This window comes from Methyloglobulus sp. (assembly GCF_964779595.1).
The window spans coordinates 1-45,699 of sequence record NZ_CBAROL010000016.1 but is presented as its reverse complement, the minus strand read 5'-3'; the positions used below and the strand labels follow the sequence as shown (position 1 = coordinate 45,699).

General features: G+C 45.4%; 46 protein-coding genes and 1 other RNA gene. 23 read left to right on the top strand and 24 right to left on the bottom strand.

Annotated elements, in window-relative coordinates:
- The coding region (locus AC1YY3_RS07755; RefSeq protein ID WP_482194399.1) for a hypothetical protein at positions 1-182 on the bottom strand (182 nt) is incomplete at its 3' end.
- A 53-nt stretch (positions 183-235) separates the two neighbouring features.
- Here AC1YY3_RS07755 and AC1YY3_RS07750 point away from each other — a divergent pair.
- From AC1YY3_RS07750 to AC1YY3_RS07740, 3 genes are all read left to right on the top strand, one after another.
- Positions 236-1,267, top strand: a complete 1,032-nt coding sequence (locus AC1YY3_RS07750) for an RHS repeat-associated core domain-containing protein (RefSeq protein WP_482194400.1) — start codon at positions 236-238, stop codon at positions 1,265-1,267.
- A gap of 54 nt (positions 1,268-1,321) precedes the next feature.
- On the top strand, positions 1,322-1,654 hold the full coding sequence (locus tag AC1YY3_RS07745) for a hypothetical protein (RefSeq protein ID WP_482194398.1): 333 nt from the start codon (positions 1,322-1,324) through the stop codon (positions 1,652-1,654).
- Between the two features lie 65 nt (positions 1,655-1,719).
- Positions 1,720-1,848, top strand: coding sequence for a hypothetical protein (locus AC1YY3_RS07740; protein ID WP_481824185.1), 129 nt, complete (start codon positions 1,720-1,722; stop codon positions 1,846-1,848).
- Between the two features lie 177 nt (positions 1,849-2,025).
- Here the strand turns inward: AC1YY3_RS07740 and AC1YY3_RS07735 are convergent, their stop codons facing one another.
- Together AC1YY3_RS07735 and AC1YY3_RS07730 are read right to left on the bottom strand one after the other, a co-directional pair.
- Complete coding sequence (locus AC1YY3_RS07735) at positions 2,026-2,508, bottom strand: YajQ family cyclic di-GMP-binding protein (RefSeq protein WP_481824186.1); 483 nt, start codon at positions 2,506-2,508, stop codon at positions 2,026-2,028.
- Between the two features lie 31 nt (positions 2,509-2,539).
- Positions 2,540-3,766: a multifunctional CCA addition/repair protein gene (locus AC1YY3_RS07730; protein WP_481824187.1), complete on the bottom strand. Its 1,227-nt coding sequence runs from the start codon at positions 3,764-3,766 to the stop codon at positions 2,540-2,542.
- 110 nt (positions 3,767-3,876) lie between these two features.
- Between AC1YY3_RS07730 and AC1YY3_RS07725 the strand changes: the two genes are divergently transcribed.
- On the top strand, positions 3,877-4,668 hold the full coding sequence (locus AC1YY3_RS07725) for a sulfite exporter TauE/SafE family protein (protein WP_481824188.1): 792 nt from the start codon (positions 3,877-3,879) through the stop codon (positions 4,666-4,668).
- Between the two features lie 77 nt (positions 4,669-4,745).
- On the opposite strand, the gene sucD is transcribed toward AC1YY3_RS07725, so the two are convergent.
- Positions 4,746-5,627, bottom strand: a complete 882-nt coding sequence (gene sucD / locus AC1YY3_RS07720) for a succinate--CoA ligase subunit alpha (RefSeq protein ID WP_481824189.1) — start codon at positions 5,625-5,627, stop codon at positions 4,746-4,748.
- Entirely contained in the window at positions 5,624-6,793 is a 1,170-nt protein-coding gene (gene sucC, locus AC1YY3_RS07715) for an ADP-forming succinate--CoA ligase subunit beta (RefSeq protein ID WP_481824190.1), read from the bottom strand. The genes sucD and sucC overlap by 4 nt, the downstream gene beginning before the upstream one ends.
- Positions 6,794-6,919: 126 nt before the next feature.
- Here sucC and AC1YY3_RS07710 point away from each other — a divergent pair, with 126 nt between their 5' ends.
- A complete protein-coding gene (locus tag AC1YY3_RS07710; protein WP_482194397.1) occupies positions 6,920-8,548 on the top strand; it encodes a sensor histidine kinase in 1,629 nt (542 codons plus the stop codon).
- The gene (locus AC1YY3_RS07705) at positions 8,545-9,894 is read left to right on the top strand and encodes a sigma-54-dependent transcriptional regulator (protein ID WP_481824192.1); all 1,350 of its coding nucleotides are present in this window, start codon (positions 8,545-8,547) and stop codon (positions 9,892-9,894) included. Before AC1YY3_RS07710 ends, AC1YY3_RS07705 begins: the two co-directional genes overlap by 4 nt.
- 85 nt (positions 9,895-9,979) lie before the next feature.
- Here the strand turns inward: AC1YY3_RS07705 and AC1YY3_RS07700 are convergent, their stop codons facing one another.
- The 4 genes from AC1YY3_RS07700 to AC1YY3_RS07685 form a co-directional block, all read right to left on the bottom strand.
- A complete protein-coding gene (locus AC1YY3_RS07700) occupies positions 9,980-10,579 on the bottom strand; it encodes a hypothetical protein (protein ID WP_481824193.1) in 600 nt (199 codons plus the stop codon).
- A gap of 244 nt (positions 10,580-10,823) precedes the next feature.
- A complete protein-coding gene (gene ubiH / locus AC1YY3_RS07695) occupies positions 10,824-12,044 on the bottom strand; it encodes a 2-octaprenyl-6-methoxyphenyl hydroxylase (RefSeq protein WP_481824194.1) in 1,221 nt (406 codons plus the stop codon).
- Complete coding sequence (pepP, locus tag AC1YY3_RS07690; protein WP_481824195.1) at positions 12,044-13,354, bottom strand: Xaa-Pro aminopeptidase; 1,311 nt, start codon at positions 13,352-13,354, stop codon at positions 12,044-12,046. Before pepP ends, ubiH begins: the two co-directional genes overlap by 1 nt.
- Positions 13,355-13,367: 13 nt before the next feature.
- Entirely contained in the window at positions 13,368-13,901 is a 534-nt protein-coding gene (locus AC1YY3_RS07685) for a UPF0149 family protein (protein ID WP_481824196.1), read from the bottom strand.
- Positions 13,902-14,087: 186 nt separating this feature from the next.
- Between AC1YY3_RS07685 and AC1YY3_RS07680 the strand changes: the two genes are divergently transcribed.
- From AC1YY3_RS07680 to ssrS, 3 genes are all read left to right on the top strand, one after another.
- Entirely contained in the window at positions 14,088-14,312 is a 225-nt protein-coding gene (locus AC1YY3_RS07680; RefSeq protein ID WP_481824197.1) for a TIGR02449 family protein, read from the top strand.
- Positions 14,312-14,611 (top strand): cell division protein ZapA, encoded by a 300-nt coding sequence (locus tag AC1YY3_RS07675; protein WP_481824198.1) that lies wholly within the window; start codon positions 14,312-14,314, stop codon positions 14,609-14,611. Before AC1YY3_RS07680 ends, AC1YY3_RS07675 begins: the two co-directional genes overlap by 1 nt.
- Positions 14,612-14,632: 21 nt before the next feature.
- Positions 14,633-14,811, top strand: a non-coding RNA gene (gene ssrS, locus AC1YY3_RS07670) — 6S RNA.
- Between the two features lie 149 nt (positions 14,812-14,960).
- Here the strand turns inward: ssrS and AC1YY3_RS07665 are convergent.
- The 4 genes from AC1YY3_RS07665 to AC1YY3_RS07650 all read right to left on the bottom strand — a co-directional run bounded on the left by AC1YY3_RS07665 (position 14,961) and on the right by AC1YY3_RS07650 (position 22,035).
- Positions 14,961-16,346, bottom strand: a complete 1,386-nt coding sequence (locus AC1YY3_RS07665; protein WP_481824199.1) for a sigma-54-dependent transcriptional regulator — start codon at positions 16,344-16,346, stop codon at positions 14,961-14,963.
- Complete coding sequence (locus AC1YY3_RS07660) at positions 16,343-17,767, bottom strand: sensor histidine kinase (RefSeq protein WP_481824200.1); 1,425 nt, start codon at positions 17,765-17,767, stop codon at positions 16,343-16,345. The genes AC1YY3_RS07665 and AC1YY3_RS07660 overlap by 4 nt, the downstream gene beginning before the upstream one ends.
- Before the next feature lie 336 nt (positions 17,768-18,103).
- Positions 18,104-18,829 carry a DUF2490 domain-containing protein gene (locus tag AC1YY3_RS07655; protein WP_481824201.1) on the bottom strand — a complete coding sequence of 242 codons (726 nt, stop codon included), beginning with the start codon at positions 18,827-18,829 and terminating at the stop codon, positions 18,104-18,106.
- A 494-nt stretch (positions 18,830-19,323) separates the two neighbouring features.
- Positions 19,324-22,035, bottom strand: a complete 2,712-nt coding sequence (locus tag AC1YY3_RS07650) for a class I SAM-dependent DNA methyltransferase (RefSeq protein ID WP_481824202.1) — start codon at positions 22,033-22,035, stop codon at positions 19,324-19,326.
- Between the two features lie 410 nt (positions 22,036-22,445).
- Between AC1YY3_RS07650 and AC1YY3_RS07645 the strand changes: the two genes are divergently transcribed.
- Positions 22,446-24,092 (top strand): SulP family inorganic anion transporter, encoded by a 1,647-nt coding sequence (locus tag AC1YY3_RS07645; RefSeq protein WP_481824203.1) that lies wholly within the window; start codon positions 22,446-22,448, stop codon positions 24,090-24,092.
- Positions 24,093-24,393: 301 nt separating this feature from the next.
- Here the strand turns inward: AC1YY3_RS07645 and arsB are convergent, their stop codons facing one another.
- Genes arsB through AC1YY3_RS07630 form a run of 3 tightly spaced genes read right to left on the bottom strand, consistent with a single transcriptional unit; the run spans position 24,394 to position 26,334 of the window.
- Positions 24,394-25,440: an ACR3 family arsenite efflux transporter gene (gene arsB / locus AC1YY3_RS07640; RefSeq protein ID WP_481824204.1), complete on the bottom strand. Its 1,047-nt coding sequence runs from the start codon at positions 25,438-25,440 to the stop codon at positions 24,394-24,396.
- On the bottom strand, positions 25,437-25,913 hold the full coding sequence (locus AC1YY3_RS07635; RefSeq protein ID WP_481824205.1) for an arsenate reductase ArsC: 477 nt from the start codon (positions 25,911-25,913) through the stop codon (positions 25,437-25,439). The genes arsB and AC1YY3_RS07635 overlap by 4 nt, the downstream gene beginning before the upstream one ends.
- Before the next feature lie 55 nt (positions 25,914-25,968).
- On the bottom strand, positions 25,969-26,334 hold the full coding sequence (locus AC1YY3_RS07630) for a metalloregulator ArsR/SmtB family transcription factor (RefSeq protein ID WP_481824206.1): 366 nt from the start codon (positions 26,332-26,334) through the stop codon (positions 25,969-25,971).
- A gap of 358 nt (positions 26,335-26,692) precedes the next feature.
- Here AC1YY3_RS07630 and AC1YY3_RS07625 point away from each other — a divergent pair, with 358 nt between their 5' ends.
- A complete protein-coding gene (locus AC1YY3_RS07625; protein ID WP_481824207.1) occupies positions 26,693-26,899 on the top strand; it encodes a cold-shock protein in 207 nt (68 codons plus the stop codon).
- Positions 26,900-26,985: 86 nt separating this feature from the next.
- A complete protein-coding gene (locus AC1YY3_RS07620; protein ID WP_481824208.1) occupies positions 26,986-27,249 on the top strand; it encodes an RNA recognition motif domain-containing protein in 264 nt (87 codons plus the stop codon).
- An 85-nt stretch (positions 27,250-27,334) separates the two neighbouring features.
- Here the strand turns inward: AC1YY3_RS07620 and AC1YY3_RS07615 are convergent, their stop codons facing one another.
- The 3 genes from AC1YY3_RS07615 to pdxA all read right to left on the bottom strand — a co-directional run bounded on the left by AC1YY3_RS07615 (position 27,335) and on the right by pdxA (position 30,229).
- Positions 27,335-28,306 (bottom strand): 2-hydroxyacid dehydrogenase, encoded by a 972-nt coding sequence (locus AC1YY3_RS07615; RefSeq protein ID WP_481824209.1) that lies wholly within the window; start codon positions 28,304-28,306, stop codon positions 27,335-27,337.
- Between the two features lie 140 nt (positions 28,307-28,446).
- Positions 28,447-29,244 carry a 16S rRNA (adenine(1518)-N(6)/adenine(1519)-N(6))-dimethyltransferase RsmA gene (gene rsmA / locus AC1YY3_RS07610; protein WP_481824210.1) on the bottom strand — a complete coding sequence of 266 codons (798 nt, stop codon included), beginning with the start codon at positions 29,242-29,244 and terminating at the stop codon, positions 28,447-28,449.
- The gene (pdxA, locus tag AC1YY3_RS07605; RefSeq protein WP_482194396.1) at positions 29,237-30,229 is read right to left on the bottom strand and encodes a 4-hydroxythreonine-4-phosphate dehydrogenase PdxA; all 993 of its coding nucleotides are present in this window, start codon (positions 30,227-30,229) and stop codon (positions 29,237-29,239) included. Before pdxA ends, rsmA begins: the two co-directional genes overlap by 8 nt.
- A 263-nt stretch (positions 30,230-30,492) precedes the next feature.
- On the opposite strand from pdxA, the gene AC1YY3_RS07600 reads away from it, so the two are divergent.
- The gene (locus AC1YY3_RS07600) at positions 30,493-31,464 is read left to right on the top strand and encodes a class I SAM-dependent methyltransferase (protein WP_481824212.1); all 972 of its coding nucleotides are present in this window, start codon (positions 30,493-30,495) and stop codon (positions 31,462-31,464) included.
- 38 nt (positions 31,465-31,502) lie between these two features.
- On the opposite strand, the gene dcm is transcribed toward AC1YY3_RS07600, so the two are convergent.
- Positions 31,503-32,804 carry a DNA (cytosine-5-)-methyltransferase gene (gene dcm / locus AC1YY3_RS07595; RefSeq protein ID WP_481824213.1) on the bottom strand — a complete coding sequence of 434 codons (1,302 nt, stop codon included), beginning with the start codon at positions 32,802-32,804 and terminating at the stop codon, positions 31,503-31,505.
- A gap of 645 nt (positions 32,805-33,449) precedes the next feature.
- On the opposite strand from dcm, the gene AC1YY3_RS07590 reads away from it, so the two are divergent.
- The 10 genes from AC1YY3_RS07590 to AC1YY3_RS07545 all read left to right on the top strand — a co-directional run bounded on the left by AC1YY3_RS07590 (position 33,450) and on the right by AC1YY3_RS07545 (position 40,580).
- Positions 33,450-33,863 carry an SHOCT domain-containing protein gene (locus AC1YY3_RS07590; protein ID WP_481824214.1) on the top strand — a complete coding sequence of 138 codons (414 nt, stop codon included), beginning with the start codon at positions 33,450-33,452 and terminating at the stop codon, positions 33,861-33,863.
- Positions 33,864-33,985: 122 nt separating this feature from the next.
- Positions 33,986-35,347: a tetratricopeptide repeat protein gene (locus AC1YY3_RS07585; RefSeq protein ID WP_481824215.1), complete on the top strand. Its 1,362-nt coding sequence runs from the start codon at positions 33,986-33,988 to the stop codon at positions 35,345-35,347.
- A gap of 221 nt (positions 35,348-35,568) precedes the next feature.
- Positions 35,569-35,901, top strand: a complete 333-nt coding sequence (locus AC1YY3_RS07580; protein ID WP_481824216.1) for a hypothetical protein — start codon at positions 35,569-35,571, stop codon at positions 35,899-35,901.
- 57 nt (positions 35,902-35,958) lie between these two features.
- Positions 35,959-36,633, top strand: coding sequence for an SHOCT domain-containing protein (locus AC1YY3_RS07575; protein WP_481824217.1), 675 nt, complete (start codon positions 35,959-35,961; stop codon positions 36,631-36,633).
- 66 nt (positions 36,634-36,699) lie between these two features.
- Positions 36,700-37,746, top strand: coding sequence for a hypothetical protein (locus AC1YY3_RS07570; protein ID WP_481824218.1), 1,047 nt, complete (start codon positions 36,700-36,702; stop codon positions 37,744-37,746).
- 300 nt (positions 37,747-38,046) lie between these two features.
- Positions 38,047-38,202, top strand: a complete 156-nt coding sequence (locus tag AC1YY3_RS07565; protein ID WP_481824219.1) for a hypothetical protein — start codon at positions 38,047-38,049, stop codon at positions 38,200-38,202.
- A gap of 89 nt (positions 38,203-38,291) precedes the next feature.
- Positions 38,292-38,549, top strand: coding sequence for a type II toxin-antitoxin system Phd/YefM family antitoxin (locus AC1YY3_RS07560; protein ID WP_481824220.1), 258 nt, complete (start codon positions 38,292-38,294; stop codon positions 38,547-38,549).
- Positions 38,549-38,977, top strand: a complete 429-nt coding sequence (locus AC1YY3_RS07555; RefSeq protein ID WP_481824221.1) for a putative toxin-antitoxin system toxin component, PIN family — start codon at positions 38,549-38,551, stop codon at positions 38,975-38,977. The genes AC1YY3_RS07560 and AC1YY3_RS07555 overlap by 1 nt, the downstream gene beginning before the upstream one ends.
- Positions 38,978-39,076: 99 nt before the next feature.
- Positions 39,077-40,270, top strand: coding sequence for an ISL3 family transposase (locus AC1YY3_RS07550; RefSeq protein WP_481824222.1), 1,194 nt, complete (start codon positions 39,077-39,079; stop codon positions 40,268-40,270).
- Positions 40,271-40,319: 49 nt separating this feature from the next.
- Positions 40,320-40,580, top strand: coding sequence for a hypothetical protein (locus AC1YY3_RS07545; RefSeq protein ID WP_481824223.1), 261 nt, complete (start codon positions 40,320-40,322; stop codon positions 40,578-40,580).
- Positions 40,581-40,672: 92 nt separating this feature from the next.
- Here AC1YY3_RS07545 and ntrC read toward each other — a convergent pair whose 3' ends face one another.
- The 4 genes from ntrC to glnA all read right to left on the bottom strand — a co-directional run bounded on the left by ntrC (position 40,673) and on the right by glnA (position 45,218).
- The gene (gene ntrC, locus AC1YY3_RS07540; RefSeq protein ID WP_482194395.1) at positions 40,673-42,106 is read right to left on the bottom strand and encodes a nitrogen regulation protein NR(I); all 1,434 of its coding nucleotides are present in this window, start codon (positions 42,104-42,106) and stop codon (positions 40,673-40,675) included.
- 18 nt (positions 42,107-42,124) lie between these two features.
- Positions 42,125-43,159, bottom strand: coding sequence for a nitrogen regulation protein NR(II) (glnL, locus tag AC1YY3_RS07535; protein WP_482194394.1), 1,035 nt, complete (start codon positions 43,157-43,159; stop codon positions 42,125-42,127).
- A gap of 333 nt (positions 43,160-43,492) precedes the next feature.
- The gene (locus AC1YY3_RS07530; protein ID WP_481824226.1) at positions 43,493-43,750 is read right to left on the bottom strand and encodes a hypothetical protein; all 258 of its coding nucleotides are present in this window, start codon (positions 43,748-43,750) and stop codon (positions 43,493-43,495) included.
- A gap of 58 nt (positions 43,751-43,808) precedes the next feature.
- Positions 43,809-45,218, bottom strand: coding sequence for a glutamate--ammonia ligase (glnA, locus tag AC1YY3_RS07525; protein ID WP_481824227.1), 1,410 nt, complete (start codon positions 45,216-45,218; stop codon positions 43,809-43,811).
- Between the last annotated feature and the right edge of the window lie 481 nt (positions 45,219-45,699).

The window sequence follows — 45,699 nt, the reverse complement described above, 5'->3', positions numbered from 1 at the left end:
ACAAGGCCATAAGGTGCGCTTATAGGATGTGCCGAACGAAGGGAGGCGCATCGTTCGCGTTGTTTGGGCAAGACAACCGCGTACGGCAATGGTATGGACTCCTCCTTCCTGACGGCACGAACGCGTGACGGGGTATGTACCCTGTCACTCACATTTTGCCGACAGTGGCGTTGTTGAACCACGCTGAAACCCTACGAACGGGGCAACATGCCCCGTCCCGGCTCAAGTCACCGCCATCGATGCTTGGCCGTCGGAAACCACCAGCGCAGGCACTGACAGCTTCACCTGGACGCTCAACCTGCCCACGCCAGGTAAATACTATATCCAAGCCCGTTGGACAGCCGATTCCGTCCGTGGCTATGATGTCAAATACACCGTTACCGGCACAGACGGCATAAGCAGCAAACTCATCAACCAGCGCACCACGGGCAACACCTGGACTAACTTAGAGGTCAAAACCGTTGCCGCCCCCAGCATCGTCACCGTTAAGCTCAATACCAACAGTACCGGCAAAATAGCCGCCGATGCCGTCCAAGCCCTGCCTGTCGCCATCGCCACCAGCGTCAACTACGTGTTTGCCGACCACCTCGGCACACCCAGAGTCATCACCCGTGCCACCGACAACCAAATGCTCTGGCGCTGGGACAACGCCGACCCCTTTGGCATCACCCAACCCAACCAGAACCCCGCCGCCCTCGGCGCATTCACCTACAACCCACGCTTCCCAGGGCAATTGTATGACGCAGAGACCGGGCTGTACTATAATTACCACCGGAACTACAGCCCAGGCACAGGAACTTATACCCAGTCCGACCCGATTGGCTTGGGTGGGGGGATTAATACTTACGCATATGTCGGCGGGAATCCGGTAAACTTCGTTGATCCGGAGGGGTTGAACCCCGCAATACCAGTTATTGGCCCGATATGCGCAACGAACCCTATTCTTTGCGGGATAGTAGTTATTGGCGGCGGCGGTTGGTGGGCGATTACACATCCGATATCGCCTCCAGATGATGGCATTATTCCTGATTCCGTTGATAGTGAAACTATTAGCGGAGAAAAGTGTGGTAAATGGATGTGTGAAGAGCCCGGTCAATATGATAAAGTTGGAACACGAAAAGAAGTGATACGCATGGGTTGGTTCGTTGCTTATGGTATTGACGAAGCCGATGCAGTTTACAATTGGAAAAAATTAGTCCAAAACTCAGCCCCCATTGGCTACAATGCAAGACATATTAAACCGAAACGCTGTAAAAAGCTGAAGTAGTTTATGGAATCTACATACTTAAATGTGGATTGTATTTTGCAGTCAAATCAATCCTTGGCAGACATTATATCGTACCTGCAAGACGACATATTCATTCTTTGGAATGAATCAAATGATAAAGGGAATTCTGTTGGACTAGAAACAAAACTCATTGATACAAAAACACCACAAGCAGATATCTCAAAATTTTTAGATCTATTTGAATCTTTGCCAGCTACTTTGGCAATAATTTTAAAAAACTGCAATGAAAAGATTTTTGATATTGGTTTTGAAAGTGGAACTCAGTTGGATACTTTGATAGATTCGTCAACGGTAATAAGGTTGTCTCAATTAGGTTTTAGCATAGGTATTCGCATATATCCACCGTATGACCGATCGGCGGATTAAAGCCGCGTAACACGGTAAGGCAAGGCGCACTAACTGAAAGGCAGTGCGCCGAATTGAACCATCCTATGCGGCGCAATCCGCTTCCACCCTTGACTGGCTATGCCTTGCCTTGGCAAAACCGTGCCAATATACATAATGCCCTGGATTATGCGAATAAGTCGGGGCTGCTTTCCGCACCCCTCTTGTTCGCATAATTTGCACTATGCAAAATGGCACTTGTTTTGCCGGGGCGCACCCTCCAGAATCTTATTTGAGCGTCCGCTTAACGGAAAATTAGTTGTTGGCCTCCAACTACTGGTTTGGGTCGGATTCAGCCCGACAGTACAAATTAATTTCTGAGCATCAGATCAAGTTCTGAGCTTTACAACGATCTAATCCCTAAAATTCTCAAACTGCAAAGGCATTTCCAGTTTTTCTTCCTTTAGCATCTGGATGACTTCCTGCAAATCATCGCGTTTTTTGCCCGTGACCCTGACTTGTTCGCCTTGGATAGCGGCTTGTACTTTCAGTTTTTTGTCTTTTATCAATTTAACGATTTTTTTGGCGAATGCACTATCAAGCCCCTGCTTCAAGGTGATTTCCTGACGCATGAGCTTACCGCTACCTTTGGCATCGCCCACTTCCATGCAGGCAATGTCCACACCGCGACGGCTCAATTTCGCGCACACGATGCTGAACATCTGCTGGAGTTGGAAAGTGGATTCGGAAATCATGATGACTTTGTTATCGGTCAGCTCGAAGCTGGAGTCTGTACCCTTAAAATCGAAGCGCGTACCGACTTCCTTGCTGGCTTGGTCGATAGCGTTTTTGACTTCGTGTGGGTCGAATTCGGAAATAATATCAAATGATGGCATGGCTTTAGTCGTCGTGTTAGTTAGCGTTAATTCATTGTTCTGGTTTAGTTATATCGGCAATTGCCTGGATACGCAAACGGCGGATAGCTTCACCAATTTCTGCGCCTTGCAGCTTACCATCCATCAAGTCTGAGGTATCAACGGATGCTGCTACTTTCGCTGCTGTAAACAAATAAGCCGCTTGCGGGTAAGGCTTATGTTCAAGCCCTGTACGGCCTTTGGCATCTGCCTCGCACGCCAGCAAGAATTCGGAAAACTGGTTATGCTGTTTAAACGCACCTAAAGCGTTCAACAGGTCAACCAAAGTTGATGGCTTTAATTCCGTTACCTTATGGCAATGGGTGTGATATTGCATCACGTGTGAAGCTAATGACTTGAAAGCATTAGGTACACGTAAACGGTCGCACAAAGCCTCCAAGACGGGCAAGCCCTTGGTTTCGTGTCCGTAATGATGGGGCAGATTGTCCTTGGGTGACAACGCCTTACCCAGATCATGCACCAAGGCAGCAAACCTGACTTCGGGCTTAGGCGTTAATAATGCCGCCTGTTCTAAGCACATCATGCTATGCAATCCGGTATCAATTTCTGGATGGTATTTTTCCGGTTGCGGTACGCCAAACAGGTTATAAATTTCTGGAAAGATTTTTTCGAGTGCGCCGCAATCCAGCAAGGTATAAAAAAATGCGGAAGGTGACGTTTCATTTAAGGCTTTGAACAACTCTGCCCAAACCCGTTCTGGCACCAGATGATCGACTTCTCCTGCATCGACCATCCCTTGCATCAATTCCTTTGTATCTGTTGCCAGCTTAAATCCCAAATGATGATAACGTGCCGCAAATCGGGCTACTCGGAGGATACGCACGGGGTCTTCTGCGAAAGCCGGCGAAACGTGCCTAAATAGCCGCTTGTCTAAGTCATCCTTCCCGCCATAAGGGTCAATGACCTCGCCTTCTGGAGTCAAGGCAATGGCATTGATGGTTAAATCCCGGCGCTGTAAATCCTGCTCCAATGTAACGTCAACATCCGCATGGACGATAAAACCTTTGTAGCCCGGCGCGGTTTTTCGTTCGGTTCTTGCGAGCGCATATTCTTCATGGCTTTCTGGGTGGAGGAAAACCGGAAAATCTTTACCCACCGCACGAAAGCCCTGCTTAACCATGGATTTCGGCGTTTCCCCAACCACGACCCAATCGCGCTCCTTTACCGGATAGCCCAGGAGCTGATCGCGGACAGCACCGCCAACGAGGTATTTTTCCATCAAATAAATAATGCGAGTTTGAACGATGTTTAGGATAGCATAAACCACTTCAAAAACGCATAATGACGGTCTATTCTGGATTTGCAACTTAGCGTATTAAGGGGAATTATTTGATAGGCATTATCTTTGCCAGCTTATTGTTAGGAATGGTGTCGGGCGTATTAGCTGGGCTGTTTGGTATAGGAGGTGGTTTGGTGATTGTGCCTGTACTGGTGTTTCTATTTACGGCACATGGACTGCCTACCGAACTGGTCATGGTGATGGCTATCGCAACTTCGTTGGCGACTATCATCCTTACCGCCACTTCTTCCGTGCTTGCCCATCACCGATTAGGTTCCGTGCTATGGGATAAGGTATTTAGGCTAGTTCCTGGGGTTATCTTGGGTGCAATCGTGGGTGCGGCCATCGCTGGACATATAAATGCCGGATTTTTAAAGGCTATTTTTATCCTCTTTTTGCTGTATGTGGGCATTCAAATGGCCTTAGAAATACAACCTAAAACGGGTTCTGCCGATTATTCCAGGCAGATTGATTTTAGGGTGGCAGGGGTAATCGGGCTATTATCCTCGTTGCTAGGCATAGGCGGGGGAACTCTGACAGTGCCTTATTTGGTGCATTGTCGATACCCCATGCGTAATGCGGTCGCCATCGCCAGTGCCTGTGGTCTGCCGATAGCCGTTACTGGCACAATAAGCTACATGGTTTTGGGTATGAACGCTCCCAACTTACCAGAATGGAGTTTTGGTTATGTGTATTTGCCGTCTTTCTTCGGGGTTGCGATAGGGAGCATTTTTACCGCACCATTTGGTGCAAAGCTTGCCCACAAGCTGCCTGCACAACAATTAAAACGCTATTTTTCGTTGTTAATTTTTGTTTTGGCAGCTAAGTTGATGTGGTATTGAATTTTAGATATCTCGGAATAAGTTCTTCGACAGGCTCAGGACGAACGGTAATGAACTGATTTTAGTAGCTTTTACAGCTAATCGCTTAATCCCCTAACAATCTGAGCGATTGCCACGCCAATATCCGTCGGCGAATTCACCACTTCGACTCCAGCTACTCTAAGCGCGGCAACTTTGCCCTCTGCTGTACCTTTGCCGCCCGTAACGATAGCACCGGCATGACCCATACGCTTACCAGCAGGCGCGGTTTGTCCAGCGATATAAGCAACAACAGGTTTGGTGATGTGGGCTTTGATGTACTCGGCAGCGGCTTCTTCGTCACTGCCGCCGATTTCACCGACCATGACGATGCCTTTGGTTTGGTCGTCTTCTTGAAAGCGAGATAAGACATCGATAAAGTTCATGCCGCGTATGGGATCGCCGCCGATACCGACGCAAGTGCTTTGCCCTAGCCCTTCACGGGTGGTTTGGTGGACGGATTCATACGTCAATGTACCTGAACGCGAGACGATGCCAATCGAGCCAGGAAGATGGATTTTGCCCGGCATGATGCCGATTTTGCATTCGCCTGGGGTGATAATGCCGGGGCAGTTGGGACCGATTAATAAGGCATCAGAACCTGCCATAGCGGCTTTCACTCGCAACATTTGTAAGATGGGAATGCCTTCGGTGATGCACACGATAAGTTTAATGCCCGCATCGACGGCCTCTAGGATGGCATCTGCCGCGTAAAAGGGCGGCACGTAAATCATGCTGGCGGTTGCGCCTGTGCCGTTTACTGCGTCTTGTACGGTATTGAACACGGGCAACCCTAAGTGCTGTTCGCCGCCACGTTCTGGGGTCACGCCGCCCACTAGCTTTGTACCGTATTCCAGCGCACCCTGGGAATGGAACGTGCCTTGTTTGCCGGTAAAACCCTGGCAGATGACCTTGGTGTCTTTGTTGATTAGGATGCTCATGCCACTTCTCCTGCCAAGGCTACAACTTGTTCAGCGGCATGGGCTAAATCGTCTGCTGCATAGAGATTAAGCCCAGTATTGCTTAATAAAGCCCTGCCTTCCTCGACATTCGTCCCTTCCAGGCGGACAACGACGGGTATTGTGACATGGACTTCTTGTATTGCCGCTAAGATGCCTTGTGCGATTACATCGCATTTTACGATACCGCCGAAAATATTCACCAATACGGCTTTGACGTTATGGTCGGAAAGAATGAGTTTAAACGCTTCACACACTTTTTCCACATTAGTGCCACCACCAACATCAAGAAAGTTGGCAGGTCTACCGCCTTTGAGCTTGACCAAATCCATCGTCGCCATAGCAAGGCCCGCACCATTTACCATGCAGCCGATATTGCCCTCCAGAGTGATGTAGTTAAGCCCGAATTGTTGGGCGATATTCTCACGCGCGTCTTCTTGCTCAGGATCTTTTAACGCCATTATGTCTGGATGTAACGCCAAGGCATTATCATCGAAGTTGATTTTGGCATCCAGCGCCATTAATTCGCCTGTGCTGGTTACGATCAGCGGGTTAATTTCAATCTGGCTGGCATCTTTTGCTAAAAACAAGTCAACCATGCCGCGCATGATTTTTTCCAAGGCTTTATGTTGCTGTCCTTTTAGCCCCAAAGCGTATGCAATATTCCGACATTGGTAAGATTGCAAGCTCGTTATGGGGTTAATTATTACCGATTGAATTTGTTCTGGGGTCTCGTTGGCAACCGCTTCAATATCCATTCCACCCGCTGCCGAAGCGATAAATATCATCCTCTCACTGTTTCTATCGACGAGCAAACTGAGGTATAGCTCACGTTCGATAGGATAGGTGTTTTCAATTAGCACTTGGTTGACGGGCAATCCAACTGCATCTGTTTGGTGAGTAATTAGCTGAATACCCAACATTGCTTTGCTAATATCAGCAACTTCAGCACCGGATTTGGCAAGTTTAACGCCACCTGCCTTGCCTCTGCCACCCGCATGAACCTGGGCTTTAACGACCCAGCTTTCACCGCCAAGTATCTTGGTAATTTCGGACGCATTCTCGGATGTAGTTGTGGACTTGCCATCAGGAACAGGTATCCCGTATTCCAGAAAGAGCTGTTTGGCTTGATATTCGTGGATGTTCATTGATTATTCCTGGTTTTTGGTGAGCAGTGCGCTTGCTACTCTGGGTAATTACACAAGTTTCGGCTATAGTTATGATAACCGACAATTCCGGCTAAGTCCCTGAAAAGCGTAATTCTAAATACCATAATGCACATTAATAACCCAAAGACGATTTACCCTTGCCCTTTTTCTAAAGGTTATGGGATGCCTGCCAAACAAGCCTGGCAGTTACTGAATGTTTATTACATCTATCGTTTTATTCTTGCTTGTTCTTTTAGCCTGCTGTTTTATTTGAAATTTGGGTCTTTGTTATTCAGCCCGTTTGACAGGTTATTGTACGCTTACAGCAGCGTGACCTATTTGCTGTTGACCCTCATTCTTGGCATTTGCATCTTCTGGCGGGTTCTGGGTTACAGCCTGTTGGCACAGCTACTGATTTTTACTGACATCATTATGCTTACCTTGCTGATGCATGCTTCCGGTGGGATCGGCAGCGGCATAGACATACTGCTGGCGGTTTCGATAGCGGCAGGGGGATTATTAATTGGTGGACGTTGTGCCCTGGTATTTGCAGCCCTTGCCAGTTTAGCGATATTGACGGCGGAGCTGTATGCCGCACAGAATCAATTGCTTGCCAAAACCAATTACACCTATGCAGGCATGTTGGGTGCTACCTATTTTGCCATCGCATTGTTGTCACTGGTTTTGGCGCGACGTTCAGAACAAATGTTGCAGCTTGCCGACCAGCAGGAACACACTATCATCCAACTGGAAGAGCTTAACCAGTACATAATCCAGCATTTGCAATCCGGCATTATCATTGCCGACGAACAGCAAGTCATACACGTTGCAAATCAGGCGGCATTGCGATTGGCGAATTTGTCCCTTACGCCGCATAAATTGAGAGGGCTTTCTGGGCATTTGTCCCAACAGTTTCAAAATTGGTTAAACGCGCCAGAACACAGCGTAACGATGTTGCAATTGTCAGTGGAAACCGAAATCCAGTGCCGTTTTATGACCTTACCGACCCATCAGCAGGTGTATTACATGATTATTCTGGAAGATATAAGCTTATACAATCAACGCTTGCAACAAAGCAAATTGGCTTCCTTGGGCAGATTGACCGCCAGCATTGCCCATGAAATCCGTAACCCTTTAGGTGCTATTAGTCATGCCGGACAATTATTGTCGGAATGCACCCAGTTGACCAGCCAGGACTTGCGTTTGACGAAGATCATCACAAGCAATTCCAGCAGGGTAAACCAGATTATTGAAGATATTTTGAATTTATCTAAAAGGACGGATTCTGTGCGCGAAAAAATAGATTTGGCGCACTGGCTGAATGATTATCTGGATAATTTTTATATCGAACACACAGACGCTAAAGATACATTTAAACTCTCGTTAAACGATACGCCTATGTGGGGGTTCATCGACCCTGGGCATTTAAAGCAGATTATGGATAATTTATGCCAAAATGCCTTGCGCTATGGAGAGCCAGAACGGGGAGAAATACAGATTCAAATGCAACACGACCGCCACGGCCCTTGTTTGGAGGTCATAGACAATGGTGCTGGGATTGCTCCTGAACACCTCAAGCAGCTCTTCGAGCCATTTTTCACGACTTCGCCTAGCGGCACGGGACTTGGGCTTTATATTTCCAAAGAATTAGCGGAATTAAATCAGGCAAAATTAAGCTATTATTTAACGGATCAAAATCGTAGCTGCTTTCGGCTATGTTTACAGGATGCAAACTTGACCACTATAGAAATATGAGTAAAGCACTGGCTTTGATTGTTGATGACGAACCCGATATACGGGAGTTGTTGGAGCTGACTTTAGATAGAATGGGCATTCAAACGCATTCTGCCGAAAACATTAAAGATGCCAAGGCATTGCTGCAACAAAAATCGTTTGATTTGTGCCTGACCGATATGCATTTACCTGATGGTAACGGGCTGGATTTGGTCGAATATGTTCAAAAACTGTCCAATCCGTTACCCGTTGCCGTCATTACCGCACACGGAAGTATGGACACCGCTATACTAGCGATGAAAAAAGGCGCATTCGATTTTGTATCCAAGCCCATTGATTTAGCTGGCTTAAGACAGCTTATCAGCAGCGCATTAAAGCTTTCTGACTCTGATACGCCTAAAGAACGCCGAACCCGAAATACCTTATTGGGCGATTCTGCGGTCATGCGTGATATTCGTTCAAGAATTGATAAGCTGGCGCGTAGCCAGGCTCCCGTTTATATTAGCGGGGAATCAGGTTCAGGAAAGGAATTGGTGGCGCGGTTGATACATCAACAAAGTTCTCGTAGCGACAAAGCATTTGTTGCGATTAACTGTGGAGCCATTCCCAATGAATTGATGGAAAGCGAGTTTTTTGGACATAAGAAAGGCAGTTTTACCGGCGCTGTCAGCGATAAAAAAGGCTTGTTCCAGGCTGCCGACGGCGGCACCTTGTTTCTCGATGAAGTGGCCGATTTACCGCAAGCCTTACAGGTTAAGTTGCTGCGTGCTATTCAGGAAAAGAAAGTCCGTCCAGTGGGTGAACAACTGGAAATCGCAGTTGATGTGCGCTTGCTCAGTGCCACCCACCGTAATCTTGCCGATATGGTTAAGTCCGGTGTATTCAGGCAGGATTTGTATTACCGAATCAATGTTATCGATCTGGTTTTACCGCCCTTAAGAGAAAGATCTGCCGATATAGCTATGCTGACAGAGTACGTATTAGCTAAGTTAACCGCAGATAGCAAAAAACCTGCCATTTCAGCGGCTGCGTTAACTGCTCTGCAAAAATACCGCTTTCCTGGCAATGTACGGGAGCTGGAAAATATCCTGGAACGGGCATTAGCCTTATACGATGGCAACACCATAGACGAAGATGATCTTAATTTACCCTTAGTTGCAAGCAACTTTAGCGATAATGATTCTGAACAGCCTGACTACGATCCTGCTGTGGAAAGCCTAGAAGACTATCTGGATGGCATAGAACGTAAAGCCATTACAACGGCTTTGGAAGAAAACAAATGGAATAAAACCGCTGCCGCGAAACAACTAGGGCTGACCTTTAGATCATTTCGCTATCGCTTAAAAAAGCTGAATATGGAAGAATAATTTAAAGGCTAAAGAAACAATCGTGCTTGACAGATGTACTAAAGCCTTTTTCTAATTTTCTTGTTTACTTTACAGAGCCTTAGTCTTAAACCTGATATTTTTTCATGCCTTCAAGCTTAGTGATGCCAGCTTTTATTTTGGCTTCAACACCCGCATTCAACTCGTCATTCTTATAAACCTTGTCCACTAGATTTTCCGTAACTAACGCTTCTTTTATCCAGCGTTTGGTAAAGCGATAGTTACTGTAGTTAGTTGCTACTTCACCTGTTTTAGGATCTTTCAAGCCAGTGCCTTTGATGGTTTCGGCCACAGCCGCAACAACTGGTGCAGGTTTAGTTTCGGCTACAGGTTTAGATGCCGCTTTTGGTGCTGATGTTGGTTTAGATGCTACTACTATTGGTGCGGCTGTCGGCTTAGGTGCAACTTTCGGAGTCGGTTTAGGTGCTGCTGCTACCTCGACAGGTTTCTTTGCTGCTGCAACCGGTTTAACGGCGGCTGGCTTGGCGGCTACTGGACTAATCTTTGCAGCCGGTGCTTTTGGCACTTCGGTTACGGTTACCTGTTGCTTAGGTTGAGCCGCTGGTGTGGATTTTGGTGCTGTGCCTTCTGTTTTCTTCTCATTTATAATGACGTAGATAACATAAGCAACAAATAATGTAGTTAATACAAACAACCCTTCTGTCATAACGATTCCCCATCTTTTAGATTAATTGTTTATCTGCTGTCCATTAAATTTAGAAGCCATCCATGCAACTAGCAAACCCTCTCGCCATGCCTAAATATAACAGATGCAGGCAAATTTGTTAAATTCAATTGAACACAATGTCCAAACAATTTGGTTTTTTGCTAATCACCAGGATAGCAAGGCTTAATTGTATACTAGATAATCCAAGTTTTCACGATGCAATCATTTGATGCTAACACTAACATCAATGACGATTACCAAGACCAGGTAGCCGCTGCGCCAATCCCATCGCATGTTTAGACAATAAGGCTTTTGCAGCAGGTAAGTGATCCAGCGCAGCAAGACCAATATTCCTGGCTGCGGCAACTGCCAGCCAGTCATTGGAAAACAGTTTTACCAACGTGTCGGTGAAAAAGATAGTGTTGCGGTGGTCTTGTTCGCGTGCGCTTACATACTCGTTTAGGAATGTTGCTGAACCTATGTCTTCGCCTTGCTCGTGTTGTTTGAGGATCATGTCCGCTAATTGCACGACATCGCGTAACCCTAAGTTAAATCCTTGTCCTGCCACGGGATGTAGTTGATGGACAGCGTTGCCAATAATAACAGCACGACCTGAGTGCATACGATCAGCGCGGATAAGTGAGACCGGAAATGCCCGACGTGGTTCGGCTAAAGTGAGTTGCCCAAGCCGATAGCCGAAACAGTGCTGTAAGGCTTCTAAAAAGTCGTCTTCACTGCCTGACATAAGCGAATCCGCGTCTTCTGCGCTACGTGTCCAGACTACGGAACAGCGATTTTTGCCTACCGGCAGCAGTGCTAAAGGGCCTGATTCGGTAAAGCGTTCATAAGCGACATTACGGTGTGGTAATGAGGTTTTTACGGTAGTGACCAGGGCAGTTTGCCCGTATTCGGTAACTTGTTGCGTTATATCCAGCAATCTCCGTACCGAAGAGTTGCCTCCATCCGCACCAACCAATAATTTTGCCGTTAGGCATAATGTATTATCCTTGAGCTTTATGCTGGCATTAACTTCGGTCACATCGGACATCAGCCCAGCTAAACGAGCTGGGCAAAGCTGCGTAATCTCAGCTTTATCAACCAATTCTGCAACATGGCTTTCAATGTCCCGGGCGGTGATGACATAACCCAAGGCATCGACGTTTTGTTTTCGTGCAGATAAGCGAACTTTGCCGAAATGTCCACGATCAGAGACGTGAATATCGGTAATGGCGGTTGCTTTCTGGTGAATATCTTGCCAAATACCAAGACCTTCCAATGTAGCAATAGTGCCAGCGGCCAAGGCCAACGCACGGTCGCCCATCGCTGAATGGAACAATTGTTCCTTGGTGTTGGCTTCAATGATGGCAACCCGCAAGCCGCTACCGTTGAGCGCTAAGGCCAAACAATTACCTGCTAGTCCACCACCAACTATGATGACATCGAATGATTGCACGGACTCTTGCATTAGCTGCCCTGCATCAAAGCTTCGATTTCCGCTATCGTTCTAGGTACGGCATTGGTCAGGATTTCATAACCTTGCTCTGTCACTAATAGATCGTCTTCGATGCGTATGCCGATGCCGCGCCACTTTTCATCCACAGTTTTGCAATCTAAGGGGATATACAGGCCGGGTTCGATGGTCAGCACCATGCCTGGCTCCAGCAAACGCCATTTTTGGTCTATTTTGTAATCACCAACATCATGTACATCCATTCCTAGCCAGTGACCGATACGGTGCATATAGAACTGTTTGAATTTTTCTTTCTTGATAAGTGCTTTTACTTTACCTTCCAGCAAACCCAAGGCAACTAAGCCTTTGGTCAGCACCTCAACCGAGGCATCATGGGCATTGTGCCACGGCGTACCGGGTTTGATTTGCTCGATGGCGGCAGTTTGGGCATCTAAAACCAATTGATAAAGTTGTTTTTGTGGCTCACTGAAACGACCTGAAACAGGAAAAGTACGGGTAATATCGGCAGCGTAATGGTCGCATTCTGCACCCGCGTCGATTAACAGCAAGTCGCCATTTTTTAGTTTATCGGTATTTTCGGTGTAATGCAGCACACAAGCATTTTTACCGCCTGCCACGATAGAAGGATAAGCGACAGAGCGCAGCCCTTCCTGCATAAAGTGATGCACTAGCTCAGCTTCAATTTGATACTCATACATACCAGCCTTGCAAGTTTGCATAGCACGTACGTGTCCTGCTGCGGAAACCTCGCCAGCACGGCGCATCAACTTGATTTCTTCTGGACTTTTGAACAGGCGCATTTCATGCAAGATATGTTCTAGCGACACCAACTCCCCAGGTGCAACTAACCCCGATCTAGATTGGCTTTTGATGTGGTTGATCCAATCCAACAAATGATGATCCAGATCTGGATCGCGCCCCATGGGATAAAACACCTTATGCTTGTTTTCTAACATGCCGGGCAAGATGTCATCCAAATCATCAATAGGAAACGCATCATCGGCTTGATAATGTCCGGTCGCGCCTTCCAAACCTGCGTGCGCGCCTTCCCACAAGGCCTTAGCCTCATCAAATTCACGGCAAAACAAGATATATTCGCCTTGTTCGCGTCCAGGGATGAACACAGCCAAGGCATCTGGCTCAGAAAATCCGGTCAGGTAATAAAAATCGCTGTCTTGCCGATACGGATAATGCACGTCACGGTTACGGATTTTGGTTGATGAACTGCCCAATAAGGCAATATTGCCCTTCCCGATGCGCTGCATCAATTGTTTGCGGCGTTTTTTGAATTCGCTTTGTTTCATGTTTGTCTATCGCTCAATGTACGGTGCGGTTATCCGCTGAGTTTAGTTCTGTCCGTAGAAAGATGACAGCAGCTCGGAGATATTCAGTGATTTCCATAAAATCATTCTCTGCCTCGTCGTCCTCAGCGTCTGAGTCAAGTTTAGTAATTTCGGCAATATCTTTGACGACTTCACGTATTTCTTCCGACCAATTTGGCGTTGAATCGGTTGTTGAAGACGTAGAGCCGAGTCCAAATAAAAAGCCCTGACACCATTTTCTTAAGGCTTCTACCTGTTCGTTAAGTGGGAAGTCATCATCAGGAAGCAGTAGCTCAAAGGCAAATTCATCGCCAGCCAACAAGTTTTTGATGTCCTCAAATAAATCTTCCAGAAGTGAACGGTCTTCATCACTAATGTCATCGGCATCTTTCAGCAATTCCTGTAACCAAAACCTAAGTTCCGTCCGATCATTAACGCATAACATACCCGCCGCCATACCGTGCGCTTCTGCTGCGGAAAGCTCGCCATCGTTTTTTGCAACTATTGTGTCAATGTCTTGATATTGCATGTGTCTAAATGATTCAACTATACTAAAATGTAATAGGCTTATGCTACCATTTATCAAAGATTTGTTTATGATTAAGCTAATGCAGGATTGTTACGCTTAAGTTAATAGCTATCTTGCCATAGCTTTTACAAACGGCAACCCATAGTCCATTAAACCGTTGACTACCCACCTAATCAAAGTGATGCCATGACCGATAAAGAACCTTATCAATCCTTAGAGTTAAGGGATCTTGAAACAAAGCTGGATCAACTCATAGACCTGTACGATTCAGTCAAAAATGAAAATGAGACTTTGAAGAGTAAGCAGGATGATTTAGTCCGAGAAAAAGCCTATCTTCTTGAAAAAACTACCATAGCCAGAAATCGGGTTGAAGCCATGATTTCGCGGCTAAAAGCAATGGGGCAAAGTTAATGAGCGTTAAACCCCAAACCGTTTTACTTACCATCATGGGTAAGGAATACAAGATTGCCTGTGAATCGCAAGAGCAGGAAAACCTCATCCGTTCAGCAAGTGAACTAGATGCCCAAATGTGCAAAATGCGTGATTCCGGTAAAGTGGGCAATGCGGAGCGGATTGCCGTGATGGCTGCGCTAAATTTGAGCCATGAATTGCAAAGCTTGAAAAAACAGAGTCCGGTGTTAAGTCAGGGTTGGAAAGAATGCCTGTCAAACATGGTAGATAAGATTGAAAACGTTTTAGATAAGCACTAAACGCGTTAAACTATAACCCTGTATCTCCTGTTGTGTTCGACAGTGTGCTGGGTGTTTCCTGAACCTGTTTTAACCCAGGGGGCAATTTCCGTTAATGGTGTGCATGCCCGTCTCGACGAGAAGCCTGATTTAACGAGCCTGTCCCCACTTGAACCTCCGGTTCAAGGACGAAAGCACATATCGGCACAGGCGGGAGATGCACACCTAATGTTGTTAAGTTAAAAGCAAAAAATAGCAAAATTGGAGTGCAAAGCAAGCTTTGTACTTATCCTCCACGGGCAAAGCTTGCTTTGCACTCCTGAACATAGATTAGCATCACGACATCTGGCGTGTCTCCACACCCAATCACTCAATCCTGATCGTACTTAAGATGGTACTTTTGCACCCGATAGCGCATGGTTTCTCGCGTTGCGCCTAACATACGCGCAGCCGCAGTGACGTTGTAGTTAGCCCGATGCAGGGCTTCTTGAATGATATGTTTTTCCATATCCTGTAGCGATAAGCTCCCGTCCAGTGGAATATACATGCCGTCATTCTCTGCGGCTGACATATCTTCACTATTATTCGGGAATTGCAGCCATTGCGCCGGAAATACCTCGCTATCCGCAAACAACACGCAGCGTTCAATCACGTTATGTAATTCGCGGATATTGCCCGGCCAATCGTAAGCTTCCAATTGTTCCCATACGCTTTCGGGTATCGTTTTGATATTTTTGCCCGATTTGATACTACAGTTGGTAACAAATTGCGGCACTAAATCACGCAAGTCCTCTTTTCGTTCGCGCAGTGGCGGAATATGAATGCTTAATACGCTCAGACGATGATACAGGTCTTGGCGAAACTCACCAGTTTTGACCTTTTGCAGTAGATCACGATTGGTAGCGGCGATGATTTGGACATCGACTTCAACCGTACTTTCACTGCCCAGTCGCCGAAACCGCAATTCTTCCACCGCTTTGAGCAGTTTGCCTTGCAAATCCAAATCCAATTCGCCGATTTCATCTAGGAAAATCGTGCCAGTGTCGGCTTGCTCCAACAGACCTCGATGGCGTTTTTTTGCGCCTGTGAAAGCTCCGGCTTCGTAGCCGAACAACTCGGATTCCAGCAAATCTTTGGGGATCGCGGCACAATTGAGTTCCACCAGGGGCTTGCTGGCGCGACTGCCTGAGTAATGCAAGATGCGCGTCACCAAACCTTTGCCCGTACCCGTTTCGCCGCTGATGACGAGACTGGAAAAAGGCACATTCGCCAGTTGTTTCAGCATATCCCTAAGCTGCTTGGTTTTTTGGCTGCGTCCGACCAGCGCATCGTATGTGTAGCGGTTAAAATGTTGACTGGTTTCTTGCTGCAATCGTCGCTGCGCCCTGGCGCTACGAGCAGCACCTTCCACCAGCATGTGCAGCCTGTCCAGTTCGCAGGGTTTTTCGATGAAATCATACGCGCCAAGGCGTAAGGCACGGACGGAATCAGTAACACTGCCGTAACCCGTCAAAAAAATCCATTCGGCGTGTTGCAGGCTGCTTCCGATTTGTTCCAAAAAATCTAGGGCATTGCCATCCGGTAAATTCATGTCGGACAAAATGACGATGGGTTCAATGTCCTGCCCAGTTAATAACTGTTTAGCACTTTTGAGGTCGGTTACCACATTAACTTCCCAGCACTGTTTTCGGAAAAACCGCGCCAGTTCATTGCCCAGCAAAGTTTCGTCTTCGATAATCAATAAGCTATCTTTCATACACCCACCGGTACGGTCAAGGTCGCGAGGGCGTGGCCTTGGCTATCATTTTGTAGATTTAACTGCCCACCTAGGGAACGGGCAAAGCGCAATACCATCGACAATCCCAATCCCGTGCCATGTTCTCGGTAACTTGCAAAAGACCGCACACCATGCGCGAGCAAGGTTTCAGGAAAACCATGTCCACTATCACTGACTTCAATTTGCAATTTTTCCGCCTGTTTGGTAATCGTCAGGTTGATTGTTCCGCCCTGTTTGCCAAGTTCCTGTACCGAATTCAATAGCAGGTTAAGCAACGCTTGCCGAAATTCTGTTTCTGGCAATAAAGTTTGCAAATTAGGTGGAATGGCATAAATCAGTTTGATGTTTTCATTCACTTGATATTTCAATAAAGTCAAAAGCTCGCCTACGAGTTTGGAAATATCAACAAGCTTGGCGGCTTCCGGTTGCTGTTTGGAATACGCCAGCAGATCGTTAAGGCTGTTAGTTAAGCGTTTCACTTCGGCATTCACCATCTGTAAGCGATCAGCAATTTCTGGGTCTTCGCATTCACCGCAGACGTTTTCTAAAGCCGCCTGAATACCAGCCAATGGATTTCGTAGCTCATGTGCGGTGCTGGCGGCAAGCTCGCCTACGGCCGCCAATCGTTCGGAACGTGCTAACGTGTGGCTTTGTTCTAGCAAGGCGTGAGTGGCATGGTGTATTTCCCGTTCTAGGGTTTGAGTATGGCTAAGGTGTTCTTCTTCCAATTCCGCCAAGCGCCGGATCAAGCGGTTGTAACTGCTGAACAGCGGCTGCATCAAAGGATCTTTGCGGTTTTCTATTGGCTGCATTTCGCCATCGGTAAGGCGTTTTAACAACTGCTCCAATGCAATGAGGGGAGATAAAATTTGTCGCCTGAAATACCACACACCTAATAAAAACGCAGGTAGCAACACGGCAATTGGGATAAATACCGCAAAATTAAGCTCCAACCGACTGTCTTGATAAACCTGGGTTAGCAGTTTTTCCTCATTACTGCGTTGTAAATTAAGAATTTTTTGGGAGACCAATAAGACTTGGGCGATGTCCTGGCGTTTTCCTTGTTCAATATTTTGGAGAAACGGTTTGATCTCATCCAATAATAAGCCCGTGCCATTTTCACCACTTTGACGATTAGCAAAAAAATGGGTGATTCTTTTGTGCAATTCGATTTGCTCAGGACTTGGCTCGATTTTCTCACCGGCATCCATTATTGGCGTGTTGATAAGCTCGAAAACCAATTGTTCAAGCTCATGCCCTTGAATGATGTCCTGCTTGATGTTGTCGATACGGCTTAAATTTCGCCAAGTAATACTCCCCAACGCCAGCAATTCCAACATAACTAACATGCCTAGTACTAGGCTGATAACGACAATTGGGCGGTAAAGTATTTTATGCATAATTAAAGCTCAAAGTTCAAGGCGAATTACAGCAGCATGGCTTGGATCACGCCTGAATGAATCCAGCTTTAACCCAACTTTTTCTACTTCTTATCATATATTTTAAGCACTACCTTATAAAACCATAGCGGACGAAACAACACCACCCAGATTAACACTAAGGGAGTGAGAGGGATTGGGCTAATCTCAAGGATTGAAATAATCACAAGTATCAAAAAACAGACAATACGCATATTCTATTTTATCGCTCAATTTGGTTTGTGCGTCCAAGTTAACTTACTTATGTACTCTTCGCCGTTTTTCTTAAAGACAAATCACTTCAGTTACTTGGCTGAACTAAAAGTTGATAAACACCGAACCCATAATTAAATGACGCATGGTGTTATTAGTATGCGTTAGATCATCCAGATACTGATTCATATAACCTCCTTCAAACCGGACGTTTTTATTGAACGTCCAACCCAGACCTACGAATGCACGGTTCTGGTCGAAGCCTGATTTACCGCCGAATTGGGTTGAATTGACGCGTATGAAAAATTCATCCCATGCAATAACGCTAAGGCGCGGTTCAAATTCAAAAGGGTGCATAAATTTTATCATCTGGCGCGGACGAAAGCGGACATCACTGCCCTGAAGAAAATTGCTTTCAAACATAGTCCTAAATGTGATTGTGCCGTAGTCAGTCGGCAAAACATACCGGAAGGCAGGCCACACATCTTGCTGGTTGACATAGCTGTGGCCCAAGTTTTGTGTCGGTAGCCAGGTATAACCCGCCCAGACCGTGGCGCGGTCGCTAAGTGAATAACCCACGGCGGCACGTACCATGCCTTGATAGAAATGATCCCAGTTGTCATTGATACGGGCTTGCCCTTCCACCCAAATCCGGCCTTTTTCCAGGCTAGGGTCAATAAATTTCATGCTTCCTTCGCCGACGACTTGCGCCCAACTGCCTGCATCCTGGATCAAATCCAGATCGTCCACTGCCAAAGCAGGCGTTAACATACTGACAGAACACATAGTCGCTACCGTCATTACCAATGCTTTCATCTTTTTCTTAATCATATTTAAAACCGTCATTTATGGGAATCTCTAAGAATTCAAAAAACTCCTTCGCCAAGGATAATTGTAAAATCCAACGTTCTTTGACCTTAAAACATACGAGCATTACTTATGCCACATTTGTTTTCGGTAACATTGCTTGGTTGTTAGGCACACGTTTTTTCGGGTGTTCCGCTTATATATGCAATGAAAATAATCAGCGATAAAAAGAATTTACGACAAAGCAGCGCAGCTTGATGTGGGGAAAGAACTCAACTTTTTGCGTACAGATTGGTTTATATGCACCGATAGTATTGGTTTATTTGAACCAATACTAGATGGTGGAGGCTGGGTTGAAGCATTGCTTTTTGGGATAGGGGCTAATATTACCGCCCCGTTGCATTTGCATTATTGCTTCACCACAAAATGAGGAGTTAGCCCCAATTTCCTTCATTGCAAAAGTGCCATTAGCACAATCCTCCCCCTTTGAAAAAGGGGGATTGAGGGGGATTATCAAATCACGAATTTGTCAATTGCCGATATAACTCAAATAAAAATGCCACTCGGTCACTGTCGCCGGAAAATTTCTTTTTGGAATAGGCTGCGTCAACGGCGGCATCCAGTTTGTGGTGCGCCTTGACCAGTTCCGGCGGCATGGTTAAGGGGTCGTACAGGTCGGCAAGCGAGGAATTGGGGTATTTCGCACGGGCATCCAACACGGCTTGCGCGGCGGCTTCGATGGTTAGACGTTGTTTGTCGGTCAGGTTTTGAGGCCAGGGGAAGTTGTTGTAGACGATGGAGACGGAATACTGGTAGTCACTTTTTAGACGGCCAGTTGTAGAGCGCATCCATGACATGTGCATGATCGAAGATAAAATCCCGAAGTGCCAGAGTGTAGCATTTGGAAAAATGCGTAATTTATTACTGGCAAGAGTTTCATGAGACAGAAAACCAATCGGTATATATCGCCTTCTCTCCGAAGAAACCTCTGGGATTACCAGGTAACTTGAATCCGGCATATTTTCGACATGGAATCGAGTTGGCGTATCTGCCAGTTTTCTTGTGGGTGCGCTGTTGCTGGCACGCCTGACGCGCCGGACAGCTTCAACCCGTTTCATAGCTTCTGGCATTTGGCGCAGCTTGTCAGGGGGACAATCGCCTAACCATAAACACCATCGTTCATAGCCATTGATGAATTCAATGCTGCCAAGCCAACGCCTGAAATAAAGCGCGGCGGCTGGCTCTATCTTGATGAACTCGTCGCGTTCCTCTGGTGTGAACAGATAATTCCCACCGTCTATCGGCTTATTGCCAATCCCTATTTCCGGCACGGCGCAAATCGGAGAATTGCGGCGAGAAACCACAATGTCGGGAGCATCCACCAGATACGGGTTTATGTTCTTGACCTTTATCTCGTGAGGCTCAGATTGCAGGGTTTCATAATCGAAAAGCCGCTTGTCCGTCGCGTCATGCAAGGCAAAACCGATAATGACACAATGAACACTAGCCTTACCTCTTGCTTCGTTCGACCATTGAAAGGTGCGGTGTGCAAAATGGATTTTCACCCCGCGACGCAATAAATCAGGCCACAACACGCCGACCTGCTCGCCTTGGGTGATGGAATTTGTCGAGACAAAGCCAGTTTTGATTTCTTGATTATCTTCCATGAAATCCGCTGCCTTGCGATACCAGGCGGCAACAAAATCAAGTAGCCCGGCACTTTTAACGTCGTAGAAAACCCTCACCATGTCCGCCCGTTGTTCGTCATCCATATATTTGGCACCGACAAACGGCGGATTACCCAGTATGTAACTCAACTCCTCCGGTTTCACCACGTCGCGCCAGTCCAGCCTTAAGGCATTGCTGCGGACGATCTTCGCCGATTTTTTAAGCGGCAAACGCACGAAGTAGCTGCCGAATTCTTCCGACACCCGCATATTCATCTGGTGATCCATCAGCCACAATGCGGTTTGCGCGATTTGGGCGGGGAATTCTTCTATCTCGATGCCGTAAAACTGGTCCACGTCGCACAGGATGTTCAATTCCGCTACGTCTATGGAGGTGGATTGCGCTTTTCCGTACAGGCTGCGGATAACATCCAGCTCTAACAGGCGCAGTTCACGGTAGGCGATGACCAAAAAGTTGCCGCAACCGCAGGCGGGGTCGAGGAATTTGAGCTTGGCAAGACGTTGATGGAAGTCGTAAAGTTTCTTGGGCTGGTTTTTTACCCGCTCAAATTCTGCCCGTAGCTCGTCCAGAAACAACGGGCGGATGAGCTTAAGGATGTTCTTTTCCGTGGTGTAATGTGCGCCCAGGTTGCGGCGCAGCTTTTGGTCCATGACGGACTGGAACAACGCGCCGAATATCGCCGGGCTTATGCGGCTCCAATCTAGGGCGCAGCATAACAACAAATTCTCGCGCATTTCAGTGTCGAACGAGGCCATCGGCAAGTGTTCCTTAAACAGGCTGCCGTTAACATAGGGGAAAGCGGCGAGTTGTTCATCCAGGTTCTTCAGGCGTTTTTCTTGCGGTGCATCTAACACTTGAAACAACTGCTCCAAGCGCATCGCAAGATCACTGCCATCCTGCGCCGTGCGCTGCTCGATCAAATCCTGGAACAGGCGGCGTTCAAATATGCTGGTGTCTTCGGCAAACAGGCAAAACAATAAGCGGACGAGATAGACTTCCAGGTCATGCCCTTCATAGCCGATGGCCTTGAGCTTGTCGTGCAGCTTGCCCATGCGTTCGGCGGCTTTGATGTTGGCGGGGTCTTGGTCTTTGTAGGAGGTGGTTTGGTAGCCAGCAATGAAGCCGAACAGTTTGACGCTCTTGTAGAATTCTTTGATGGTGAATTCTTGCTGGGTGTTTTCCTCCAGGTCGTAGAGCCGAAAACGGGCAAAGTCGGAGACCAGGATATAGCGGGGCAAATCAATATCTTTAAGGCCGGGAAAGTAATCCTTGGCTTGCTGGAAAGCGCGGTCGAGGTTTTTGCCGCGTGATTTGTGTTCAACCAGGATAATGCCGCGCCAGAGCAGGTCGATGTAGCCGTCGTGACCGTCGGATTTTTTGACCGGTTGCTCAAACGTGGCGACGCGGCGGCGGGGTACGCCAAAAACATTGAAAAACGCATCCCAAAACGATTTGGCTTCGGCATCTTCGGAAGATTCATCCACCCATTCATGAGAAAACTTCAAGGCGCGGTCTTTGATTTCGTTCCACGATAAGGGCATGATTTTATGGTTTTTTCCAATTTATGATGGTAGCAACTATAGATGACTTATCGGGAAATGGCATCTTTCTCAAAAAATGCTGGCTCATTGTGGTGAATTGGGTAGTGGGTTTACCGGTATTTTTTGATGGACTTGTCGGCTTCATGCGTATTTTGGAGTGCAAACCTAGGTTTGCAAATCCACCTTCTCAATCAGGTTACAGATTTCATCCGCTACCGCGAATTGGTTGAAATCCACCGATTCCATTGGTTTATTTGAACCAATTCTATTTAAGCGTATAGCTTTATTAGCGCTCTTTTAATAAATAGTTAAACAAATTTAGTAAGTTGTAGGTTTTTATAGCTATTGGCATGTACATTGCTTTAAAACACTATCAGTTCAAAAATGTTGAATAGTCTCAGGAGTCGTATATGTCCAACCCCATTTCACAAGCTGTGCCTAAAACCGGCATTCCCGGTTTAATCGAAAACTGGCGCAGTGATTTATTGTCCGGTTTTTTGGTGTTCCTCATCGCTTTGCCGTTATGCTTGGGGATTGCGATGGCATCGGGCTTCCCGCCTATGGGCGGTATTATTACCGCCATCATTGGCGGTTTGGTGGTTTCGAGAATCAATGGTTCTTTTGTCACGATTAACGGCCCTGCTGCTGGCCTCATCGTGGTCATTGTCGATGCAGTGGCTGACTTGGGGCAAGGCGACGCGATGGCAGGGTATCGCTATACATTGGCGGCAATCGTTATCGCCAGCGTATTGCAAACGCTTTTAGGTGTTTTTAAGGCCGGAAAACTCAGCGCTTTTTTCCCTTCATCTGTCGTTCATGGTATGTTGGCAGCGATTGGTATCATCATCATGGCAAAGCAGATTCATACCCTGTTGGGTGTGAAGCCAGCGGCTAAGACTTTGCTGGGCACCATTGCTGAAATTCCGCATTCGTTAATGGAATTCAACCCAGAAATTGCTTTCATAGGGGTTATGGGCTTGGCTTTGTTGATTATCTGGTCGCTGATTAAAAACCCGACCTTAAAAATGATTCCCGCGCCTTTGCTGGTTGTACTGATGGGTTTGGCGTTAGAGCGGTATTTCGATCTGGATCACATCCACAATTATGCTTTTTTGCCGGATACGAAGTTTTTGCCACACCACGAATTTTCGATTGGGCCCGCCTTTCTGGTTTCTGTGCCGGAACATTTTATGGCGGGTTTTTCTTTTCCTGATTTTGGTAAAGTTGCTACACTGGAATTTTGGGAAGCCGTGGTCGCTATCTGGCTGGTAGGCAGTTTGGAAAGCTTGCTCAGTGCCACTGCTGTTGATAAGCTTGATCCTTACAAGCGTACGTCCAATTTAAACCGTGATTTAACCGCCGTTGGTATCGGTAATATGATTTCCGGGATGATTGGTGGTCTACCGATGATTGCTGAAATTGTCCGTAGTTCTGCGAATGTCAATAACGGTGCTAAAACCGCTTGGGCTAACTTTTTCCACGGCGCGTTCTTGCTGATCTTCGTGGCGTTATTCCCCCTGTTGATACACGAAATTCCGTTAGCATCGCTTGCGGCGTTATTGGTATTTACCGGTTTCCGTTTGGCATCACCCAAAGAATTTGCCAAAACGATGGAAATTGGCTTAGATAATTTTGTGTTATTTATCGTGACTATCATCGGCATATTGGCGACCGACTTGTTGATTGGGGTATTGATAGGAATTGCCGTAAAACTGCTGATCCACATCGCTCGTGGCGTGAAACTGAGCAATCTATTTACGATGGCTTACCATGTCAAGCAAACTGATGAAAACACTTATCATGTTGCTATCAGCGGTGCAGCAGTGTTTTCAAATTTCATGGGCTTAAAAAGTATGCTGTCCAATCTACCTGAGCATAAAACCATTTTCTTTGATTTGTCGGAAGCTAATTTAATCGACCATACGGTGATGGAGTTCATCCATGAATTTAGTCACGATTATGCTCACAGCGGTGGTACTTGCGAGGTAGTCGGTTTAGATGAGCATGAACCTTATTCTGACCATCCGTTAGCGGCACGGCGTAAAAATTTGGCATAACGCGAGTTTGTTCTCTCTCCCACTTTAATTATTCCGCAGGCACAGATATTTGCTCCTGCAATATCTGCGTTCACCACTTCCATGTAGATTATGAGGCTAGCAGGAGCTGCAAGCGATGTGACGAGTAGGTGTTGTTAACCACCTATTCATTGTGGTTTATGTGCTATGAAGCTTATCGCAAGTATCTTGATTCTGAATGATAGGTGTTTTGTTGATGTTGATGTTTCGAGTGGGTCACGCTTCAAAAAGTTACTTGAATGTGAGTTTTAAAGCTGTTGTTCTTAATCTTCGGGTTAACTGCTTAAGCTGGCGAGCGTTCATACCAGGCCTTCGACCCATTCACAAACTTAACAACCAGCAACATTGCTGGCACTTCGATCAATACGCCAACCACGGTAGCAAGAGCAGCTCCAGAATGAAAACCAAATAAACTAATGGCTGCGGCAACTGCCAGCTCAAAGAAATTGGACGCGCCAATCAGTGCTGATGGACAGGCGATATTGTGTTTTTCACCGACGGCACGGTTCAACCAGTAGGCCAAAGCTGAGTTGAAGAACACTTGTATCAAGATCGGCACAGCCAACAAGGCAATAACCAGCGGTTGCTTCAAGATGGCTTCGCCCTGAAAGGCGAAGAGTAGCACCAGGGTTGCCAGTAAAGCGGCGATAGACCACGGGCCAATTTTCGCCAGCACTTCGTCGAATACCATTTGCCCTTTAGTTAACAGTTTGTTCCGCCAAAGTTGGGCAAGTAATACAGGAATCACAATGTATAGCACTACCGACGTAATAAGCGTCACCCAGGGGACGGTAATGGCCGAAATTCCCAGCAAAAATGCGACCAATGGCGCGAATGCCACGACCATAATGGCATCGTTCAATGCGACTTGTGACAGCGTGAACAGCGGATCGCCGTTGGTGAGTTTGCTCCACACAAACACCATTGCCGTACACGGCGCAGCCGCCAGCAAGATTAAGCCAGCAAGGTAACTGTCGAGTTGGTCGGGCGGCAACATGGGTGCAAACAGGTTGCGGATGAACAGCCAGCCGAGAAATGCCATCGAAAACGGCTTGACCAGCCAGTTGACGAATAGTGTTACGCCTATTCCACGCACATGCTGGCGTACCTCGTGCAGTGCTGTGAAGTCTACTTTTACCAACATCGGGACAATCATGACCCAAATCAGTAACCCGACGGGAAGATTGACCTTTGCGTACTCCATTCTTCCAATCGCTTGAAAAACATCAGGGAAAATCTGCCCCAATACGATACCAACAGTAATACAAAGCAGCACCCAAACCGTTAAGTAGCGCTCAAAAAAACTGATGGCGGAAGGTTTGCCGCTCATGCCTGGTTGCCAATCTCATTCAGTGCCTTGGTTATGTCGGCACTGTTCATGTCTTCTATCGGTAAAGCCAACATTTTGTGTATCCTGACGGATAGCGCATCGAAAGTGGCTTGAAATGCCTTGGCTATTTCTTCAACAGTGCCGCTTACATGGGCAGGATCAGGCAATCCCCAATGCGCCCTGATTGCGCTATTTAGGTAAACCGGACACACTTCACCTGCCGCCTGGTCGCACACCGTAATGGCAATATCAATGCCTGCGCCATCGAATTCATCCCAGGATTGGCTAGAAAAGCCGTCGGTAGGAATTCCATTTCGCACTAAAGTTGCCAATGCATTGGCATTGACCTTGCCGGTCGGATGGCTACCGGCGGAAAATGCCTTGAATCTGTCGCCAGCGAGATGGTTAATCAATGCCTCGCCCAAAATGCTGCGGCAGGAATTGCCTGTACATAAAATCAAGATGTTTAACATGAAGTCCTCAGCTATATTTATATATTCGTATAAGCGAATATTATAGCCGAAAAGATTAGTTACAGCATCCTTTCATCTCAGGACGACCTGCCATCGTTTGCAACCTAGCGCAGTCTTGCAGTTGCTTGTGTTCACCGCCCAACTCTTTCGCTGTCACATCCAAAATATCAAACACCCAAACAGGTAATGCAGGATTGATTTGATAATACACCCACTGCCCTTCCCGGCTATCTAACAGCAAATTACATTGCCGTAACTGGGCAAGATGCCGGGAAATTTTGGGTTGCAACATATCCAGCGCATGGGTCAATTCGCACACGCATAATTTGCCTTCTTTATGCAGCAATACCATACAACGTAAGCGGGTTTCGTCGGCAAGGCATTTGAATAATGTGGTTGGGGTCATTTTTAAGTGATTCATTATGTGATATTGCACGGAATGCTATAAATTTACAGTTTTATTGTCACTAACTGGGGAATAGCCGCCCTACACTTAGCAGCTCAAATTATATAGCAGTACTGCTACATACCCCTGTTTTCGTTTATCTAATCCAAAGTTTACACAATGGTGTAATATTTCAATAGCTATCCGAGTGCTTAGTCCTTATAATGCACTCATGAATAGAAGAAAATCAGCCATTTACGTTTGGTAATTCTTTTATTCAATCCTTGCGTGTTGATCGGTACTTTCAGAAATTCCAAGCGTTTTCCCCTTCTCTGCCTGGTATGGTTAGCAATCAAACACTTTGATTTATATGCTTATGGCATGAGGACTTAATATGGCAACAGGTACAGTAAAGTGGTTTAACGAAGCTAAAGGTTTTGGTTTTATATCACCTAGCGACGGCAGCCCAGATGTATTCGTGCATTTTTCTGCAATTTCCAGCCAAGGCAGTTTTCGTACGCTGGCTGAAGGCCAAGCCGTCACTTACGACGTAGAAACAGGTCCGAAAGGTCCACAAGCCAGCAATGTAGCTGGCGCATAGCGCAGCTTCTATTCAAGCCTACTTACTGGCTTAAATGTAGTTTGCTACTAACACCACTCTCCACTTAATGAATTAGGACATGACACTTGAAACGATTATTTGTAGGCAACTTGCCTAGCGATGCCACAGAAGAAACAGTAACAACCTTATTTGCCCAATACGGCAAAGTCCGTTCCATACAACTTGTTGCCGACATTTTCAGCGGCAAATGCAGAGGCTTCGGTTTTATCGGCATGGAAGGTCATGAAGCCAGGGCAGCTATTGCTGGTTTGGACGGCAACCTGTACTGCGGTAAACCACTGAAAGTTAAATTTGAAGATGTGACTGCTGTTCGGGGCGGAAGGCGTTAAGCAATATTCAAACGTAGAGACGCAAAATTTTGTGTCTCTACGTCCATGAAAAGGGGCTTAATTGCTTGACTTAACAACACATTATTCAAGCAACCCTATCCCCAGGCTCTTCCCCAGCAAAAAACGCCGCGATATTATCCAACACACGGTTACCCATTGCCACGCGAGTTTCTTCCGTTGCACTGCCCAAATGCGGCAATAACGCCACATTGTCCAATTCCAAAAAGCCTGGGTCGATATTTGGCTCACCTTCGAACACATCCAAGCCTGCACCAGCAATCCAGCACTCTTTCAGTGCCTTAATCAAAGCTTTGCTATCGACCACGTCGCCCCTGGCGGTATTAATAAGGTGTGCCGATGGCTTCATCAATTTCAGGCGTTGCTCGTTGATTAAATGCTTGGTCGCCACCCCGCCTGGGCAATGCAGCGAGATAAAGTCAGCTTTAGCAAGCACTTCGTCGGCCGTGGCGTAGTAAGTGGCTTGAAATTCTTGCAGGACATCAGGCACAGGAGCGTGCGGCGCAGTGCAGATGATTTTCATGCCAAAACCATGATGCGCCTTTCTTGCTACGGCTTGGGCAATCCGCCCAAAGCCAATCAATCCCAAGGTTTTGCCCGTCACTTTCTGACCCAGCATGTGCGTAGGTCGCCAACCCGTCCATTGCTGATTACGAACCAGCCTATCGCCTTCCGAACCGCGTCTTGCCGACATTAACAGCAACAACATGGCAATATCCGCCGTGCAATCGGTCAGCACATGTGGCGTGTTGGTAACAACCAGCCCTTCACGTTTTGCTGCTGCTATATCGATATTGTTATAACCGACCCCGAAATTACCGATGATTTTGGCACGCTTGTTAGGCACGCTAAGGATGTCGGCGGTAATCGGATCGGTCACAGTCGGCAGTAGCGCATCCGCAGTTTGTAAGGCAATCTTAAGCTCATCCGCCGTCATGGGAACATCGGATTCGTTTAACTGCACATCATATAATGCTTGTAACCGCGATTCCACGGTAGCAGGCCATTTACGGGTTACGATAACTTTGGGTTTATTCATTGGCTGCTATTTTATGGCGATTCTTAATAAGAACTAACCAACTCTAGGGTAAGGTGCGAACCCCAGCGGGTTTATCGGGCAAATATATCATGGTTTGGAGCTAACTTTGTACTCTGTGAGCAATCTACCACACCTGCTTATCACTCGGTATTTTCCGCCAGCCAATTACTCAAATTGGCAAACTCAAGCAGGGAAATTGTCTCCGCCCGCGCTACTGGATCAATACCTAAACGAACAAAACAATCTTCACTGATAAGCTTTTTGAGTGAATTTCTCAGGGTTTTACGTCGCTGCGAGAAAGCTTGGGTGACGACTTGTTTGAATACCATCAGATCATTGACCACCACAGGTGGCTTGGGATGTGGTATCAATTTTATGATGGCTGACATGACTTTCGGTGACGGATCGAAGCTTTCGGGATAGACATCAAACAAGCACTCCGCCGCACAGTAATACTGCATCATCACGCTTAACCTACCGTATTTTTTGCTGCCAGGCGCGGCACATATCCGGTCAACGACTTCTTTTTGCAGCATAAACTGCATGTCGGCAATGCAAGCGGCATTTTCCAGCAGGTGAAATAACAAGGGCGTGGAAATGTTGTACGGCAGATTCCCGATAATGCGTAGCTTTTTATCCTGCTTAACGAGTGCAGAAAAATCAAATTTCAGGGCATCTGCGCTGTGTATGGTTAAATTCTTATTGTCTTTGAATTTATCCTTTAGCAATCGCACCAAATCCCTGTCCAACTCCACCACATCTAGCGAGATGTTTTTATCGAGTAGCGGCATCGTTAAAGCACCTTGTCCTGGTCCGATTTCAACCCAGTGTTCACCCGACTTGATTTGTAAGCTGGCTAAAATATTGGCTATAACAGAATAGTCGTGCAGAAAGTTCTGACCAAAACGCTTGCGCGGTGTATGTGTGGTATTAGTCATTATTTGCCATCATCAATGCGGTTTCCAGTGCGTAACGTAAGCTGCCTGGGTCAGCCAGTCCTGACCCTGCCAAATCCAGCGCGGTGCCGTGATCGACGGAGGTGCGGATAATGGGCAATCCCAAAGTAATATTTACGGCCTTGCCAAAACCTTTATGCTTGAGTACCGGTAAGCCTTGATCGTGGTACATTGCTAATACGGCATCGGCTTTATCGAGATATTTGGGAGTGAACAGCGTGTCAGCAGGTAACGGACCATCAAGATTCATGCCTTGCTTACGTAAACCATTTAGTACAGGCTCAATAATGTCAATTTCTTCCCGCCCCAAGTAGCCGTTTTCTCCGGCATGTGGATTCAGGCCGCAAACCAATATTCTGGGCTGTTCAATAGAAAAACGGCTACGCAGATCGTGATCCAAGGTGCGGATAACTTGCCGCACACGGTTATAGGTAATCGCTTTTGGGACTTCGGACAAGGGCAAATGGATGGTCACCAAAGCCACCCGCAATCCGGGCGTTGCCAACATCATTACTGGGTTGCCGCCGGTAATATCGGCGATAAATTCGGTATGACCAGTGAATGCAATTCCAGCATCATTGATAACGCCTTTATGCACAGGTGCAGTGACCATCGCATCAAACGCGCCTTTTAAGCAGCCTTGGGTGGCTTTGGTGATGGTTTTTAATACATAACGGCTATTGGCAACATTTAGCTGACCCGCACTAACAGGCGCGATAAGGTCAACAGATAATACAGTCAGTTGCCCGGCTTTGCTTGTTTCTATGGGTGCGTCAGCATTGAATTCAATTATCTTTAACGGCAGCCCTAATCGTTTAGCGCGTTCTTGCAGCAAGTCTGGGCTTGCTATTACAAGCAGTTGGCAAGGCAAATCGGTTTGCGCTAAAGCTATACATAAATCAGGCCCTATGCCAGCGGGTTCACCAGGCGTTAACGCGATGCGTTTTAGGTTTTGGTTATTAGCCATGTTTTGCAAAGGAAAAATGAGGGATTTTACAGGATACAACGTTGAACTGGGTTAATTCCACCTTTGCGTTGCAATTTTCTATGCCAAAATACCAAAGAAAATTTTTTGGGGCAATATCATTGCCAATCCAATACTCCGGTAATATTTTTAAGTTCTAATTACTTCAAAATAGTACAGCACATTAAATTGTGCTATTTTGACTGAACAATAAAGGATTCAAGCCGCAGTCTCAACAAAAAATACAACACTTCAGAGAACAATCAATGCAACAAAACCATCAGGAATCGTGTACTAATCCATGTAATGTTTGTGGCGGTACAGATGTTTCTACCCTTGCCAACTATAGCCGCAACGGTAAGCCGCTTAGGACTGTAATATGTAAAGATTGTGGACTGGTTTGGTCTGATCCTTTACCTCATGATACGCGCAGTTATTACGAAGACGATTACAGGGTTGAATACAAGGGTACGTTCACCCCCAAACCGAAACATATCCTGCGTGCCGGAAAAGTAGCTTTGGGTCGTCGCAAGCTACTGGGCAATTGGATAGCCCAACCGAAGAAAATCCTCGATGTTGGCACAGGCGGCGGCGAATTCGCTTACTTGCTGCAAACGTTGGGTCATGAGGTTAACGGCATAGAGCCAAACAAAGGCTATGCTGAATATTCAAAACAGGAATATGGCTTGAATGTTCAAGTCGGCTTCATCCAAGACATCAACCAACCGGACGAGTCTTTCGACCTGATTACCATCTGGCATGTGCTTGAACATACTGAAAATCCCTGCGACGTGCTAACCAAGCTACATTCATTACTAAAACCCCAAGGCATTTTGGTCGTGGAAGTACCTACGATAGAGGCAACTTGCCAATCGCCAAAAAGCACATTCCACGAAGCCCATATTTTCAATTTCAATTTGGCTACTTTACGTAAGATCGGCGAAAAGGTCGGCTTTAGCGAAGTGGAGCATAAAATTTCCCAAGATGGCGCAAATATAACGGTTTTCTTCCAGAAGAATGCACTGGCTGCTGAAATAACTAACGATAAGGCATTAAAAATTCCTAATAATGCAGAACGTATCATAAACATAGTCAACAACCACACTGTAGTTAAGCATTATTTGACCGCATGGCCTTATCAACGGTTTTTGTGCAGGATGAGCAGAATGATGAATGAGAAATACGCGATTGCTGATTTTGTTACTGGGAAAAAATTGCTTGATCGGCTTTATGCTTGAGCATAAAACTCTGATGCACTGGGATTTAGAAAAGTGAGTCAAACAATTACAGCTTCCAAACCAATGTTGCAAATTGCTTGGGTGGGGTATGCTTTTTGCGTTATTTGTTGCTGCTGATTGTTTCTATAGCAACTATTCAGCGTTCTAATAATTGCTTTGCCGACGGCCTCAGCAAGATTAACAGGAACGGCATTTCCAATTTGGGCATATTGGGATGTTAAAGGGCCCGCAAATTCCCAATCATCAGGAAAAGTTTGGATGCGGGCATATTCTCTAACGGTAAAGGGTCTGGTTTCTTCGGGATGGCAGCGTTCTGTTTGTTTCTGAGCAGGCGCACAAGTAAGGGTTAAGCAAGGTTCATCCCAAGAAATTCTTCTCGCCATTCCTGTCTTTCCACCACTTAAATGAAACGAACCTTTCATGTAATTTTTTTGTAGGTCAATTGGCAGATCCCGCCAATAGCCTCCTGGTGGGATCAACTCCATGATTTCGCGCTTATTTTTTGGATATGCCTGACCCAGCGACAACGGCACATCGGTAGGATATAACTTACCTCTTTTCAATACATCCCGAACCGTAAATATCTCATTACTCTCAAGGGGCCATTCAAACTTAAGGTTAGCGTCCTTTCTCAAGCCTACTAAGAGTACTCTTTCCCTTTTTTGCGGGACGCGATAAAAGAGTGCTTTTAATAACCGAGGAGACATCACGTCATAGCCAAGTTCATCAAGGACAGAAATCATGCCCTCAATGGTTTTGCCGTTTTCATGCTGGAGCAGGCCGCGCACATTCTCACCAACACAAATGAGTGGCTGGGTTTCTTTAACAGCCCGGGCAAATTCAAAAAACAAGGTTCCCCTCGCATCTTCAAAGCCCAGGCGTTTTCCGGCATAGGAAAATGCTTGGCAAGGGAAGCCGCCCGTTATCACGTCAACCTTGCCTTTATAAGGCGTGAAGTCAATCTCGGCAACATCACCCTCGACTACATTCCATTCAGGCCGATTTTTTCTTAAGGTTTCGCAAGCATTTTTATCAATTTCAGAGAGCAGGATGTTGGATAATCCTGCTTTTTCTAATCCAAGCGCAAGCCCACCAGCCCCAGCAAACAATTCGATGGATGTGTATCGTTTTAAAGGGAATTCATCCTTGACCTGAATTTGTTCTTTAAACATAAACCCAATTTTTTCAAATTGTTCCAAGTCTTTCGATCTATAAACACGGTAATTATTGATTGGGGGTCTTACCGGAGTAAGCTTACCTGACTTATCCCAACGCCTTAGGGTTTCCTTGGTAGTCCCCAGCATATCGGCAACCTCAGACAATGAGTAAAAATCCTTCATTGATAACCCTGTGTAATGTTGTTGTTATGGTTATTTTATATTAGGGGTATTCGTAAAAGTGTGTGGAAAATGGTTGGAAAACCCATTTAATTTACTATGCCTAAATCGTAAAACTGTGTGGAATTTTGAAAAAATTTTAATGCCGAACAAATAAGTTTTCAGGAGTGACTGAGAATAACAGTAAGACACCTTAACACTATTAGCCTCCAAACTTTGCCCGTAAGGGTCAAAAAATTAAAAAACCGAATAGAGCATAAATTTTTATGCCAAATTCAATATATTGCTTGCGTGTTTTCAAAGATTTATGGTTATATTTGGTTGTAAATTATTCAATATAAACTAATCTCAAGCGGAAGAATAGCTACTTCATTCAAGATGATAGGAGCGTTTAGCAGTTCAATAAGACAATCAGTGGTCAACATATTCCAGTAATAGGTTTTATTGATGGGTGAAGCTGAGGCCAAAAATGGGGTTTAACCAGCCGTGTTTAAGTGCTTGGTTGCCAGTTCACCCGTAATGCTTAAAACAGATGATTATTTGCCAAACTGGGCAGAACTCAGCAAATGTCGGCAACGCGCTTGTTTTGCCGCAAACGGATCAAATAAATAAACCAAAAATAACAAATACTTGTTTAAGGGGTAAACAATGAATGTTGCTGATGAAATAGAAAAACTGGCAAAGCTGCGCGACAGGGGTGTTATTTCCGACGAAGAGTTTCAGAAACTTAAGGTGCAAATTTTGGGTACGGAAAAGCCCTCGTCGGTAGACGATAAGGATAAAAATGCCAAAAGTAAGCCGCCTGAAGGCAAAATCGGGAATGAAACAGAAGCATTAAACGACAATGCTAATGCTGAACCCGAAGCGTCAGCAGAAATAATACAAGACAATGTTTTGGACAAGAATAATGAGTTAAAAGAAAACATAAACGGAAAGGGAAATGAGGAAGAATCTACATCTGCTGCCAACACAAATGATACCAGTCAAGAAAAACCTGAAAAGTCCGGCAATAGTACAACTTGGCGTATTATTGTTGGAGTAATATTGATTGTTTTTTTCTAGCCAAAACTTGTTCTAAGAGCTTTAACTCTCAGGAAAGTGAAACACCTAATCAGGCAAGTACAGAAAGTTACAAAGTACCAATACCGAGCTCATCTGAAATATCAGAAAATAAAAAGATAATTTTGACAATTGCTGAAAAAGATGAGTTAGATACGATTAAAGAGGGAAAAGATTTAAATGGTTTTATGGGACATGAAATCAGCAAAAGTACAAGCTTATATATAATGAAAAATGATTTTGGAGAATTATCAGGATGTAGAATATCTATTCACGGAGATGCTGGTTTAGAAGGCATACCTTTCGCACATTCAAACTGGGATCTGCATATAATTATTAGCCAAGATTTAGGTAAAAACAAAATATTTACAAAAAACAGAATCAGCGATAATGGAGGTGAAGTCCGGTTAGAATTTAAAGATCGCTATTACTCTTTGGACAAAAAATTAGATAATGATGGGAGTCGCGTCATTTTCTTAACTCCGGCTATCATTGAAGATTTTTTGAACAATGATATTGTTAAAGCAAATAGCGGAATGATAGGAGATGCTGAATTCAGTTTTTCTTATGATTTGCATACTTTTAAAAAAGCTTATAATTTCTCACAAATTTTATGTTTGTCGGCCAATGTTGACGAAATAATTAATAATCCAACTAGCCCAATGGCTTCCCAGCCACAATCGATTGGTTCAGAAAACAATTCATCTATCGAAATTACTAATACAAACGCACAGATCGATAATAACAACGCACCTATATCTTCCGAAGCTTCAAACCCGTCACAGGAGATAAAAACGCCAAAAGAAATTGAAAAAACACCAGCCCCGGCAACAGAAACCGCCAGCACACCAAAAGAAGAAAGCACACCACCATCAGCCAAACCATCTACGGATTTAATCCAATACGATTCCCCCGCAACGCCCTTTGTTATTCAGATGATTGATGCGGCGCGAGACACCGAAAAGCTGTTTGCCGCCAAAAACAGCCTGACGGAACTCGGAAGACCCGCCAAAGGCGACCGCAAAGCGGCGCGGAAGTTGAACGACACCGCGATTGCATTAATGGGCGAGAAAAAATACACCGACGCCATCCCCGTATTGCAAGAAGCCCACAAGACCGATCCGGCGGATATTGAAATTATGAACAACCTCGCCTACGCCCGTATAGAAGAAGGCATTACCGAAAACAACTTCACCAAAGCCAAAGCAGCCCTGGTGGATACCTTGCAGTTAAAGCCGGAACGGGCGCAAGCATGGGCTAATTTGGGCAGGACGTTTGCGCTGGAAGGCAACGAAACCGCCGCCACCAATTGCTATATCAATTTCTTCCGCTTTGCGGAAAATAAAGAGAAGGCGTTAAGTCGTCTTCAAAGCGGTATCAATGAAACCAACCCGGCATTGAGCAAAGCCTTAACGAACGCCTACAGCTACGTTAAGTCCAGCCTGCAACCGGAAACCGCCCCAGAAAGCGGTGAAGCAAGCCAATAAATATTGAAATGTATGGAAAGTTCAAAAGATACCCATTTCTTCTGGAATACCGTTAAGTTAAGGATTAACCGTTCGTCCTGAGCCTGTCGAAGGATGAATGGTTAATCCGCTCATGGTTCGACAGGCTCACCACGTACGGCTTAATTTAATTTCATATCCACCAGAGTTTATGAGTTTAACAGTAGCAATTGGAAAGACAAACAATGATCAACACACAAACAATGCTTAAAACCAATGCAAATATAGCTTCTTTCTTGATCGGGCTGATTATCGCCTTAGCTTTTCCCACAGCCCAAGCCACCCAAACACTGCAAGCCCAGCCCATAGCAAAAACAGGAGCTTGCCCATTAGGCTATGCAACCAGCGGCAGCTACTGCAAACCCGGCAGTAACGCCCGTTTTGCCATTGAAAAGCGTGGCTCTTGTGCGAGCGGTTATTCCACCAGCGGCGGTTATTGCCTTGCCGGAAACTCCGCCAAACCCGCCATTCACAAGCAAGGCAGTTGCCCGTCGGGTTGGACGGCAAGTGGCAATTACTGCCTATCGTCGCGCTAAGCTCTGGATTCAAATATGTTAATTCTAAATTTACAACCCCTGGTCTAAGGAGAAAAAATGAGTATTGCCGATGAACTAGAAAAACTGGCGAATCTTCGGGATAACGGTGCGCTTACTGAAGAAGAGTTTCAAGAACATAAGAAAAGATCAATGTGCAAGATTTTGCCTACAACCAATATGAAGAATGATCTCAATAGCAAGAAAATGAACAATTCATCAGCAAACTCTAACACTTCCAGCACAACAGATAACAAAGATTTCATAATTGGCATACTTTTTATTTTTGTATGTATTTATGGTGTTTGGAAAATTGGTATTTATTCATATGATAAGTTTTTTTCTAGTCCCGTGGAGATCACTACTGAAAAATCAGAACAAAAAACAGAAACTGAATCTAACACTTTGACTGGCTCTAGTGACTCGAACGAAAAAATAGGGTTCGAGCTAATTAAAAGGCCGGAAGGTGCTGGGTTATCAGCATTTTGTGATCGATTTGAGAATATACATATTATTGAGCATATTAATAAAACTGCTGGCGCATTAAATTATCCAGTACATATTATTGGATACAGTTTCGATTGTCTTTCAAGAATTACAGGAAATACTAGAGATACAGTTTATATAGGTTGGATGAAAAATACAGACAATGGTGGTTATGAGTGTATTTATAATGGTCAAAATAAAAGTGCTGTTATTTCAAAAGATTGGCTGGAGTGTGGTGGCCTAAATTAAAAGTTGGATTGTGGGGATATTGCCCCTAACCGTAGATTATTAAATATCAATACAAGGATAAATTTCATGGGAAAGCCTATCAGCCTGTTTTCAGATTTTTCGAAAAGCGAGAATAGAACAACCAATTACTGTCTGCTCGTTTTAAAGATGGTTTATGAGGAAAATCCGCGTTATCTGGCGGGAGCATTAACTAACTTACTGGGTGATGAGGTAATCGGTAACCAAATTGGTGTTGTGTTTTCTCAGCAAGAAAAACAAGGAAATGGTATTCCTGATGGGCTTATAGTTCAAAAGCCAATTACAATTTTCATTGAAACAAAAAACTCGAATCAATTTGATGAAGAGCAACTTAAAAGGCATTTGCAGGGCTTAGATAATAAAAATGGATCAAAGATACTGGTTGCGTTGGGGCTATTTGAAGAAGAGGAGGCTAGACGATTGCCAAATATTCAAACACTTTGTCAAAACAAACAAGGTGAGATCATTTTTTTTGCAGCCAAATCATTTGAAGAGTTCATTGAATGCTTACAATTGCCACATTTGACAAAAAATCTAGCTGATAACATCGAAGAACTGCGGGCATATTTTGATAAACAAAAGCTGCTGCCATCCTGGAAAGGTAGGCTTGATGTTGTAAACTGCAAGGCTTCTTTTGATGAAATTGAGTACAAAGAGAATGAAATTAATACACAAGGAGGAGCTTATATTTGTCCGGCTAGCGGCGGAGCTTACTCTCATAAACGTAGCGAATTCTTTGGTACGTACCGAGATAAAAAAGTAGAAAAAATTGCTCAAATTCGTGCCGTAATTGATGTGAAATCCAAAGAATCGGCGGAAATAATGTGGAAAAATAACAAAGAAAATAAATCTGAACTTATTAGAGAAGCCATTGATATTGTGGGCAAAAGACGACCAAATGATAACCTGCCTTATCGAGTATTTTTGCTTGGCCAGCTTTATGATACCAATTTTATAAAGGATAGTCGTTTCGCTATGCAAGGCAGCAAGCAGTACTTCAATGTGGCTGGACAAGGTAAAACAAAAACCGCAAAAGAAGTAGCTGATGAGTTAAAAGATAAAGTTTGGTCACAAATTCTAGGAATTCGAGTTTGAAATACCCTTTCAACCAATAACCCGTAAGATGGTTTCTCGCCAGCAAACCGTCATTAACATGGTATGGAAAAGAGCCGTTGGTACGATTAGCGTTAGCGAAATCGTACGTATGAGTGTTAAGGATACCATTCCTCCGATTACGCTAACGCTAATCGGAGCTACATGGGCTCAGGTTTCAAGGCCATAAGATGGGCTTACAAGATGTACCGAAAGATGGTAAGCGCATCGTTCGCGTATGATTTGCTTCAGTAACCGATGCGCCCAGTTCCTTGGCACAATCTATATTAACACTGCCGAAACGTGCTGCTAACCCTCACAACAACCTATAAACCCGCCACCGACCTGGGCTATTTGCTCCATAAAAACCCGGACAATGTGCATACCTTCTCGTTGTCATTTGGCAAGGCGCATATGTTTTATCCAGAAACACCAACGCGTAAGATGGTTTCGCTCTAGCAAACCGTCATTGAACATTGAATCTACGATGCATAGTCTGTTACACTGAAAATCACCCGTGCAATCACGCTTTCACTGAGGCTTTAACAATGATTCGAGAAACTTCTGCCATGACAGTGCAGCAGAACTTAAACGAGCTGCTTGACGAAGTTCAATACCAGCATGAGCAAATTATTATTACCCATGCTGGCAAGCCCGTTGCAGCATTGGTTGATATGATGCTGTTTGAGAAATTTCGCCAAAATGAGCAAGCCTTTCAATCCATGAGTAATGAAATTGCCCAAGCCTTTGCCGATAGTAGTGAAGATGACATTAACGCGCTGTTAAGTGAGGCTAAACGCGCATAATGTTGCGTGTTGTTTTAGACAGCAACGTCATTTTATCTGGGCTAATGTCACCTAAAGGCACAACGGGGCAAATTGTTCAGGCCTGGAAAGACAATCGCTTTACGCTGCTGATTTGTGAAGCACAATTGGAAGAAATCAAACGGGTTTTAGCATACCCAAAAATTCAAAAACGTTTGAATTGGTCAGCCGAAAAAATAAACCTCTTCGTTAAACTGCTGGCTTATCGCGCTGAATATGTAGATATTAGCAGCGTTAAAGCCTATGTACCACAAGACGCGGATGATGAAATGCTGTTAGCAACATTGATGGCTGCAAAAGCAGATTATTTAGTCAGTGGCGATAGCGATTTATTGGCCTTACGCGAAAGCTTTGCCATTATCACTCCTGCCCAATTCCTAGCGGCGTGGGATGGGCTTGCGAATCCGTAAAGCGATACTATGTTGGGTAGGATGGTTTGTTGTGCGGGTTATCAAATGTAAAACTGTCAGCATTGCCAGGAAATGCTGTTAAATCTCCCCTCAATCACAGTGACCCGGGTCGAGGAACAAAACGGCAACGATTACCCTATCTATGCCGTACCCAACACTGAGCCGCAATTCTGCCTGGAGTGCTTGGGCACGGCGTTTTATGGTCATGGCACGAAGACGCACCTGTACATGGATACGCCCATCCATGGTCGCCGCGTAGGTGTCTTGCTAGAGCGCAAACGCTATAAGTGCCGGGGCTGTAGTAAAACATTTTCCCAAGATTGCAGCGACATCAATGATAACCACCGTGCCACCAATCGGCTAGTGGAATATGTTGAGAACAATGCCCTGGACAGGACATTCACCAGTGTTGCCGATGAGATCGGGGTCACGGAAGGCACGGTCAGGAAGATTGTCGGCAGTTACATTGAAAAGCTGGAGGAAAAATATCAATTTGAATCGCCAGAAATATTGGGGATAGATGAAGTCCATCTTAACCGCAAAATGCGCCTGGTATTCACCAATATTGGCGAAAACACGATTTTAGACCTGATTAGCAGCCGTAAGAAACAAACGGTTATCAATGCCTTGTACCGTTTCAAGTCGTTGAAGAAAATCAAGTACGTCACGATGGATATGTGGCGGCCTTACCGCGATGCTGTTAGTGCTGTGCTTCCCCTTGCAGTGATCGTTATCGACAAGTTCCATGTCGTAAAAATGGCGAATGAAGCCGTGGAGAAGGGTCGTAAAGACCTGCGCGGCCAAATGACCAAAGATGAGGTCAAGCAGCTTAAAAAAGACCGCTTCTTGATGCTGAGGCGACGGCGTGACCTAGATGCAAGCCAAGAGTTCCTGTTGTCAAGCTGGACGGAAAACTATCCATTGCTTCACGATCTTTATCACGCCAAGGAACGCTTCTATGGCATTTGGGATAGCAATCTGACCAGGAAGCAAGCTGAAACCACCTACCTGGACTGGAAAGATTCAATCCCTACCAGTATCCGTGGCTATTTTGCCGATCTGGAGAAAGCAATAGAAAACTGGCATACGGAAGTATTCAACTACTTCGACCATAAACTCACTAACGACTACACAGAGTCAGCCAACAACCATATCAAATCGATTGCCCGACAAGGCCGTGGTTACAGTTTTGAGGTGTTAAGAGCAAAAGTCCTGTTCACCAATGCCAAACATAAAATCAAGAAAAAATCCTTTAAATCGGGAATCCAGGAAGATGTTTTGGGCTATGGCTAGCCAAAAATGGGTGATGATTTTTTAAACTATGGGGTGATAATTCCACACGGTGATAAAAAATGAGATTTTTAGAAATTCCACACGGTTTTACGAATACCCTAAAAACCTTAGGGATAAACACGATTATTCCTTACACATAGGCAAGGATTTTTGGCATCGGCTTACGGGCGATGAGAGTTTTTACTCAGAATTATCAAAAGCTATCGCTGAAGTTGCAATGAAAGCAAAAGGGGTGGAATTGATTGAGGAAGTGGTAAGTATTCTTGCCCAAAAGGATGAGATTAAGAAATTAGCAGGAAGTAATAATTAATCTCGATATAGCTTGCAGAACCGAAGGTTTCAGTGCCTCATACTTCGATCCGTTACGCCTCCAAGTCTAACATTTGACAAACAAGTTAATAATCACTCCTCAATACCCAGCTCTTTTACCTTGCGGGTCAAGGTATTCCGTCCGTAACCCAGTAACAAAGCGGCTTCGTGCCGCCGTCCACGGGTGAAGTCCAAGGCAGCTTTGATTAGTATGCTTTCCACGATAGGGATGGTTTGTTTGGCTACATCGCTGTGGCTAGCTGCGCCGGATTGGGCGCGTTTGATGAGTTGATGGTCAATCCAGTTTCTCAGTGATGTTTCCCAATCGGTTACAGTGCCTTCTGTAGCCATCGTTGTATTAAGCAATTCAGGTGGCAGGTCATCCAGTTGTATTTCCCGACCGGATGCCATGACGGTAAGCCAGCGACAACTGTTCTCCAACTGCCTGACGTTGCCAGGCCATTCTAAGCCACTCAAAAAACTTTCCGCATCCTGGGTCAGCAGTTTGACTTCGGTGTTAAGTTCTTGCGCCGCTTGGGTTAAGAAGTGGCGCAGCAATAGGGGAATGTCTTGTTTCCGTTCCCGCAGTGCGGGAATATGGATGCGGATAACGTTCAATCTATGAAACAAATCTTCCCGAAAACGGCTTTGCTCAACCAGCACTTCAAGATTCTGATGGGTTGCAGCAATAATACGCACATCCACTTTTATCGCTGAATGACCACCGACCGAATAAAACTCCCCATCGGAAAGTACCCTCAGCAATCGCGTTTGCAGTTCTGCGGGCATATCGCCGATTTCGTCGAGAAAGAGAGTGCCGCCGTTAGCTTGTTCAAATCGACCGGAACGACGCGCTTGTGCGCCGGTGAAAGAGCCTTTCTCGTGACCAAACAACTCCGATTCCATCAGGTCTTTTGGAATGGCTGCCATATTCAAGGCAATAAAAGGTTTTTTGGCTCTGGGGCTGTGCCGGTGTAAGGCTTTGGCAACTAATTCCTTGCCCGTTCCTGATTCACCATTGATAAGCACGGTGATGTGGGATCTTGCCAATCGTCCGATGGCGCGAAACACTTCTTGCATAGCGGGTGCTGCACCAATAATTTCTGGCGTTGCAGCAAGCGCAGCGGGTTCTTTTTGCTCATCCACCTTATTCCGCCGCCCATGTTGGACAGCGCGATGGGCAAGATCAACGACCTCCTTAATATCGAAGGGTTTGGGCAGGTATTCAAAAGCCCCGCCATGAAAGGCTGAAACCGCACTTTCAAGATCTGAGTGTGCGGTCATAACAATGACCGGCAAATCAGGGTGGCTAATCTGAATTTTGTCCAACAACTGTAAACCATCCATGCCCGGCATTCGTATGTCTGTAATCAAGGCATCTGGCGTGTCTGTATCCAAAGCATCCAATAGATCCCTAGCAGCAGAAAAATTCCGAGTACTGATGTCCGCCTTTTGCAGGGCTTTTTCAACCACCCAGCGGATAGACTTGTCGTCATCAACAATCCAGACAGTTTCAGGCTTGCTCATTGCCAATTCTCCTTGTGCTTAAATGGGTAAAATAATCGAAAAAACCGTACTGCCAGGTTCGCTGTGGCATTCGATCAGACCGTTATGTTGATTAATCAATGATTGTGCGATAGATAAGCCCAAACCCGTGCCATCTGCACGTCCGGTAATCATCGGGTAAAAAATACGTTCCATGAGGTCAGGATCAATACCAGAGCCATTGTCGATAATGTCTATTTTTACTGCCAGTTTATGATGCTGCCGACCGATGATCTGGTTTCTCTGAATGCGGGACTTAAGAATGATTTTGCCCTTGCCATCGAGTGCTTGCACCGCATTTTTAGCGATATTCAACACGGCTTGTATCAACAAATTCCGGTCTGCACGAATGTCAGGAATACTGGGATCATAATCGCAAATAATGCTGAGTCCACCCGAAGATTCCGCTTCCACGAGCTGCCTGACCCGTTCCAGCACTTCGTGAACATTAATTACCTTAAAGTCAGGCGGCTTATTCGGACCCAGTAATTTGTCCATCAAGCCTTGCAGACGATCAGATTCTGCAATGATGATCTGGGTATATTCTTTAAGGTCGGGATCTTCCAGTTCCATATTTAGCAACTGCGCTGCGCCGCGCAGCCCACCCAAGGGATTTTTTATCTCATGTGCGAGACCTCTCACCAATAATCTCGCGGTATTTTGTTGGCTAAGTAGCTGTTCTTCCTTAGAAATACGTAAATGATTATCCATCCGTTGCAATTCAACCAGAATCTCGTTAACTCGGTCATCGACTAACAAGGGCGTAGCACACAGATTGACGGTAAAGCTTTGCCCCATACGATCTAGTATTAGCTCATGATCGACCAAAGGTTCAGCCATCGTCAGGCATTGTTGTAAATTGATTAGCAATGCTGGATCAGAGAATTTGAATAACTCCGTTGCGCTAACACCAACCAAATGCCGAGCACTATCCGCAAGTAGAATTTCCCCTGCTGTATTTATGTAAACAAGGGTTAAGTCACTATTGAATAATAGGGTAGCGGTATTGAGGTGATCCAGTATGCGTTTAAACATGATTTTTGGGCCGGCGTTTTGTTCGGAATAATCACTTCTAAAAAATAAGCAATTAACAGACCATATTTTAAAAAAGTTAGTTAGTTTGCCTAATTATGCAAAACACCTTCTGCTAACGGCTTGATATAAGCTTGCAAGCTATGAAATAGAACACTTAGACATTGACCAACTAAGCAAAAAATCAAAAGCTGGAAATTGATTGTCGCACCATTATAGTGCGATTGACTGGTCGGGGCGTGTAAATTACCTGAGGACTTGTCGATTAATTAAATCGACATGTCGGCAAAGTGGGTTTGAGCTGAATATTGAGGGTTTTAACTACGTGATATCCGATCAGATATTATCAGCCATTTGTGCAGATAAGTGCTTTAATTCCTGCTCCATTGAGGTATCCGGCATCTCCATACCAACACGTTTATACCAATAACGTGCGTTGGATAAATCGCCTTCGATTCGGTGCAAATAACCGTGAATTTGGCAAGATAAGGGGTCGGAATAATCCTGTATTAATTGATGTGCAGCATCCCATTCGTCATTTTCGATGAATTGTAATGCTTGCTGATGAATAGCTTTCATGATGTTGTTAGACATAAAAAAACCTCGTAAGCCAATGACTTACGAGGTTTATGAGCTTCTCTACCAGCTACTTTTACAAGCTGTAATACAAATCGTATTCAACGGGATGTGTACTCATGCGTAGACGGGTGACTTCGGCCATTTTCAGGTCGATGTAGCCGTCAATCGCATCATCGGTGAACACGCCGCCACGGGTCAAGAAGTCACGGTCTTTGTCCAGCGCATCCAAGGCTTGGTCGAAGGCGTGGCAGACTTGTGGGATCAGTTTTTCTTCTTCGGGTGGCAAGTCATACAAATCCTTGTCCATCGCTTCACCTGGATGAATTTTGTTTTGAATGCCGTCCAAACCTGCCATCATCATCGCCGCAAACGCTAAGTAAGGGTTGGCAGTTGAATCAGGGAAGCGTACTTCAATACGACGACCTTTTGGGTTGTTAACGAAAGGAATACGGATAGAAGCGGAACGGTTACGTGCTGAGTAAGCCAGCATCACAGGTGCTTCAAAGCCAGGAACCAGACGTTTGTAGCTGTTGGTTGAGGCGTTGGTAAAGGCGTTAAGTGCTTTGGCATGTTTAATGATACCGCCAATGTAGTACAACGCCGTTTCAGACAAGCCACCGTACAAGTCGCCGGAAAACAAGTTAACGCCGCCTTTAGCGAGTGATTGATGTACGTGCATACCGCTACCGTTATCGCCAACCAATGGTTTAGGCATGAAGGTTGCTGTCTTGCCATAAGCATGAGCAATGTTGGCTACTACGTATTTAAGCCCCAGCACTTCATCCGCTTTTTTTACCAAGGTGTTGAATTTTACGCCGATTTCGCATTGTCCAGCAGTTGCCACCTCATGGTGATGCACTTCAGTGACCATGCCCATTTCTTCCAATGTTGAACACATGGCAGAGCGCATGTCTTGTAAGGAATCGACTGGTGGCACAGGGAAATAGCCGCCTTTGATGCCAGGACGATGACCGATGTTACCATCAGGATAGACCTTTTCTGAGTTCCAGCCCGCTTCTTCGGAATCCACTTTGTAGAAAGAGCCGCTCATGTCGGTACCCCAACGCACATCGTCAAATATGAAGAATTCGTTTTCAGGGCCGAAGAATGCGGTATCAGCGATACCGGTTGATTTTAGATAGGCTTCTGCACGTTTTGCGATGGAGCGTGGATCGCGTTCGTAACCTTGCATATTTTTAGGTTCAATAATATCGCAACGCAAAATTAAGGTTTTGTCATCATAGAAAGGATCTAGCACGGCAGTTGATGCTTCAGGCATCAGGATCATGTCGGATTCGTTGATGTGCTTCCAACCTGCGATTGAAGAGCCGTCGAACATTTTGCCTTCTTCAAAAGTGCCTTCATCAATGCTGTGAGCTGGGAACGTGACGTGTTGTTCTTTGCCACGGGTATCGCAAAAGCGAAAATCGACGTATTTTACGTCGTTTTCTTTGATCATTTTCATTACGTTTGCTGCTGACATTTTTTATAGTCTCCTAAGATATTAGTTCTGTGATTTTAGCCAAACTGGGTAACGATACCATTTTTTTTATTGGGTTTGCCACTAAAAAAAGCGGTTGTTGAAAAACGACAGCTACTGTAGGGAAATTGATCCGCCATATAACTAAAATGGTGCATATTTGTTTAAAACGCACAACATTAGAGCAGTATTATTAAGGGCTTGTTGCACAAACCCAATAAATTCGCATTTTTACAACTGGCATAATATTTGCTTAGTTATGTATGCGACAATCACACAAACAATTTCTTAGAAGAGTATTAGAGAGGAGTTACCATGAATAACAAACAGAATCACCGTCCCCACCTCAAACCCTTAATCGCCGCAATCGCTGCGCTCTGTGCCATTGGTACAGTACACGCTAAAAGCCTGACCGAAGCCAGCACCTTGCTGGAAACCGTCGGTGACCCCAACGAAAGCAGCTTCATGAAAAGCAACCAGCTCA

Bases quoted from the DNA above. Each gene is read 5' to 3' on its own strand.
- AC1YY3_RS07680 (WP_481824197.1), top strand. From the start codon at position 14,088: ATGACCGATAAAGAACCTTATCAATCCTTAGAGTTAAGGGATCTTGAA.
- ubiH (WP_481824194.1), bottom strand. From the start codon at position 12,044: ATGCAAGAGTCCGTGCAATCATTCGATGTCATCATAGTTGGTGGTGGA.
- AC1YY3_RS07625 (WP_481824207.1), top strand. From the start codon at position 26,693: ATGGCAACAGGTACAGTAAAGTGGTTTAACGAAGCTAAAGGTTTTGGT.
- AC1YY3_RS07570 (WP_481824218.1), top strand. From the start codon at position 36,700: ATGGGAAAGCCTATCAGCCTGTTTTCAGATTTTTCGAAAAGCGAGAAT.
- arsB (WP_481824204.1), bottom strand. From the start codon at position 25,440: ATGAGCGGCAAACCTTCCGCCATCAGTTTTTTTGAGCGCTACTTAACG.
- AC1YY3_RS07665 (WP_481824199.1), bottom strand. From the start codon at position 16,346: ATGAAAGATAGCTTATTGATTATCGAAGACGAAACTTTGCTGGGCAAT.
- AC1YY3_RS07530 (WP_481824226.1), bottom strand. From the start codon at position 43,750: ATGTCTAACAACATCATGAAAGCTATTCATCAGCAAGCATTACAATTC.
- AC1YY3_RS07700 (WP_481824193.1), bottom strand. From the start codon at position 10,579: ATGACAGAAGGGTTGTTTGTATTAACTACATTATTTGTTGCTTATGTT.
- AC1YY3_RS07660 (WP_481824200.1), bottom strand. From the start codon at position 17,767: ATGCATAAAATACTTTACCGCCCAATTGTCGTTATCAGCCTAGTACTA.
- AC1YY3_RS07650 (WP_481824202.1), bottom strand. From the start codon at position 22,035: ATGCCCTTATCGTGGAACGAAATCAAAGACCGCGCCTTGAAGTTTTCT.
- sucC (WP_481824190.1), bottom strand. From the start codon at position 6,793: ATGAACATCCACGAATATCAAGCCAAACAGCTCTTTCTGGAATACGGG.
- AC1YY3_RS07615 (WP_481824209.1), bottom strand. From the start codon at position 28,306: ATGAATAAACCCAAAGTTATCGTAACCCGTAAATGGCCTGCTACCGTG.
- ntrC (WP_482194395.1), bottom strand. From the start codon at position 42,106: ATGAGCAAGCCTGAAACTGTCTGGATTGTTGATGACGACAAGTCTATC.
- rsmA (WP_481824210.1), bottom strand. From the start codon at position 29,244: ATGACTAATACCACACATACACCGCGCAAGCGTTTTGGTCAGAACTTT.
- AC1YY3_RS07655 (WP_481824201.1), bottom strand. From the start codon at position 18,829: ATGATTAAGAAAAAGATGAAAGCATTGGTAATGACGGTAGCGACTATG.
- AC1YY3_RS07675 (WP_481824198.1), top strand. From the start codon at position 14,312: ATGAGCGTTAAACCCCAAACCGTTTTACTTACCATCATGGGTAAGGAA.
- AC1YY3_RS07735 (WP_481824186.1), bottom strand. From the start codon at position 2,508: ATGCCATCATTTGATATTATTTCCGAATTCGACCCACACGAAGTCAAA.
- AC1YY3_RS07685 (WP_481824196.1), bottom strand. From the start codon at position 13,901: ATGCAATATCAAGACATTGACACAATAGTTGCAAAAAACGATGGCGAG.
- pdxA (WP_482194396.1), bottom strand. From the start codon at position 30,229: ATGGCTAATAACCAAAACCTAAAACGCATCGCGTTAACGCCTGGTGAA.
- AC1YY3_RS07600 (WP_481824212.1), top strand. From the start codon at position 30,493: ATGCAACAAAACCATCAGGAATCGTGTACTAATCCATGTAATGTTTGT.
- AC1YY3_RS07630 (WP_481824206.1), bottom strand. From the start codon at position 26,334: ATGAATCACTTAAAAATGACCCCAACCACATTATTCAAATGCCTTGCC.
- AC1YY3_RS07705 (WP_481824192.1), top strand. From the start codon at position 8,545: ATGAGTAAAGCACTGGCTTTGATTGTTGATGACGAACCCGATATACGG.
- pepP (WP_481824195.1), bottom strand. From the start codon at position 13,354: ATGAAACAAAGCGAATTCAAAAAACGCCGCAAACAATTGATGCAGCGC.
- sucD (WP_481824189.1), bottom strand. From the start codon at position 5,627: ATGAGCATCCTAATCAACAAAGACACCAAGGTCATCTGCCAGGGTTTT.
- AC1YY3_RS07730 (WP_481824187.1), bottom strand. From the start codon at position 3,766: ATGGAAAAATACCTCGTTGGCGGTGCTGTCCGCGATCAGCTCCTGGGC.
- glnA (WP_481824227.1), bottom strand. From the start codon at position 45,218: ATGTCAGCAGCAAACGTAATGAAAATGATCAAAGAAAACGACGTAAAA.
- AC1YY3_RS07635 (WP_481824205.1), bottom strand. From the start codon at position 25,913: ATGTTAAACATCTTGATTTTATGTACAGGCAATTCCTGCCGCAGCATT.
- glnL (WP_482194394.1), bottom strand. From the start codon at position 43,159: ATGTTTAAACGCATACTGGATCACCTCAATACCGCTACCCTATTATTC.
- AC1YY3_RS07575 (WP_481824217.1), top strand. From the start codon at position 35,959: ATGAGTATTGCCGATGAACTAGAAAAACTGGCGAATCTTCGGGATAAC.
- dcm (WP_481824213.1), bottom strand. From the start codon at position 32,804: ATGAAGGATTTTTACTCATTGTCTGAGGTTGCCGATATGCTGGGGACT.
- AC1YY3_RS07560 (WP_481824220.1), top strand. From the start codon at position 38,292: ATGATTCGAGAAACTTCTGCCATGACAGTGCAGCAGAACTTAAACGAG.
- AC1YY3_RS07740 (WP_481824185.1), top strand. From the start codon at position 1,720: ATGCGGCGCAATCCGCTTCCACCCTTGACTGGCTATGCCTTGCCTTGG.
- AC1YY3_RS07710 (WP_482194397.1), top strand. From the start codon at position 6,920: ATGCACATTAATAACCCAAAGACGATTTACCCTTGCCCTTTTTCTAAA.
- AC1YY3_RS07580 (WP_481824216.1), top strand. From the start codon at position 35,569: ATGCTTAAAACCAATGCAAATATAGCTTCTTTCTTGATCGGGCTGATT.
- AC1YY3_RS07555 (WP_481824221.1), top strand. From the start codon at position 38,549: ATGTTGCGTGTTGTTTTAGACAGCAACGTCATTTTATCTGGGCTAATG.
- AC1YY3_RS07590 (WP_481824214.1), top strand. From the start codon at position 33,450: ATGAATGTTGCTGATGAAATAGAAAAACTGGCAAAGCTGCGCGACAGG.
- AC1YY3_RS07645 (WP_481824203.1), top strand. From the start codon at position 22,446: ATGTCCAACCCCATTTCACAAGCTGTGCCTAAAACCGGCATTCCCGGT.